Source organism: Micromonospora sp. NBC_00898 (assembly GCF_045207895.1).
GTDB lineage: Bacteria > Actinomycetota > Actinomycetes > Mycobacteriales > Micromonosporaceae > Micromonospora.
This window is the reverse complement of sequence record NZ_CP108775.1, coordinates 2,049,510-2,105,009: the sequence shown is the minus strand read 5'-3', so window position 1 is coordinate 2,105,009 and position 55,500 is coordinate 2,049,510. Positions and strand designations below refer to the sequence as shown.

Genomic DNA, 55,500 nt, shown 5'->3' with positions numbered 1-55,500 from the left:
CATCCCACCGCTGGCCGCCCGCGTGCACGCGGAGTTCGCCCGGCCGGGGGAGCCGGTGCACGCCGCCCTGATCGGCCGCGCGGCGGCCTCGGTGGTGACGGAGCCCGGGCGCTGGGCGGACCGCGGTCCGACGGAGGTCACCCTCCAGCACCTCAAGCAGCTCTGGCACGTCCTGGTCTGGTTCGGTACGCCCGCCAGCCGCTGACGTCCCGCTCAGCGGAAGGCCCGGCCGACCCGCTGCGGCGGGTCCGGTAAGGCGGGGGTCCGGACCGGCGTGTCCGGTAAGTGCTTCTCGTGCCGCCGGAAACCCTTCCTGGCCGACTGTCCGATACCCCTGGTGACCTGGGTCGCAGCCGCTGCCGCGCGGCGCATATCCGGAATGACCGACACGCGAAGCTGGTTGTGTCCCCCGTAGCGCCGGACCGCAAACACCTACCGGCCGGTAGTTCCCCCGAGGGGCGCTCACCCCGGAGCGCGTCGTGACGATCGAAAGGGCAACCATCGTGAAGCAGCACTTCACTCGATGGCACCCCACCATCGCCAAGACCACACAGGACCTCTCGCGACGGCTTCCCGCCATCGCGGAGGCAACGCAGCGCAGGATCGCGAAGATCCCGCAGAGCAAGGCCGCACTGAGCGTCGCGGGCGTGGCCGCCATCGGTGCCCTGGCGTTCGGCCCGACGGCCGTCGCCGCGCCGGTGACCAGCGGACCCCACGAGGGCGCAGTGGCCGCCATCGACCTGGCAACGGGCAAGAAGACCGAAACCGTCGAGTCCGGGCTCACCACCGGCGCCGACAAGGTCAACCAGCCGGCCTCCGACAAGCCGAGCCGGGACAAGCTCATCCCGCACGGCGTCGAGGGCGCCCAATCGCGCATCCCGCTCGACGACGCGCAGCTCACCAACGCCAAGGCCATCGTCAAGGCGGCCAAGGAGACCGGCGTGGGCGAGCGGGGCGCCGTCATCGGCGTGGCCACCTCGCTGCAGGAGTCGAAGCTGTACAACCTCGGCCACCTCGGCGATTACAACGACCACGACTCGGAGGGCCTGTTCCAGCAGCGCCCGTCGTCCGGTTGGGGCTCGCCCGAGCAGGTCACCGACCCGGACTACTCCGCCAAGGCGTTCTTCAACGCGCTGAAGAACGTCGGTGGCTGGCAGCAGTTGCCGCTGACCGCCGCAGCGCAGACCGTCCAGGTGTCCGCCTTCCCCTACGCCTACGCGCAGTGGGAGGAGCAGGCGGCGGACATCGTCCAGCAGCTCTGGTGAGCTGAGCTCTTCCGTCGACCGGCCGGTCCCCTCTCCCGGGGGCCGGCCGGTTTTCCTTTGTGGCTGGGCTGCGGCGCCCGCCCGTTTGCAGTCCGGCTCCGGATTGCGGTGGGGGTGTGGCCCGCCGTGCCCGGCTCCGGGCGGTCAGGCTTGATCCCTGCGCCGGTCACGGCGGGCCACACCCCTGACCTGGTCAAGGTCCGCCCGCCCGCGCCGGCTCTTTCCACGGGTACGACGCTGCGCCGGCCCCCCCCGGGCCCCGGTGTTGATGGCCGCCGGGGTGATCGACCCCCCGGGTCCCGGGTGGCCGAGGTGGCGATGTGCGTGCACTGCGCGACGTGATCGACCCCGAGCGCCCGAGGTGGCGATGTCCGCGCTGTGGCTGACCCGATCGCCTCCGGGGCGTCGGTGTGGCGGTGTCAACTCTCCGGGCACCCCTGATCGACTCCATGTGGCGGTGTCCGGCGGGCGCGGATACCGCCAGGTCGCGCATCTCGTGCCGGCTGTCCGTCCGCCCCCGCCCTGGCTCGAGTGGTCTGGGGTCGGATGTCGGGTTTCGGGGTGTGACCGGTGGCATCCCGGGGCCGGAATCGTGGCGGGGGTCGGGTCGTTACATTTCCCGTACGACCGAGTACCTGGTCCGCTCGACGGGCCGGACGGGCCCCGGGAATGATGGTGGGCCGGCGGTCGTTACACATGGTCCCGGCGCCGCGAAGAGGCCCCCGCCCCGCGGCTCTCGCCGGACAAAGACTTTCCCCTTGTACTTCCTGAGCGCCTGACGGTGCTTGCGCATGTCCCGGCCCCCGCCGGTGTGTGTGCCGACCCCCGAATGGAGCTTCATCATGAACACGATCATGCGGAAGAGCGTTCTCGGTATTGCTGGTCTGGCCTTCACCGGTGGCGTGTTCGCCGGTCCGGTCGCCGCTCACGCGGCCGCCCCGGTTGATGGCAAGCCGGTCGCGGTGGCGGTGCAGGCCGACAAGCCGGACATGGGCACGCTGATCCCGCACGGTGTGCAGGGCGCGCAGTCGAAGATCACCCTGAACGACGAGCAGACCGGCAACGCGAAGGCGATCATCGCCGCCACGAAGAAGGCGGGTCTGCCGGAGCGGGCCGCGGTGATCTCGATCGCCACGTCGCTGCAGGAGTCGAAGTTGGAGAACCTGGGTCATCTGGGTGACGCCAACGACCACGACTCGCTGGGCCTGTTCCAGCAGCGCCCGTCCAGTGGTTGGGGTACGCCGGAGCAGATCACCAACCCGGAGTACGCGACCCTGGCGTTCGAGAAGGGCCTCAAGCAGGTCGACGGGTGGCAGGACATGCCGCTGACCGAGGCCGCGCAGACGGTGCAGGTGTCGGCCTACCCGGACGCCTACGCCCAGTGGGAGCAGCAGGCCGCCGACCTCGTCGCCGCCAACTGGAACAGCTGACACCCGCATAGCAAGAGCTAACGCCGCTAGCCGGCACCCCCAACACGAGGGGTGCCGGCCAGCGGCGTTTCCACGTACCCAAGCAAAACCGCGACGGTCGGACGGACCGCAAGCAGGTCGGGGCTGGGGGCGACCGTCCCCGGCGTAGGGATCAAGCCTGACCGCCCGGAGCCGGGGCCGGTCGCCCCCAGCCCCCAACCGCAACCACAAACGAAGCCGCAACCAGAGAAACCTCAAGAGCGTCGACCCCCGGCGATGTCGACCAGCGCCGCCACCAGAGCGACCGTGATGATCCCCGTGGCCAGCAGCAGCGAGTGCCGGAAGGCCGTCGCCCAGTCGCCCCGGCTGCCGGCCAGCGAGGAGAAGAACAGCGACCCGACGGCCGCGATGCCGGCTGCGGAGCCGATCCGCTGGCCGGTCTGCAGCATGCCCGCTCCGCTGCCCGCCTGCGGCACCGGCACCTCGGACAGGGTCAGCGTCTGGTTCGGGGCGATGACCAGGCCGCTGCCCAGCCCGGCGAGGAGCAGCGGCACCGCGGTCAGCAGCGGCACCGAGCCCGATGGTGAGCCGCGCAGCACCCAGACGGTGGCGGCGAGCCCGATCACCACGACGAGCAGGCCGACGGCGACCAGCGGCCGGCCGTACCGGGTGACGACCCGGCCGCCGAGGGCGGACGCCGCCGCGGAGCCGAGGGCGAACGGGGTGATGGCCAGGCCGGCGATGAGGGCGCTGTAGCCGAGCCCGTTCTGCAGGTAGAGGGTGAAGATGAAGAAGATGGCGGTGAACCCGCCGAAGTAGACCAGCGCGATCAGCGCCCCGAGGGTGTACGAGCGCAGTGCGAACAGCCGCAGGTCGAACAGCGGCGGCCGGTGTCGGGCGTACCAGCGTTCCCAGAGGCCGAAGCCGACGAGGAAGGCCAGCCCGGCCGGGATGAGCGCCCACTTCCACGGCGTGTGCCACTGGCTGTGTTGCACGAGTGGGAGCAGTACGAGGGTGACTCCGACGCCGAGCAGCAGCACGCCGACCGGGTCGAGGCGGTGCCGGTCCTGCTGGCCGGTTGGCCGGGTGGGCAGCAGCCGCCAGGCCAGCAGCACCGCCACGATGCCGACCGGCACGTTGACGAAGAAGACCCACCGCCAGCCGTGCTCCTCGCCGCCGAGCTGGATGAGCAGCCCGCCGAGCAGCGGCCCGACCGCGGTGGAGATGCCGATGGTGGCGCCCAGCAGGCCGAAGGCCCGGCCGCGTTCGGCGCCCCGGAACAGCTGTTGGATCAGGCCGCTGACCTGCGGGTTGACGATGCCGGCGGCGGCGCCCTGCAACAGCCGGGCGGCGACCAGCCATTCCGGTGAGCGGGCCGTCCCGGCGAGCGCGCTGGTCAGGGTGAACAGCGTCACCCCGAGCACGAACGCGTTGCGCCGGCCACGGGCGTCGCCGAAGCGTCCGGCGGGCACCAGCACCAGACCGAAGGTGAGCGCGTACCCGGAGAGCACCCACTGCAGGTCGCTCGGCGTGGCATGCAGGGCGCGGTCCATCGACGGCACGGCGACGTTGACGATGCTGACGTCGAGCAGCGTCATGAAGGCGGCGACCAGGCCGACGCCGAGCGCCTGCCAGCGCTTGCGCTCGTCGTACCCGCCGGTGTCGGCGGGTGCCGACGACCGGTCCGCGCTCATGCTGCCCCCCGAAGGTCGTCGATCACGCATTCCTGATCGCTACCCGGGCCCTCGAGGGGCAAACGGGACGTCACGCCATCTGGCGAGCGCACCACCGCGGCCCGAAGTCCAGCCCCGCCATCGGCGAGTCCTCGCGGTGCAGCAGCCCCTTCTGGGTGAGCAGGTGCAGCGGCGCGTTCAGCTCCTCCTCACTCATTCCGGTCTCCTGGGCGATCAGGTCGGGGTAGGGGACGTGTCCCCGGGTCTCCAGCGCGGTTACCGCCTGGTAAACCCGTTCCTCGACCTCCGACAGCTGTACCTGCTGCATAGGTTCCTCCTCGGCGTGACCCGCCCGGTTCGCGGGCGGCCTGCGCCCGGCGATTACCCCTCGGGTGTCCGTTGATGCCCACCCGATCGGGGAGTCGCGCCGGGCGCCGGCGGGGTGCCGTGGCCTAGGCTGCACCGGTGATCGTCTGGGATCTCGCTGTCGTCGGAGGTGGCCCCGCGGGGCTCTCCGCCGCGCACGCCGCGGCCCGCGCCGGCGTACGCACGCTGGTCGTCGAGCGCGCCACCCATCCCCGGTACAAGACCTGCGGGGGAGGGCTGATCGGCACGTCGCTGGCGGAGGTCGCCGATCGGGTCGAGGTGCCGGTGCACGACCGGGTCGACCGGGTGACGTTCACCCGGGACGGGCGACGCGGCTTCACCCGCCGGCACGCCGCCGGGCCGCTGGTGGCCATGGTGCGGCGGGAGGAGTTCGACGAGCGGTTGCGGGCCGCCGCGGTCGCCGCCGGGGCCGAGGTCCGCGAGGGCGTCGCCGTCCGCGCCGTCGAACAGGACCCCGACGAGGTACGCCTGCGGCTGGCCGACGGCCAGACGGTGCGCGCCCGGGCCGTCATCGGCGCGGACGGCTCCTCCGGGGTCACCGCCCGGCACGTCGGTGTCCGGCACCGGCAGGTGGACCTCGGGCTGGAGCTGGAGCTGCCGGTGCCGCCGGAGGAGCAGGACCGCTGGCGGGGTCGGCTGCTGCTGGACTGGGGGCCGGTCCCCGGGTCGTACGCCTGGGTCTTCCCGAAGGGCGACCGGCTCACCGTCGGGGTGATCGCCGCCCGGGGTGAGGGCGAGCGGACCCGCGCCTACCTGCGGGACTTCGTCGACCGGCTGGGCCTGTCCGGGGTGACCCCGGAGCACGACTCGGGCCACCTGACCCGCTGCCGTACGGAGGACTCGCCGCTGCGCCGCGGTCGGGTGCTGGTTGCCGGGGACGCGGCGGGGCTGCTGGAGCCGTGGAGCCGGGAGGGGATCAGCTACGCGCTGCGCTCGGGCCGGCTGGCCGGTGCGGCGGTCGCCGACGGTGACCTGGACGGCTACGGGCGGGCGGTCGAGCGGCTGCTGACGCCGTCCATGCGGGCCGGGCACCGGCTGCTGGACGTCTTCGAGCGGCGGCCGGACGTCTTCCACGGGCTGCTGGCCACCCCGGCCGGCTGGCGGATGTTCGTCCGGTTCTGCCAGGGCCGGGCCAGCTTCGACGAGACGCTCGCCCGGCGGCCGGTCCGGGCGGCGCTGGCCCTGCTGGACCGTCTCCCGCCGACGCGGCAGCAGCCCCGCGCCGAGGTGCGAGCCGCCGCCCGCTGACGACGGCCGGCGGGCTGACGCTCAGGGCACGATCACCGCCCGCCCGTGGATCTCACCCCGCCGTAGCAGGTCGTACGCCTCCGGCGCCCGGTCCAGCGGGAAGGTCTGCACGTCGGCGCGGAGCAGCCCGACGCGCCCCAGCGCGATCACCTCCTGCAGCTCGGCCCGGGTGCCCCAGAACGGGACCTCCACGCTGGTCTCCAGCGGCAGGGTGGGCGGCTCGTCGGCGACGGGCCGCACGGGCAGTGTCCCGCCGGCGAGACCGACCAGCATCAGCCGCCCCCCGGTGGCGACGACCTGGCGGGCGGTGGTGAGGGTGGGGTCCGCCCCGACGAAGTCGAGGACCACGTCCGCGCCGTCCGGCGGTGGGCCGACGAGCGACCGGATCTTTTCGACCGTGTCCGGTCCGGCCCGCACCACGTGGTGGGCGCCGAGCCGGGTGGCCAGGTCCAGCGCGGCCACGCTGGTGTCCACCGCGATGACCCGGACCGCTGTGGTGGCGACGAGGATCTGCACGGCCATGTGCCCGAGCCCGCCGATCCCGATGACCACGCAGGACGTGCCGGGGCGCAGGTTCGGCCGGGCCAGCTCCACCGCGTGGTACGGGGTCAGCCCGGCGTCGGTGAGCGGGGCCACCTGCTCCAGGTCCATGTCGCCGACGTGCAGCAGGCGGGACGCGGGCACCACCACGTACTCGGCCAGCCCGCCGTCGCGGCTGATCCCGATTCCACCCACCGGCACGACCCGGCACTGGTTCTCCAGCCCCCGCAGGCAGGCGCGGCAGCGGCCGCAGCCGATGATCCCGTACACGGCGGCGCGGTCCCCGGGCGACCAGCCGGTCACGCCGGCGCCGACGGTGTCGATCGTGCCGGCGATCTCGTGGCCGAGGGTGATCGGGGTCGGGAACATCCCGGCCGGCGCGTCGAGGATGTGCAGGTCGGAGTGGCAGGCTCCGACCGCGCCGACGCGCAGCAGCACCTCGCCCGGCCCCGCGTCCGGCGCTGGCACCGCCACCTGTTCCAGCACCCCGGGAGCGGTCATCCGTACCGCGCGCATGGTCGTCCTCCACCTCGTGGCTGCCGGCCGTCGCGGCGGCTTACCCCTGACGGGAAGGTTGATGCGACGGCTGGCCGGGCGGACGCACAATGCGGGTATGGACGAGCCGGTCGAGTCGTTCACCGACGAGGAGTACGCGTTCCTGCGGCACGTGCGCTTCGGTGAGCTGCCGCCGCGGGTCGGCCCCGACGAGCGGGTCGAGTTCACCGAGACCGAACCGCGCCGGGACCGGCCCGAGCCGGCCGGCAGCCCCGACGAGTGGAACCTGCGCCTCGGCCCGGGTGGCTGAGACGCGGACGGGCCGCGGGTGGGAACCCACGGCCCGTCGCACGGTACGGATCAGAAGACCGGCACGCCCTCGCGGACCAGCTTCCAGTTCGGCACGAAGAAGTCGGCCGGGTCGATCACGCCCTTGGCCTGCGCCCAGTCGATCAGCAGCTGGCGGATCTCCTGCTGCTGGTTGTAGACCTGGGTCTTGACGATGCCGGGGAAGTTGCCGCCACCGCTGCGCCGGTAGTTGTTCACCGCGATGACGAACTGGGCGTCGGCGGCGACCGGGGTGTCGGTGCCCGGCAGGACCAGGCGGGTGATCCGCTGGCCGACCGGCTTCGAGATGTCGATGTCGTAGTCGACGCCGGAGATCACGTCGTAGTTGTAGTCCGGCACGGCCGGGTCGCTGATCGTGGCCGGGTCGACCGGCGCGCCCACCGGCAGCGTGACGAAGTACTTCGCGGAGTACTCCAGGTACGCCTTCACCTCGGCGCCGCTGATCATCACTGCCTCGAGGGTGTTGTCGTAGACGTAGAGGCCCGCGACGTCGCGGATCCGCACGTCACCCTGCGGGAAGACGGCGGTGCGGCTGAACGGCGCGGCGATCGACAGCACCGGCAGGCCCGCGTACGCGGTGCCGGCGAGCGCCGTGGTGACCACCTCGGTCTGGACGTGGTTGATGAAGTCCAGGATCGGGGTGTCCTTGTACCGCGACTCGGCGGCCGACAGCTCCACGCTGGACTGCGCGACGACCTGGTTGACGTAGCCGACGGTCTTGGCGTGCTGGCCGCGCACGGCCGCCAGGACCGCCGGGTCCTCGACCACGGTGTTGGTGTTCAGCATGGTGGCGGACTTGCTGACCACCTGCCACCGGCCCTTGACCTTCTGCACGGTGAAGTCCATCCGGGTGAGGCGCTGGCCCCACTTGGACGGCTCGGAGGTCAGCACCTGCACGCCGGTCGCGGCGTTGGTGAAGAACTTCTGCGGGACCTCGTTGTGCGCGTGGCCGAAGAGGATCGCGTCGATGCCCGGGACCTGCTCGGCGATCAGCGCGACCGGGTTCTCGTTCGGCAGCTCCGGACCGTAGCTGGAGGTGCCGCTGTCGCCGCCGTGGGCGGAGATGATGACGATGTCGGCGCCGCGCTCCCGCATGATCGGCACCCACTTGGCGGCGGTGGCGATCATGTCGGCGAAGATCAGCTTGCCCTCGACGTTGGCCTTGTCCCAGATGGCCACACCCGGGTTGGTCAGGCCGAGGATGCCGACCTTGATGGTCGGGGAGTCGTAGCCGCCGAGGGCGACCTTCTTGATCACGTACGGCAGGAAGGCCGGCTTGCCGGTCGCCTCGTTGATCGCGTTCGCCGCGAGGGCCGGGAAGCCGAGCTGGCCGATCCACTGCGCCAGCAGCGGCAGGCCGTAGTTGAACTCGTGGTTGCCCAGCGTGACGGCGTCGTACTTCAGCACGTTCATCGCGTTGGCCATCGGGTGCGTCTCACCGGTGGTGGTGATCGGCTCCTGCTTGGCGTAGTAGGTGGCCAGCGGGGTGCCCTGAATGGTGTCGCCGGCGTCGAGGACGAGCGTCGGCTTGCCCTTGCGCTCGGCGCGGATCTGGTTGACCAGGGTGGCCAGCTTGGCGACGCCGACGTCGTTGTGCTTGCTGTCGTCGTACTCGGCGTCCTTGTAGTAGTCCCAGTTGTAGACGTTGCCGTGGGTGTCCGAGGTGCCCAGGACGGTCAGGTCCCAGGTCTTCGGGCCCGTCGACCCGGCCGCCCGGGCCGGAGCGCCGGCGATCAGGGGGGCGGTCGCGGCGGCGGCCGCGACGGCGAGCACCTGGCGGCGCGAGGCGCCGGAGGAGGAGGTCATGCCGTGCCTTTCCATGGGGGTGGAGGCGCCTCGTGGGCGTTGTTGCGCACCATAACGAGCCGCCGTCACTCCTGCCACAGCAGCCCGAGGTGTTTCACCACAACAGCGTCACCGGCCAACCGCGCGCAACACGTCGGCCACCCCGCGCGCGAACCGGGCCGAGCAGGGCATCCGGGTCGGCCCGGTCGGCGGCAGGCTCACCAGGTGACGTCGCCGGGCGGCCGCCGGCGGTTACCGGGGCCAGGCGGCCATCCGGCGGCGTACCTGGGCCACCTGGGCCGCGTCGAGGCCGTAACGCGCGAAGCGACGGTCCGGTACCTGGTCCAGGTAGCGGCCGGCGGCGCGGACGTCGTCGAGGTCCAGCGCCGGGTCGACCTGGCGGGCCAGCTCCAGCAGTTCCGCCACGGCGTACTGGTCCAGCGCCGAGGACACGTCGATGTAGTCGCGCACCTCGCGCCGGTTGACCAGCGCGGCGGTCTTGTTCGCGATCAGGTCGCGGACGTCCATCACCGGGCCGAGGTCCATCACCACCGGACTGCGGTACCGGTCGAGGCGGGCCAGGCTCAACCGGATCTGCCGGCCGTCCCGGCTCACCACGAAGTCCCGCAGGTCCCGGTCGAACCCGTCGAACAGCTCACCGAGCTCGCTGTCCGGGTCGGCGTCCACCACCTCGTAGCCGGCCCGCTCCAGCGCCGCCCGCACCCCCGCTGCCGCCGCGGCAGCCGCCCCCTCCACGTCGGCGAAGAGGTCCACGTCCTCCGTCGGGCGGGTGACCAGGCCGTGCGCCGCCCACGCCACCCCGCCGCCCAGCACGAACCGGTGCGGCCCGGCGGCCGTCAGGGCCACCCGGGCCACCTCCCGGTAGAACTCGTGCAGGTGGGTCACGCGGTGCCCGCCCCCGGGCGCCCGATCATGCGGTACGCAGGCCGCGGTGCCGGCTCTCCCACGCCACGCGTACGCCCCGCGGTAGGTTCAGCCGCCGCCACACCCGACGTAGCGTCCGGCCGTTGATCAGCGCCCGGAGGTCGTCGGTGCGGGTCGTCTCGCGCAGCACGTTCTCGTACATCCAGAGCAGTTCGTCCGGGTCGCCCAGGTCGAAGGCGCGCTCGCTGCTCCACATCAGCCGTACCGGCAGCTCGATGACGCCCCGGGTGGGGCCGGTCAGCTCGGCGAGGGTGCGGGCCACCACGGCGGGGCGACCCGGTCGGGCCAGCGGGGCCACCGGGGTCGTCGCGGGGGAGAGCGCCTGCATGGTGTCAGGGTAACGCCAACTCGGCTTCGCGCTGTTCTCCGGTTGTCGGGGTTTCCTGGTGGTGCCTCTTTCCTGTTGCGGCTGGCGCCGTCCGTGCGGGTCCGTCGTGGGTTGCGGTGGGAGGTGTGGCCCGCCGTGCCCGGCTCCGGGCGGTCAGGCTTGATCCCTGCGCCGGTCACGGCGGGCCACACCCCCGACCTGGTCCGGGTCCGCCGGTGAGTGCCGGTTACGACCGTTTCCCGGTACGATTTCCGCCCCGTCGCCCCTGGCCGCCACCCCTGACCCGGGTGTGCCCGCTGCGCGGCCTTGATCGCTTCGTATCGCGGGTGGTCGGTGTCCGGGTCGGCGTGGATACCGCCAGGTGCGGGATCTGGTGCCGGTTGTCGGGTTCCACCCACCCGGCGAGCCCCCGTGTGGGCGGGATGTCGGGTTCGGGGTGTGACCGGTGGCATCCTGGCGGCGGAATGGTCGGGGGTCGGGGGTCGTTACATCTCCCGTACGACCGAGTACCTGGCCCGCTCGACCGGGCCGGTGGACAGGCCCCGGGTCGGAATGATGGTGGCCGGCCGGTCGTTACACATGGTCCCGGCACCGCGAGCAGGCGAACCCCCGCCCCGCGGTTCCCGCGTAGCGGCCCCCGCCCCGCGGTCCAGCCGGACACAGACTTTCCCCTTTGTTTGTTGAGCGCCTGACGGTGCTTGCGCATGTCCCGGCCCCCGCCGGTGCCGACCCCCGAATGGAGCTTCATCATGAACTCGATCATTCGTAAGAGCGTGCTGGGTGTTGCTGGTCTGGCGTTTGCCGGTGGTGTGTTCGCCGGTCCGATCGCCGCGCACGCCGACACCGGCCCCGTGGCTGGCAAGGCCGCCGTGGTGCAGGCCGACAAGCCGGGTGTGGACATGTCGAAGCTGATCCCGCATGGTGTGCAGGGCGCCCAGTCGAAGATCACCCTGAACGACGAGCAGACCGGCAACGCGAAGGCGATCATCGCCGCGACGAAGAAGGCGGGTCTGCCGGAGCGGGCCGCGGTCATCTCGATCGCCACGTCCCTGCAGGAGTCGAAGTTGGAGAACCTGGGTCACCTGGGTGACGCCAACGACCACGACTCGCTGGGCCTGTTCCAGCAGCGCCCGTCCAGTGGTTGGGGCACGCCGGAGCAGATCACCAACCCGGAGTACGCGACGATGGCGTTCGAGAAGGGCCTGAAGCAGGTCGACGGCTGGCAGGACATGCCGCTGACCGAGGCCGCCCAGACGGTGCAGGTGTCGGCGTACCCGGACGCCTACGCCCAGTGGGAGCAGCAGGCCGCCGACCTCGTCGCCGCCAACTGGAACAGCTGACCCAACCGAAGACACGCGATACGCCGCTGGCCGGCACCCCCAACACGAGGGGTGCCGGCCAGCGGCGTTTCCACGTACCGCAGAAGGAGCCGCGACCGGCGGGCGGACGGTGACCCAGCCCCCAACCGCAACCACAAACGAAGCCGGAGACGATCGCCCCCAGCCCGAAGCGCGACCACCGGAAAACCTGGTGACGGCGGTCACCGGAGCTGACGGAACACCGGCCCAGGTGGGATCGTTGTGCAGAGCGTCGGTGTGTCCAGTGTCCCCGGGCCTCACCTAAATTGCCTTCGCGGAATACCGTTCGGCTGGAGCCGCGTCGTGCCACTCGCCGAGAGGCGACCTGCACACCGACGCCCAGCGGCGCCCCGGCCTTCCGGTCGGGGCGCCGCTGTCTGTGCACGAGACAAACCGGAAAATGATCTGCGACTCCACTCGCGGGCGTCCGACCGCTGGCCTATGTTCAGATGGTCAGCTTCCGCCGGCGGGTAGGGGGTGTTCCGGTTGGGTCTGCGGACCTTCATCGAGGGTTGGCCGGTGTACCGGCAACTCACCGGCACCGACCCGTTGGGCCGGGGCGCCGCGGCGCAGTCCGCCCGGTCGGCGGGTCTGACCGCCCGCACCGAGACCGCCGACAGCATGGCCCGCTCGGTCTGCCCGTACTGCGCGGTGGGCTGCGGGCAGCGGGTGTTCGTGAAGGACGGGCAGGTCACCCAGATCGAGGGCGACCCGGACAGCCCGATCTCCCGCGGTCGGCTCTGCCCGAAGGGCTCGGCCAGCAAGAGCCTGGTCACCAGTCCGCTGCGGCAGACCAAGGTCCGCTACCGCCGGCCGTACGGCACGGAGTGGGAGGACCTGGAGCTCGATGTCGCGCTCGACATGATCGCCGACCGGATCCTCGCCGCCCGCGACGAGACCTGGGAGGACGTCGACGACCAGGGCCGGCCGTTGAACCGGACGCTGGGCATCTCCAGTCTGGGCGGGGCGACGCTGGACAACGAGGAGAACTACCTCATCAAGAAGCTGTTCACGGCGATGGGGGCGCTCCAGATCGAGAACCAGGCCCGCATTTGACACTCCGCCACCGTCCCCGGTCTGGGGACCAGCTTCGGTCGCGGCGGCGCGACGGACTTCCAGCAGGACCTGGTCAACGCTGACGTCATCGTCATCCAGGGCTCCAACATGGCCGAGGCCCACCCGGTGGGCTTCCAGTGGGTGATGGAGGCGAAGCAGCGCGGCGCCAAGGTCTTCCACGTCGACCCGCGGTTCACCCGGACCAGCGCGCTCGCCGACACGTACCTGCCGATCCGGGCGGGCACCGACATCGCGCTGCTCGGCGGCGTGGTGCGGTACATCCTGGAAAACGAGCTGGACTTCCGGGAGTACGTGCTGGCGTACACCAACGCGGCCACCATCGTCGACGAGCGGTTCGCCGACACCGAGGACCTGGACGGGCTCTTCTCCGGCTACAACCCGGAGACCGGCTCGTACGACCACACCAGCTGGCAGTACGAGGGGCACGAGGATCGCACCCGGGCCAGGGGAACGGGCAAGGAGCGGGAGACCGCGGCCGGGATGGAGCACGAGTCGCACGGCGCGCCGGTGGCGGCGGAGACGCACCGGGACGAGACCCTGCGGCACCCCCGCTGCGTCTACCAGATCCTCAAGCGGCACTTCGCCCGCTACACCCCCGAGATGGTCGAGCGGGTCTGCGGCATCCCCCAGGAGAAGTTCCTGGAACTCGCTCGGGCCTGGACGGAGAACTCCGGCCGGGAGCGGACCGGGGCGCTCGTCTACTCGGTGGGCTGGACCCAGCACAGCGTCGGCGTGCAGTACATCCGCACCGGCGCGATCATCCAGACCCTGCTGGGCAACATCGGGCGGCCGGGCGGTGGCATCCTGGCGCTGCGGGGGCACGCCAGCATCCAGGGCTCCACCGACATCCCGACGCTGTTCAACCTGCTGCCCGGCTACCTGCCGATGCCGCACCACGCCGACCACCCGACCTTCGCCAGGTGGGTGGACAGCATCCGCCACCCCGGCCAGAAGGGCTTCTGGGGCAACTCGCGGGCCTTCGCGGCCAGCCTGCTCAAGGCGTACTGGGGTGACGCGGCCACGCCGGAGAACGACTTCTGCTACGGCTACCTGCCCCGGATGACCGGCGACCACGGGACGTATCAGCAGGTGCTGAACATGATCGACGGCCACGTGAAGGGCTACTTCCTGCTCGGCCAGAACCCGGCGGTCGGCTCGGCGCACGGCAAGGCCCAGCGCCTGGGCATGGCAAACCTCGACTGGCTGGTCGTCCGCGACCTGTTCCTGATCGAGAGCGCCACGTTCTGGAAGAACAGCCCGGAGATCGCCACCGGCGAGATCGTGCCGGAGGAGTGCCGCACCGAGGTGTTCTTCCTGCCCGCCGCCTCGCACGTGGAGAAGGAGGGCACCTTCACCCAGACCCAGCGGCTGCTGCAGTGGCGGGAGAAAGCCCTCGACCCGCCGGGTGACTGCCGCTCCGAGCTGTGGTTCTTCTACCACCTCGGCCGGGTGCTGCGGGAGAAGCTGGCCGCCTCCACCAAGCCCCGCGACCGGGCGCTGCGCGACCTCACCTGGGACTACCCGACCCACGGCGAGTACGCCGAGCCGAGCGCCGAGGCGGTGCTCAAGGAGATCAACGGGTACGAGGTGGCGACCGGCCGTCCGCTGTCGGCGTTCGCCGAGGCGAAGGACGACGGTTCCACCGCGGTCGGCTGCTGGATCTACTCCGGCGTGTACGCCGACGGGGTGAACCAGGCCGCCCGCCGCAAGTCCCGGCACGAGCAGGACTGGGTGGCCGCCGAGTGGGGCTGGGCGTGGCCGGCGAACCGGCGCACCCTCTACAACCGCGCCTCCGCCGACCCGCAGGGCCGGCCGTGGAGCGAGCGGAAGAAGTACGTCTGGTGGGACGCGGACAAGGGCGAGTGGACCGGCCACGACGTGCCGGACTTCGAGAAGACCAAGCCGCCGACGTACCGGCCGGCGGACGACGCCTCGGGGCCGGAGGCGCTCGCCGGGGACGACCCGTTCGTGATGCAGGGCGACGGCAAGGCCTGGCTTTACGCGCCGCGCGGGGTGCTCGACGGGCCGTTGCCGACGCACTACGAGCCGGCCGAGTCGCCGATGCGCAACCCGCTGTACGGGCAGCAGGCCAACCCGACCCGCAAGATCTACGAGCACCCGCTGAACCGGATCAACCCGAGCCCGCCGGAGCCGCACAGCCAGGTCTTCCCGTACGTGTTCACGGTCAGCCGGCTCACCGAGCACCACACCGCGGGCGGGATGAGCCGCACGGTACGGCCGCTCGCCGAGCTGCAGCCGGAGATGTTCGTGGAGGTGTCCCCGGAGCTGGCCGCCGAGGTGCGGCTGGAGCACCTCGGTTGGGCGCACCTGATCAGCGGCCGCGCGGTGATCGAGGCCAAGGTGCTGGTGACCGACCGGCTCACCCCGCTGCGGGTGGACGGCCGGGTGATCCACCAGCTCTGGCTGCCGTACCACTTCGGCAGCGAGGGCCTGGTCACCGGCGACTCGGCCAACGACCTGATCGGCATCACCCTGGACCCGAACGTGCTGATCCAGGAGAGCAAGGTCGGCACCTGTGACGTCCGGCCCGGCCGGCGACCCACCGGCCCGGCCCTGCTCGACCTGGTCGGTGACTACCAGCGGCGGGCCGGCATGACGCCGGACCGGAAGGTGCCGATCGTCACCACCGACGTGCTCGGCGGGGAGGACGCGGCCGGCAGCACCGACGAGCAGTCCCCCGAGGCGGCGGCGCAGGACGGAGCCGGGGATGCCTGACGCGAACAGCCTCTACGGCCCGCTGGACCCGGCGCCCGACGCCGGCTGGGCCGACGCCGAGCCGCGGGTCGGCTTCTTCACCGACACCAGCGTCTGCATCGGCTGCAAGGCCTGCGAGGTGGCCTGCAAGGAGTGGAACGCCGTCCCGGCGTCCGGCTTCGACCTGCTCGGCATGTCGTACGACAACACCGGCGCGCTGACCGCCAACTCGTGGCGGCACGTGGCCTTCATCGAGCAGCCCCGCCCGACCGGGCACCGCACCCCGCCGTTCGCCGGCAACCCGACCGGGGCGGCGGCCAGCCCCGCCAGCGCGGCGGTGGCCGCCGGGGTGGGCAACGACAGCGGTACCGATCCGGGGGTGCCGCCGGGGCAGCCGCAGGCCGCCGCCCGGATGGCCGCCAGGCCGGATTTCCTCGGCATGCCGGGCGCTCAGCCGCCCGGCCGGGGGACCGGCGCGGAGTCCCGCACCGACTTCCGCTGGCTGATGATGTCGGACGTCTGCAAGCACTGCACCCACGCCGCCTGCCTGGACGTCTGCCCGACCGGGTCGCTGTTCCGCACCGAGTTCGGCACCGTGGTGGTGCAGGAGGACATCTGCAACGGCTGCGGCTACTGCATCTCCGCCTGCCCGTACGGGGTCATCGACCAGCGCAAGGACGACGGCCGGGCGTGGAAGTGCACGCTCTGCTACGACCGGCTCGGCGCCGGCATGACCCCGGCCTGCGCCCAGGCCTGCCCGACCGAGTCGATCCAGTTCGGCCCCTTGGACGAGCTACGCGAGCGGGCCGCCCAGCGAGTCGCCACGCTGCACGAGCGGGGCGTCCCGGAGGCCCGCCTCTACGGCAGCGACCCGACCGACGGGGTCGGCGGGGACGGCGCGTTCTTCCTGCTGCTCGACGAGCCGGAGGTCTACGGCCTGCCGCCGGACCCGGTGGTCACCACCCGGGACCTGCCGAAGATGTACAAGCGGGCCGGCCTGGCCGCGCTGGCCATGGTAGCGGCAGCCGTCGCCGCGTTCGTCGGAGGTTCATCGTGAGTCCGGACCGCGCCCCGGTGGGCGCCCTGTTCCGCCGTTTCCGGGAACGGCTCGCCACCGAGGGCCCCGACCGCCTCGGCGGGCCGGGCGGGCACGCCGGCCACGGGCCGAAGGTGAGCGGCGGAGGCGCGAACGCCGGCCAGGTGGCCGGGCCCCTGGCGGGCGAGGGCGTCAACGGCAGCCGGGCCACCGGGACCGGGGCGGGCGTGGCGCGGACCGGCGCCGGCGCCGCCGAGGCCGGTCTGCCGCCCCTGCCGCCCCGCGACGTCGAGCCCGTGGTGGGGCCGCGGCGCCGCGGCCGCAAAGGGGGCGGCGGAGAGCAGCTGAACGTGCCGCCGGCCGAGTTCACCTCCTACTACGGCCGGCCGATCCTCAAGGCGCCGGTGTGGAAGTGGGACATTGCCGCATACCTGTTCACCGGGGGCCTGGCCGCCGGTTCGTCGCTGCTGGCCGCCGGCGGGCAGCTCACCGGGCGGGCGGCGCTGCGGCGGGCCGGCCGGATCACCTCCCTGGCCGCGGTCAGCGCCAGCGCGTACTTCCTCATCAACGACCTCGGCAAGCCGAGCCGGTTCCACCACATGCTGCGGGTGGCGAAGCTGACCTCGCCCATGTCGGTGGGCACCTGGGTCCTCAGCGCCTTCGGGCCGGCCGCCGGGGTCGCCGCGGTCGCCGAGGCCGCGCCGTGGCTGCCGGAGCGCGGCGTGCTCGGGCTCGCCCGGCGGGTGCTGCCACCGGTCGGGCACGCCGCCGGGCTGGTCGCCGCGGTCACCGCGCCGGCGCTCGCCACGTACACCGGGGTGCTGCTCGCGGACACGGCCGTGCCGTCGTGGCACGGGGCGTACCCGGAGCTGCCGACCATCTTCGCGGGCAGCGCGCTGGCCAGCGGCGCCGGCGTGGGACTGATCGCCGCGCCGCCGGCGCAGGCCGGCCCGGCGCGCCGGCTCGCGGTGGCCGGCGCGGCCCTGGAACTGTGGGGTTCGCACCGGGTGGAGACCCGGCTCGGGCTGCTCAGCGAGCCCTACACGGTCGGCAGCGCGGGCCGGCTGCTGCGGGCCGGGCGGGCGCTGACCGCCGCCGGGGTGGCCGGCGCGCTGGTCGGCCGGCGCAGCCGAGCGCTCTCGGCGCTCTCCGGTGGCGCCCTGCTCGCCGCCGCCGTCTGCACCCGGTTCGGCATCTTCCACGGCGGGATCGCCTCAGCGAAGGACCCGAAGTACACCGTGGTGCCGCAGCGGGAGCGCGCACGGCAGCAGGAGGGCCAGACACCAGACGACAGCGGGCCGGGCGCCGGCCCGAAACTGGAGTAACCAGGCAGCAGGCGCCAGGCCCATGAGCCGATACGGGGGTACCGCTCATGGCCACAACAGCCGCGGGGTCGCGGGGAAATCGACAACCGACGCGGGGCCGGTGGGGCCTCGTGGTCGCAGCCGTGCTCGTGCAGCTCGCACTCGGCGCCGTCTACGCCTGGAGCGTGTTCAACAAGCCGTTGCAGGCCGAGTTCGGCTGGAGCAAGGCCGAGGTGGTGCTGCCGTTCGAGGTCGCGATCGGCACCATCTTCATCGGCAGCCTGATCGGCGGGCGCATCCAGGACCGCCGCGGGCCACGGCCGGTCGCGCTCGGCGGTGGCGTGCTCTACGCCGTCGGGATCATGCTGGCGTCGCTGGTGTCGTCGAGCGATCAGCTCTGGCTGTTGCTGCTCACCTACGGGGTGATGGGCGGCATCGGGCTCGGGGCCGCGTACATCACACCCATCGCCATGCTCAGCAAGTGGTTCCCGGATCGCCGCGGGTTGATCACCGGCATCGCCGTGGCCGGGTTCGGCTTCGGCGCGGTCATCACCGCCCCGGTGGCGAAGGCGCTGCTCGCCGGCACCAGCCACAAGACCAGCGTGTTCCTGCCGTTGGGTATCGCGTACCTGGTCGCGGTGCTGCTGGGGGCGTCGTTCTTCCGCGATCCACCCGCCGGGTACCAGGTGCCCGGCTTCACCCCGGCTTCCGGGGGTCGGGCCGTCGCGAGCACCCGCGTCTACACCTTCGGTGAGGCGCTCCGCACCCGGCAGTGGTACCTGCTCACCCTGATCCTCACCCTCAACGTGACGTGCGGGATCGCGCTGATCTCGCAGGCCGCGGACGCCGCGCAGTCGATCGCCGACGTGAGCGCCGCGGCCGCCGCCGGCCTGGTCGGCGTCCTCGGCCTGTTCAACGGCGGCGGGCGGGTGGTCTGGGCGTGGCTCTCCGACCGGATCGGGCGGATGACGGCCTTCCTCGGGATGCTCGCCCTGCAGGGAATCTGCTTCCTGATCCTGCCGCACGCCGCCGCCTTCTGGCTGTTCGCGGTGCTCGCCGCGCTCATCTACCTCGCCTACGGCGGCGGCTTCGGCACCATGCCGGCCACGGCCGCGGACTACTTCGGCACCCCGAACGCCGGGGCCATCTACGGCGCCATGATCGTGGCCTGGAGCATCGGGGGAGTGGTCGGTCCCCTGCTCACCGCGCTGCTGTACGAAGCGAGCGGCAAGAGCTACACGCTGCCGTTCACCGTCATCGGGGTCCTCGCGTTCATCGCGCTGGTGCTGCCGCCGCTCACCCGGCTGCCGACGAAGCCCGGCAAGCCGCGACCGCACTTCGAGACCTCCGGACCGTGAAGCGGCGCCGCTTCACCCAGCGACTGGAGATCGTTTGTGGTTGACTGCTGCGTGGAGGCGTTCAGGCGGCTGGTGCCCCTCCCGGTCTTCAAAACCGGTGTGGTCCGGGACCCGGGCCAGGCGGGTTCGATTCCCGTCCGTCTCCGCCAAGCAGGCGCAGGGGGATTCCGCCCCGCAGGCGCAGGGAGATGACCCATGCCCGACGGCACGGCCGATCCGCGTCGGCGGGTGCCGCGCACCGACGCGCTGCTCGCCGACCCGGCGTTCGCCGCCGCCGCCGGCACGCTCGGCCGCGACCGGGTCAAGGCCGCGATCGTCCACGCGCAGCAGCGCGCCCGCCGCGGCGACATCACCCCCGAGGCGGTACGCGACGCCGCGCTGGCCGACCTGCCGGGCCCCGCGCCCCGGGCGGTGCTGAACGCCACCGGCGTCGTGCTGCACACCAACCTGGGCCGGGCGCCGCTTGCGGCCGCCGCCGTCGACGCCATGGTGGCCGCCGCCGGGCACACCGACGTGGAGCTGGACCTGCGCACCGGCCGGCGGGCCCGACGCGGCCGGGACACCCTGGACGCGTTGGCCGCGGCCGTGCCCGACGCGGCGGCCGTGCACGTGGTCAACAACGGCGCCGCCGCCCTGGTGCTCACCGCCACCGCGCTCGCCGCCGACGCGGAGATCGTGGTCAGCCGCGGTGAACTGGTCGAGATCGGCGACGGGTTCCGCCTACCCGACCTGCTGGAGTCCACCGGCGCGCGGCTGCGCGAGGTGGGCACCACCAACCGCACCACCCGCGCCGACTACGCCGCCGCGATCGGCCCCCGCACCGGCTTCGTGCTCAAGGTCCACCCGTCGAACTTCCGGGTCACTGGCTTCACCTCGGCCGTCCCAGTGCGGGACCTGGCCACCCTCGGCGTGCCGGTGGTCGCCGACATCGGCTCCGGGCTGCTCGCCACCGACCCGCTGCTGCCCGACGAGCCGGACGCCGCCAGCACCCTGCGCGCCGGTGCCGCGCTGGTCACCGCCAGCGGGGACAAGCTGCTCGGCGGCCCACAGGCCGGGCTGCTGCTCGGCGACGCCGACCTGGTCGAACGGCTGCGCCGGCACCCCCTCGCCCGGGCCCTGCGGGTGGACAAGCTCACCCTGGCCGCCCTTGCCGCCACCCTGCACGCCCCGACCACCCCGACCCGGGACGCCCTGCACGCCGACCCGGCCCTGCTGCGTGAGCGCGTCGAGCGGCTGCGCGACGCCCTCGGAGCCGACGGCCGCAAGGCCGAGGTGGTGCCCTGCGCGTCGGTGGTCGGCGGCGGCGGCGCCCCCGGCGTCGACCTCGAGTCGTGGGCGCTGAGCCTGCCCGAGCGGTACGCCGAGCCGCTGCGCACGGGCGAGCCACCGGTGCTCGGCCGGGTGCTGCACGGCCGGCTCCTGCTCGACCTGCGCTGCGTGCCGGCCGAGGCCGACCCGACGATCCGGGCGGCGATCCTGCGGGCGGGCGAGTAGCTGTGTGGGTCGTCGCCACCGCCGGGCACGTCGACCACGGCAAGTCCACCCTGGTCCGGGCGCTCACCGGGATGGAACCCGACCGCTGGGCCGAGGAACGCCGCCGGGGCATGACCATCGACCTCGGCTTCGCCTGGACGACGCTGCCCTCCGGCGGCACCATCGCCTTCGTCGACGTACCCGGGCACGAGCGGTTCGTGCCGAACATGCTCGCCGGGGTCGGTCCCGCCCCGGCCGCGCTGGTCGTGGTCGCCGCCGACGAGGGGTGGATGCCGCAGTCCGCCGAGCACCTGGCCGCGCTGCACGCGCTCGGGGTGTCGTACGGCCTGCTGGCGGTGACCCGCGCGGACCTGGCCGACCCGGGGCCGGCGCTGGCCCAGGCCCGGGCGGAGCTCGCGGCCACCTCCCTGGGCGAGGTGGAGGCGGTCGCGGTCAGCGGCGCGACCGGCGCCGGCCTGCCCGAGCTGCGGGCCGCCCTGGACCGCCTCGTCGCCCGGCTGCCCGGCCCGGCGCTCGACGCCCCGGTCCGGCTCTGGGTGGACCGCGCGTTCACGATCAAGGGCAGCGGCACGGTCGTCACCGGAACCCTGGGCGGCGGCCGGTTACGCGTCGGTGACCAGCTCGAACTCGCCGCCACCGGCGAGCCGGTCCGGGTCCGCGGCCTGCACTCGTTGAACGCCTCGCACCAGCGGGTGGACGCGGTGGCCCGGGTGGCGGTGAACCTGCGCGGGGTGTCCCGGGACCGGATCGCCCGCGGCGACGCGCTGCTCAGCCCCGACCGGTTCCGGCTGACCGACCTGCTGGACGTGCGGCTCGCCGGCGATCCGGCCACCGACCTGCCGGCCACCCTCACCCTGCACGTCGGCTCGGCCGCGGTGCCCGCCCGGGTACGGCCGTTGGGTCCCGACACGGTACGGCTGCGGCTGGCCCGCCCGCTGCCGCTGCTGATCGGCGACCGGGCGCTGCTGCGCGACCCGGGGCGGCACCACGTCGCCGGCGGGGTGACCGTGCTGGACGTGGCCCCGCCGTCGCTGCGCCGACGTGGCGCGGCGACCGCCCGGGCGGCGGTCCTGGCCGGGCTGGACGGCCGGCCCGACCTCGCCGGGGAGCTGCGCCGCCGGGTCCTGGCCCGGGCCGGTGAGCTGACCCGGATGGGCGTGCCGGTCACCGTCGCGCCGCTGGCCGGGGACTGGCTGGCCGACCCGGAGCACTGGCGCCGCCTCGGCGTCCGGCTCACCGAGGAGGCCGCCCGGTACGCCCGGGAGCATCCGCTCGAACCCGGCGTGCCGGTGGACGTGCTGCGCCAGCGCCTCGCCCTGCCCGATCGGGCCCTGGTGGAGGCGCTGCTCCGCCCGCCGCTGCGGTTGCGCGCCGGCCGGGTCACCGCGGTCGCGGTCGACGCGCTGCCGGAGCCGGTGGCCCGGGCCGTCGACCGGGTCCGCGCCGAGTACGGCGACCGTCCCTTCCAGGCTCCGGAGACGCACCGCCTGGCCGACCTGGGGCTCGGCCCCCGGGAGATCGGCGCGGCCGTGCGGGCCGGCGCCCTGCTCAAGCTCGCCGACAATGTGGTGCTGCTCCCCGGCGCCCTCGACGACGCGGTGCGGGTCCTCGCGGGCCTGCCGCAGCCGTTCACCCTCAGCGCCGCCCGGCAGGCCCTGGACACCACCCGTCGGGTCGCCGTGCCGCTGCTGGAGCTGCTCGACCGCCGGGGGGCCACCCGCCGGCTGCCCGACGACGCCCGTGAGGTGGTCGCCCCGCCGACCTGACCGGGGCGGACGAAGACGACCCGACCGCCCCGCGCGGTCGCCTACCGTGACGCCATGGACCCTTCGGCGGTCTGGCGGGACAAGCAGCACCGGTGGCGGATCGAGGCGTACCGGGCGCCGGACCTGCGCTTCGCCATCTTCGCCACCAACGGCACCACCGAGTCGGCGCCGCTGTGGTTGTTCGGGATGGCCGCGCTGGCCCGGTGGTTGATGACCCACGCCATCTCCCTGGACGACCTGGAGAACGACTGACCGGGTACCCCGGCGGGCGTGCGGTGGAGCGGGAGGGGGTGTGATGGCCGGTCAGCTCGCCCTGGTGGCCGTCCTGGTGCTGGTCAACGCGGCGCTGTCCGGCAGCGAGATGGCGCTGGTGACGCTGCGCGAGGGGCAGCTGCGGCGGCTGGGTCGCGCGGGCCGCACCGGCGCCCGGCTGGCCCGGCTGGCCCGGGAGCCGAACCGCTACCTGGCCACCATCCAGCTCGGCATCACCCTGGCCGGCTTCCTCGCGTCCGCGGCGGCCGCGGTGTCGCTGGCCCAGCCGCTGGTCGGGCCGCTGGGCTTCCTCGGCGGGGCGGCGCACGCGGTGGCGGTGCTGCTGGTGACGGTGGTGCTCACCTTCGTCACCATGGTCGTGGGCGAGCTGGCGCCGAAGCGGCTGGCGATGCAGTGGGCGGAGCGCTGGGCGCTGCTCAGCGCCGCCCCACTGGACCTGCTGGCCCGGTTGTCCCGGCCGGCGGTCTGGCTGCTCAGCCGCAGCACCGACCTGCTGGTCCGGCTGGCCGGCGGGGACCCGCGGGCCAGCCGTGGGGAGGTGACCGAGGAGGAGCTGCGCGAGCTGCTGGTCAGCCAGCGTGGCCTCTCCGCCCAGCAGCGGGAGATCCTCGCCGGGGCGTTCGACATCGCCGGCCGTACGCTGCGGGAGATCCTGGTCGCGCGCCGTGACGTGACGGTCGTGCCGGCGTCCGCGCCGGCGGCGGAGGCGATGCGCAGGCTGGCCGCCGCCGGACGTTCGCGGGCCCCGGTGGTCGGCCCGGGTGGCCTGGACGACGTGTGCGGTGTGGTGCACATCCGTGACCTGGTCGACGCCGGCGACACGACCGCCGGCCAGCGGGCCCGGTCGCCGTTGCTGCTGCCCGGCACACTCGCCGTCGCCGACGCGATGCGTCAGTTCCGGCAGCGCCACGAGCAGCTCGCCCTGGTGGTCGACGAGCATGGCGGCGTCGACGGCCTGGTGACCATGGAGGACCTGCTGGAGGAGGTGGTCGGCGAGCTGTACGACGAGACGGACCGGGACGTGCGCGCGGTGGTCCGGGAGCCGGACGGCGCGTTGCTGCTGCCCGGCGACTTCCCGCTGCACGACCTGCCGGACGTCGGGGTACGGCTGACGTTCCCACTGCCGCGGGACTACACCACCGTCGCCGGCCTGGTGCTGGCCCGGCTGGGTCGGGTGCCCGACGGCCCGGGCGAGACGGTGCGGCTGCCCGGGCTCACCGTCACGGTGCTGGAGGTGGCCGACCGGGCGGTCCGCCGGGTGCGGCTGCGCGGTCCGGCCGCGGGCTGCCGGCCGGAGTGACCGGGCCGTGGGCTGCCCCGCCGGGTGAGGCGGACGGGCCGGCCGGGGTGACCCGGATGGGGTAATCCCCTGCAAAAGCCGGATAACCGGTGCGAGCGGGCCATACCGTCCGGGACGTGAAGGACCGAGGCATGCGGACGTTCGTCGCCGTACTGGCCGGGCTCGCGGTGATCTACTTCGGCGCCACCGGGCACCGCAGCAGCGGCGAGGAGGGCGGCGGGATCTCCGGCGGGGTGGTGCTGCTCGCCCTGGGCGCGGCGCTGCTGGCGTGGCACCTCACCAAGCCGCCGGCGGGGCCGGTCAAGTGAGCCTCAGCGGGCCGCCGCGTTCCGGCTGACCTCGCCCGCCGACTCCTCGCCCAGCGCGACGCGCACCAGCGCCGAGGCGAGCCGCCCGAAGTCGGCGTCGCCGACCAGCCCGGCCAGCCCGCCCGGGTTCGCCGGCAGCCCCAGCCGCTTCGCGCCGGCGAGGGCCCGCCGGTCGGCGTACGGGCGCACGTCCGGCCAGACGGTCTGCGCCTCGCGCAGGAAGATGTCCGCCCCGGTCGGGCCGATGCCGGGGAACTCGGTGAGCAGCCGGCGCAGCGCGGTCCGGTCGCCGTCGGCCTCCCTGTGCATCCGGCGCAGGTCCCCGTGCCAGCGGTCCAGGCAGAGCCGGGCACCGGTGCCCAGCATGGTGGAGGTCCGCTCGTCGTAGCGGCGGTAGTGGCCGCGGCCCAGCGCGTCGACCCGGTGCTGCCAGCTCGCCGCCTCCATCGCCTGCGGGGTCCGGTAGCCGGCCGCGAACAGCTCCCGCGCGGCGGCCAGCGCCACCCCCGCCCGGATCCGGGTGCTCAGCAGGGTGGTGAGCACCAGCAGCTGGTACAGCGGTCCGGGGCGGTCGGCCAACCGGATCCCCGCCTCCTCGGCGTACGTCCGGCCCTGCCGGTCCAGCAGCACCCGCGCCACGTTCCGATCGTCCCGCATCCCGGTGGTGTACCCGTACCGCGTCGGCGCAGACCTGCGGCGACGCCCCCGACCCGGTATGCGGGCGACGGCGGCGGGTAACCGGTGCAGGTGCGCGGCCCCACGTCGCGTGCTCCACCGGAAGGAGAGACCCGTGGTCAATCCGCAGCAGGAGGAGATTCGTCGCAGCAACAAGGGCGCCACGAGCCAGGACAGCAAGGGCCCCCGCCCGACGGGTCCGCGCAGTCGCGGCTCGTCGAACGGGGACGTTGGCCGTCCGGTCCCGAAGGGGCAGGTCTCGCCGTACGGCCCGCCCAGTGAACAGGTGGCCGACGACGAGAGCGACTAACGACCCCGCGTCGACGGCGGCCGCAGCCGGTTCCAGGTGGCTGCGGCCGCCATTCCGTACGCCAGGTGCGGGATGATGTCGGCCACCCAGTCCTTCGGCCGCCAGGTGCGCGGGTCGGAGATGCCCAGCACCGTGATCGAGCTGTCGGTGGTTGCCATGACGCCGCCGCCGAGCAGGCCGGCGGCCAACGGCAGCGGGATGCGGCGGCGGGCGGCGAGGAGCCCGAAGGCGGCCCCGGCGGCGATGCCGGTGGCATACCCGAGCACGGGGCCGAGGCCCGAGCGGCGGGTTGCCGCCCGGTCCTCGGGCCCGAGGTCGACGTGCGCCGCGTCGGCGAGCCGGCCCACCGTCTCCTCCGGAACGTCGCTCGCCGGGCGGGCCCGCACCGCGATGTCGAGGTAGCTCACCACGTTCAGGACTGCGCTGCCCACCGCACCGGCGATGGCGCCGTCGACCAGGGGCGCCGCTCTCACTTCGGGTCGCCGGGTTCGCGCTCGCCCTTGGGCCCGAACGTCCGTTCTCCCCGGACGACGCCGCGTTGGCCGCGTTCGTCCTGCAGGATCCGGTTGGCGACCTGGTTCGCCTCCTGATCAGCCGCCCGTCCGGACTGTTCGATCAGATCGCGCAGCCGTGCCCGTTCCTTGTCGTACGCGCTGCTGCCCGGCCGTGGTCCTGGCATCGCTGCCTCCTCGTGTCGGCGTGCTCGGGTCGTCTACCCGGCGCCGTCGGGCTCATTCGTGCCGGCGGCGCTCAAACGGGGGAGCGGACCACGGCGACCGGACACGCCGCGCGGTGCAGCACGCCGTGGCTGACCGACCCGAGCAGCAGCTCCCGCAGCTCGCCCCGGCCCTGGCTACCGACCACCAGCAGTTGGGCGTCGCGGCTGGACTCGGTGAGCGCGACGACCGGTCGGGCGTGCACCGCGGCGCGGGTCACGGCAACCTCCGGGTACCGCTCGGTGAGCCCGGTGAGGGACTCGGCGAGCACCCGCTCCTCCTCGCCGCGCAGCTGGTCTTCGTCGTAGACCAGGGGTTGCATGTCGCCGGGGCCGCCGGAGACGGGGTGGGTGTAGGCGTGCACCGCGTGCAGCCGGGCGCCGCGCACCGCCGCCTCCTCGGCGGCGAACTCGACGGCGGCGCGGGACAGCGCCGAGCCGTCCACCCCGACCACCACCGGCCCGGCCGCGTGTTCCTCGCCCCGGGCCACCAGCACCGGGCATTCCGCGTAGGCGGCCACCTGGATCGCCACCGAGCCGATCACCAGGGCGGCGAAGCCGCCCAGGCCTCGGTCACCGAGCACGATCATCGTCGCGGTGGGGGACTCGCCGACGAGCACGGCGGCCGCCTCGCCGTCGATGATCTCCCCGGTGACCCGCAACCCCGGCACCGCGGCCTCCGCCGCGTCCACCGCCGCGGCCACCAGCTCCTGCGCCTGGCCGCGCAGGCCGGCGCCGGGTGGTCCTTCGGCGAGCGGATTCACCGGTACGCGCAGCAGTGGCCAGATGAAGCCGTGCACCACGCGTAGCGGGCGGTGCCGGCGGGCCGCCTCGGCCGCGGCCAGGCGGACGGCCCGCAGCGCCGGCTCGGAGCCGTCCACGCCGACCACCACCGCCGCGCCGTTCGCCGAGTTCACCGCTGCACCTCCTGGCCGCCGGACGCCCGCGGCCAGTATTGCGGCCGGCGGTGCTCCGCCGGAGCGATACCGCCGGAGCCGACCCGTGGGTACGCTGTCGACCATCGCCCGAGCAAGGGAGACTCGTCGATGGCCGAGCCCGACCAGCCGAGCACCGCTCGCATGATCGACTTCTGGCTCGGGGGCGAGCACCACTTCCCGGTCGACGTGGCCGCGGCCCGCGCCTTCGAGGGGGCGTACGGACCCTGCGCGGTGATCTTCCGCTCGCTGCGCGCGTTCCTCGGCCGGGCGGTCCGGTCGATCGCCGACGCGGGGGTGGACAGCTTCCTGGTCTTCGGGGCCGGTGTGCCGACCCGGGGCAACGTGCACGAGGTCGCCCCGGAGGCGACCGTGCTCTACACCGACGTCGACCCGGTGACCATCCGGCTCGGCCAGCGCATCCTCGCCGGCAGTGACCGCGCCGGCTACGGGTTCGGCGACGCCACCGACATCGGCACGATCGACCCGGCCCAGCTGCACCGGTTCGTCCCGGGCTGGGGCAGGAGGCCGGTCGGGGTGATCTTCCTCGGGCTGGCCGCGTTCCTCGATGACGACACGCTCTCCCGTACCCTGGACGAGCTCTACGAGGTGGTCGCGCCGGGCAGCTTCCTGGCCGTCGACTTCGACGGAGAGGAACTGGCCGGACACCCGCGGGCGCTGGCGATGATGGGGCCGGCGTTCCGGATGCGCCCGCCCACCGCGTTCGGTCCGCTGCTGGGCCGCTGGGAGCCCACCGCCGACGGCGTCGTGCCGGTCGCCCGGTGGCGTCCGGAGGGTGCGCCGGCCGCGGCGCCGGACGCCTGCTACGGCGGGGTGGCGACGAAGCCGGCCGCCTGACGGCAGCCCCGCACGCGTACCCCGACCGGGCCCGGCCGGGCGGTCCGGCCGCCGGGTGGGGTGCCACCGCGCGCCGGTCGGAACCGGGCGTCCGGGCTGCCAGCCGACCTCCGTATGATGCTTGCCCCAGAGCAATAATCGTCCCGGAGGATGCACATGCCGGATGTGGCCGGACAGGTGTCACGCGCCCTGCGCCTGGCCCCGCCCGACCAGTTGGCGGAGGCCGCCGACCGGGCGATCAGCGCGGCGCTGGGAGCGTCGCGCACCGAGGTGTTCATCGCGGACTACCGGTTCAGCGGGCTCTGGCCCGTGCTGGACCCGGAGCTGCCGGACGCCGGATTCCTCTCCTGCCACGGTGTGGCCCAGCGCAGCTTCAGCAGCCAGCAGCCGGTGCTGGACGGCGGCGAGAACGGCCGGTGCCGGGCCTACCTGCCGCTGTCGGTCTGGGGCGAGCGGCTCGGCGTGCTGCTGGTCGAGCTGCCCGCCCACCCCGACGCGGCGACGGTGACGTTGGCCCAGGACATCGCGGGCGAGCTGGCGGTGGCGTTGCGCGCGGCCGACCGGGAGACCGACCGCTACCGCCGGGCCCGGCGCCGGGAGCGGCTGAGCATGGCCGCCGAGATGCAGTGGGACCTGCTGCCCGGGCGCAGCGTGGCGCACGGCGCGTTCCTGCTGGCCGGCCAGCTCGAACCGGCGTACACGGTCGGCGGCGACCACTTCGACTGGTCGGTCGACGGCGACCGGCTCACCGTCACCGTGCTCAACGGCGCCGGCAACGGCCTGGCGGCCTCGCTGCTGACCGCGGTCACCGTGAACGCGATGCGCAACGCCCGCCGGTCCGGCGGGAGCCTGGTCGAGCAGGCCGAGCTGGCCTCGGACACGCTCTTCTACCAGCACCGCGGCAGCCGGTACGTGGCGACGCTGCTGCTGGAGCTGGACACCCGGCGCGGCGTGGTCAAGGCGGTGGACGCCGGCTCGCCGCACGTGCTGCGGCTGCGCGGGGGCGCGGTCACCCCGATCACCCTGGAGCAGCAGCTGCCGCTGGGCATGTTCGCCGAGACCCGGTACGACGTGCAGGAGTTCGGAATGGAGCCGGGGGACCGGCTGTTCGTGGTCAGCGACGGCGTGTACGCCGCCGATCCGGCTGGCCAGGAGCCTTACGGCGAAAGGGCCATGGCTCGATCGATGCGGTCCACTCGGCTGCAGCCGGCGACGGAGGCGGTTGGTACGGTGATGCGCGAACTGCACGCGTACCACGTCGACGCGGACCTCCGTGACGACGCGGTCGTCGTCTGCCTGGACTGGCGCGGTTCCGGCCGTGCGGACGACGGGTGCGAGCGGTAACCGGACCGGCGGGGCTAACACGAGCGGGACGATCGCAGGAGACAGCGGGTGGAGCGACCTCCGAATCTTGCCGCGGCCATCGATGCGGCTGCTGAGGCGCTCGTCGGCGTGCTCGACACGGCGGCCTCGCGGCACAGCGTCGGTGTCTCGCCGACCCAGCTGCGGGTGCTCTCGCTGATCATGGCGCATCCGGACACCAACGTGAACCGGCTGGCCGAGCTGCTGGACGTCGTGCCGTCGTCGGCGAGCCGGCTCTGCGACCGGCTGGAGGCGGTCGGCCTGGTCCGTCGGGTGGCCGACCCCCGCGACCGGCGGGAGGTCCGGTTGATGCCGACCGCGGCGGCGGAGACGCTGTTGCGGGAGCTGCAGGACCGCCGCCACCAGGCCGTGCAGGCGGTCCTCGACCGGATGCCCAACCGGGTGCAGCACGAGCTGCTGCTGGCCCTGGTCGCGTTCAGCCAGGCCGCGGCGATGCCCGCGCCGCAGACCGGCAGCCATTCCGCCGCCCGCACCGCCTGACCCGCCCCGGACGGTGGGCACCGGGACTCTCCGCTGCCCACCGTCACTCAGCTAGTGTCCTAGGACGCCTTAGGGATGGTGCCGAGCCGCACACAGGACACAGCTGAGCAACGAGGCGCGCTGCGCCACCAGGCAGCGGAAAAGAGCCCGATATAGTGGCAGCGCAACTCACCGGCCCACGATCGTCTCGATCGTGGGCCGCATCGGGGGAGGTCCCAGCCCGGGATCGCAGAGGGCGCCGGCGCTGACCGGCCGGCAACGCGCACGTTCCTCCGCAGCGGCCGACCACGGTCGGCCGCTGGATCGTGCTGCGAAGGGAGGGTTCGGTGTCGGATAGCCCGGATCGCGCGGAGCGTTCGGCTTCCGGCGGTACGACCGCGGCCGTGGGGGACCGCGTCCTCACCCTGCCGAACTTGATCAGTTTCGTCCGCCTGGTCGGCGTACCGCTCTTCCTCTACCTCTTCCTGGTCGTCCGCGCGGATGTGGCGGCGATCGTGGTGCTGGCCATCGGTGGCACCAGCGACTGGGTGGACGGCTGGATCGCGCGGCGCCTGCACCAGGTCAGCCGGCTGGGGGAGCTGCTCGACCCGCTCGCCGACCGGCTCTACATCCTGGCCACGCTCCTGGCGTTCACCGCCCGGGAGGTGGTGCCGTGGCAGTTCACCGGGGCGCTGCTGGCCCGCGAGCTGCTGCTGCTCGGTTCGCTGGCCGTGCTGCGTCGGTACGGCTACGGCCCGCCGCCGGTGCACTACGTGGGCAAGACCGCGACGTTCCTGCTCCTGGCCGCGTTCCCGATCCTGCTGCTCGCCGCGGCGGCGCCCGGCGCGGCGACCGTCGCCGGCGCGATCGGCTGGGGGCTTGCCTGGTGGGGGCTGGTGCTCTACTGGGTGGCCGGCGCGATGTACGTGGTGCAGGCCACCCGCCTGGTCCGCGCGATGCGCGCCCGCTCCGGGGGTGCGCCGGCATGAGTGCGACCCCCCGCGACGGCCGGGACCCCTCGGCCCGGGTGTACGCGCCGGATTTCCTCACCGACCTGTTTCGCAACCCCCTCGACCCCGGGTACGCGGACGCGGCGGCCCGCCGCCGGGAGGTCCCGCCGTCCGGCCTGCGCCGCTGGGCGGCCCGGCCGGTGACCGTGGTGGTCGTGGTGGTGATCGGGTTCCTGTTCTCCGTGGCCTACCGGGAGACGATGGCGGAGGAGCCGGGCCGGGCGAAGGCCCGCGCCGGCCTGATCGCCGAGATCAAGCAGCGGGAGGACGAGACCGACCGGTTGACCGCACGGGCGGACCAGTTGCGCGAGGAGGTGAGCCGGCAGCGGGACGCGGCGCTGAGTGGCTCGCAGGCGTCCCGGCTGCGGAACCTGGAGGCGGGCACCGGCCTGGCCCGGGTGCGCGGTGACGGTGTGGTGGTGCGGTTGGCCGATGCCGCCGAGGACAAGGACGCGGTGACCGGCGCGGACGCCGGGCCGTCCCGGGTGTTGTACTCCGACCTGCAGAAGGTGGCCAACGCATTGTGGGCGGCGGGCGCGGAGGCGGTCGCGGTCAACGGGCAGCGGCTGACCGCGACGTCGACGATCCGGTCGGCGGGGGAGGCGATCCTGGTCGACTATCGCCCGGTGACCAGCCCGTACGCGGTGTCGGCGATCGGTCCGGGTTCGATGCGGGACCGGTTCGACGACAGCCGGGCGGCGAGCCTGATGCGGGAGGTTTCGCGGAGCACGGGCCTGTCGTTCGGGGTGCGGGAGGCCGAGGGGCTCACCCTGCCGGCCGCTCCGCAGCCACGGCTACGCTACGCCGAGCCCTCGGTCAGTCCGAGCCCGTCGCCGTCGGGTTCGGGCGTCGCGGGTTCGACCAGTCCCGGGCCGGCCGGCTCGGGGACCTCTCCCAGCCCCTCCGGAGGTGGCCGATGATCGCGGTGCTGGCGTTGCTCGCCGGTGTGGTCCTCGGGGTGTACCTCGACCCCACCGTGCCCGCTGCGTTGCAGCCCTACCTGCCGATCGCCGTGGTGGCCGCGCTCGACGCGGTGTTCGGCGGGGTTCGGGCGAAGCTCGACCGGATCTTCGACGACAAGCAGTTCGTGGTTTCGTTCATCTCGAACGTGCTGGTGGCGGGTCTGATCGTGTACCTGGGTGACCAGTTGGGGGTGGGCGGTCAGCTCTCCACCGGCGTGGTGGTGGTGCTCGGGGTGCGCATCTTCGGAAACGTGGCGGCGATCCGCCGCCACCTGTTCCGGGCGTAGGTTTGTGGCGATGAGCGACGAGCACAGGGAGACCGGGACCGGTTGGCCGGCGGCGGAGCCGACCCGGCCGGAGGGGCCGGCGGGTGAACCGGATCCGCGGCCGGACGCGCCGGATCCCGACGAGTTGAGCCCGCTGGCGCCGGACGAGCCGGCGGAGCGGGAGTCCGACGCGCCGGCGGGTCCGGAGGCCGAGCCGGAGGCGGACGGGTCGGAGGCTGCCGCGCCGGTGGCGGACGGGTCGGCGAAGCGACGGTTGACGTCGGCGGGGGCGATGATCGCCGTGCTGCTGGCGTTGCTGGGGTTCACCCTGGTGGTGCAGCTGAAGACGACGTCGGCGGATCCGACCCTCGCGGCGACGCGGGAGGAGGACCTGGTCCGGATCTCGTCGGATCTGGACTCGCGGGAGCGGCGGCTGCGGCAGGACATCGCAACGTTGGAGGAGAGCCAGCGGCAGCTGCGCTCGGGTGAGCAGGGTCGGCAGGCGGCGCTGGAGGAGGCGACGCGGCGGGCCGACGAGCTGGGCATCCTGGCGGGCACGTTGCCGGCGGTGGGGCCGGGGCTGTCGGTGCGCTTCGAGGGGAGCGGTAAGGCGATCTCGTCGACGCGGATCCTGGACGCGGTGGAGGAGTTGCGGGGCGCGGGCGCGGAGGCGATGCAGATCGTCGGCGCGGACGGGACGGCGGTGCGGATCATCGCGTCGACGTATTTCGTGGATGCCGACGGCGGTGTCCTGGTGGTGGACGGGCGGCGGTTGAGTGGCCCGTTCACGATCCTGGTGATCGGTGACCCGGCGACGATGCGTACGGCGTTGAACATTCCCGGCGGGGTGGTCGCATCGGTCTCCGATGCCGGCGGTACCGTGAGCGTCGAGGATCGTGAGGCTGTCGAGGTTTCGCAGCTGCACGCGCCGATCAAGCTGGAACACGCCCGTCCGGTTTCCTGACCGGGCGCGGCCGGCGCCGGTTCCCCCCGGTGCACCGATGGATGAAGGACGCAGCTGGTGATTCCTGAGGATCTGCGGTACACCGCCGAGCACGAGTGGGTGGCCGGTGGTGACGGTGGCGCCGTCCGGGTCGGCATCACGCACTTCGCGCAGGACGCCCTGGGTGACATCGTGTTCGTCCAGTTGCCGGACGAGGGCGCGGTGGTGGCGGCCGGTGAGCCGTTGGGTGAGATCGAGTCGACCAAGAGCGTGTCGGAGATCTACGCGCCGATCAGCGGTACGGTGGCGGCGCGCAACGAGGCGCTCGGTGACACCCCTGAGGCGATCAACACGGACCCGTACGGTGCGGGGTGGTTGTTGGAGATCACCCCGGAGGATCCGGCGGCGCTCGAGGGTCTGTTGACCGCTGGCGCGTACCGCGAGCTCACCGAGAGCTGAGTATCGTGCCGGGCCGCGGGGGTCGATCTCCGCGCGTCCGGTTGCCCTGCATTTCGGCGCTGGCTAGGCTCGCCCAGTCGACCGAGAAGCCAATAGTTGAGCGTTCGTGGAATGCGCCTTCCCGGGCACGGGGAGCCAGCCGCCGGGTGTGACCGCCCGGCGGCCAGACCCGCCATTACCCGACGCCGACCGAACAGATCCGTGAGGTGGTCCCCATGACGCGCCCAGACGACGAGTTCCCCCCACTCGACGTCACTTCGACGCTCAATCTCGGTTCGCTCGACGAAGTGCTGGAGGGTCCGGACACCGATGTGGTGCCGAGCCGGATGTCCGGTTCGTTGCCGCCGGGGATGGCGCTGCTGGTGGTTCGCCGGGGTCCGAACGCGGGCGCCCGGTTCCTGTTGGACCACGATGTGACGACGAGTGGCCGGCACCCGGACAGTGACATCTTCCTGGACGACGTGACGGTGTCGCGGCGGCACGCGGAGTTCCACCGGGACGGTGGCACGTTCACGGTGCGGGACGTGGGCAGCCTGAACGGCACGTACGTGAACCGGGAGCGGGTCGAGGCGGCCACGTTGAGTAACGGTGACGAGGTGCAGATCGGCAAGTTCCGGGTGGTGTTCATCGCCGGTCCGCGCCCGGAGGAGGAGGCCGGCCGGGGGTGAACGAGCCTGCGGCTTCGACGCCGCCCGGGGCGGCCCGGTCCCACCCGCTGATGAGTATCGGTGAGGTGCTGGGGCAGTTGCGGGTGGAGTTCCCGGACGTCACGATCTCGAAGTTGCGGTTCCTGGAGACCGAGGGTCTGGTGGAGCCGCAGCGGACGTCGGCGGGGTATCGGAAGTACAGCTGGGACGATGTGGCGCGGTTGCGGTTCGTGCTGACCGCGCAGCGGGACCAGTACCTGCCGTTGCGGGTGATCCGTGACCAGTTGGCGGAGTGGGACTCGTCGGCTGGGCCGCCGGGTCGGCAGCGGCCGACGTTGGTGGCGGTCGGTCCCGGTGGTGAGGTGCCGGGTCGGGGTGAGCAGGAGCCCGCCGAGTCGTCGGAGGTGCGGCTGGGCCGGGTGGAGCTGATCTCCCGGAGCGGGATCGACGAGTCGACGTTGGGTGAGTTGGAGCGGCTCGGTGTGCTGGTGTCCGATGCGGCGGGTTGGTTCGACGCGGACGGCCTGATCATCGCGAAGGCGGTGGCGGGGTTGGCGGCGTACGGGTTGGAGCCGCGGCACCTGCGGGGTTACCGGACGGCGGCGGATCGGGAGGTCGGTCTGTTCGCGCAGTTGGTGGCGCCGTTGGTGCGGCAGAGTGATCCGGCGGCGCGGTCCCGGGCGGCGGAGACGGCGCGGGAGTTGGTGGCGTTGTCGCAGCAGTTGCACGCGGCCTTGGTGCGGGTGGGGTTGCGGTCGACGTTGGGTCGGTGACGGTGGGCCGGGTGTCGTCGGGCGCCCGGCCCTCCGCCGGCCCATGAGAGCGGAAAGATCTGCTCCGGGAAGCGTGTCGTAGGCTTGCCGGGGTAACCCCTTCCTGGCGAGACGCGTGGTGCACGTAGCGCATGGGACTCTCGTGTCGCGGTCCGTGTACCGTGCAGGGAAGGGCGCGGTGCGGGCGTAGGTGACAACGACACGGAGGCGGCGGTGCGCGAGCTGAGCGTGGTCGGAGTTCGGGTGGAGCTGCCCAGCAACCAGCCGATCGTCCTGCTGCGGGAGGTCGAGGGGGACCGCTATCTGCCGATCTGGATCGGCGCGGTCGAGGCGACGGCGATCGCCTATGAGCAGCAGGGGGTCAAGCCGGCCCGGCCGTTGACGCATGATCTGCTGCGGGACGTGCTGGCGGCGTTGCAGGCGCCGTTGCGGGCGGTGGAGATCACCGAGTTGAAGGAGAACGTCTTCTACGCCGATCTGCTGATCGGGGATGGTGTGCGGGTGTCCGCGCGGCCGAGCGATTCCATCGCGTTGGCGTTGCGGGTCGGGGCTCCGATTCGTTGTGCCGAGCAGGTCCTCAGCGAGGCGGGGATCGTCATCCCGGACGAGCAGGAGGACGAGGTGGAGAAGTTCCGCGAGTTCCTGGAGCAGGTACGTCCGGAGGACTTCGCGGGCTGAGCCCCTTCCCCCTGATCGGGTGCGGGCGGCCGGCGATGCGCCGTCACGGTGAGTGACGGCGCGCTGTCGTTGGTGATCTTCCGGCTGCCTGCGCGGCGTGTCGCGTCGGTTCCTCCGTGGTAACTCCTGAGGGCCGCTATAGGGTTGCGGCATCGAGGGGTGCGCGTCCCGCAAGCGACGTGTCACCGCACGGGCGGGGAGGTTGTCCGGATGCACGAGCCGCGAGATCCTGATCCGGGTACGCCGCAACAGTCGGGTGGGGCGTCGCCTGGCCCGGGCACCGAGGGTGATGGTGCGGTGGGCTACCGGGGCGTGACCGCGTGCCAGGCGGTGGGTATCAGCTACCGGCAGTTGGACTACTGGGCCCGGACGGGCCTGGTGGTGCCGAGCGTGCGGGACGCGTCGGGTTCGGGGACGTCCCGGTTGTACTCCTTCCGCGACCTCGTGGTGTTGAAGGTCGTGAAGCGGCTGTTGGACGCCGGGGTGTCCCTGCAGAACATCCGGAAGGCGATCGAGGCGTTGCGGTCGCGTGGGGTGGAGGATCTGGCGGGGATCACGCTGATCTCGGACGGGACGTCGGTGTACGAGTGCCGGTCGCCGGAGGAGGTGGTCGACCTGTTGCAGGGCGGCCAGGGCGTGTTCGGCATCGCGATCGGCGGGGCGTTCAAGGAGATCCAGGGTTCGTTGTCGCACCTGCCGGCGGAGCCGGCGGGCGGCAACGATTCGGTGGCGTCGGCGCCGGAGCCGCCGGAGCCGCCGGAGGCGCCCGAGTCGGCGGGGGACGAGTTGGCGGCGCGTCGGGCGCGGCGTCGGGCGGGCTGATTCGTCGCCGGGCGACACGCCCGGGGGATTTCGAAGATCGACGTCGTGGCTGAGGCCCGGCGCGATCTCTCGTTGGTGACGCCGAGTGTTCGAATGTGGACGTTACTGCCGGTTTCGGCGGGTCCGACGAGCAGGACCGCCGCATCGGTGGCGTCATGCGTGGTCAGGGGTCGACTCGGGGCCGGTCACGGACACCGTCGGTTGTGGACCGTCTCATCCGCGGGCGGCCGGGTGGTGGACGCATCGTGGCCTGACCGGTAGCGGCGGGTGGACGGATGGCCCAATCGGCTGTCACTTTGCGTGATCGAGTCCTGTCGGGAATCCGATAGGGGGGCCGTGACCCGATCGGCGTGGCGCGCTATGGTCCCTGACGGTCGCTGTCGCGTCGACGTCACAGCACAGCGTGTGACCTGGCGCCGGCTGCCGGTTGCCCCTCCGCGGGCATTGCCCGCGTGACCCACACCCGGAAGGAACGACCGTGACGGTTACGGAAGAAGTCACTCCCGTCTCCCACTACGAGCGCATCGGTGGCGCCAGCTCGGTGAAGGCGGCCGTGGAGGTGTTCTACGACAAGGTGCTCGCCGACCCGGAGCTGGCCGGCTACTTCACGGACGTGAACATGGCGGAGCAGCGGCGGCACCTGGCGCTGATGCTGGCCGTGGTCCTCGGTGGACCGAACGAGTACGCCGGCCGCGGGCTGGCCGAGGCGCACCAGCCGTTGCACATCCCGGTGGCGCACTACGTCAAGGTCGGTGAGCACCTGACCGCGACGCTGACCGAGCTGGGTGTGCCGGCGGACATCATCGCCGACGTGCAGACCGTGCTGGGGCAGGTGCAGGACCAGGTGGTGTCGTCCGGCAACGGGACGGGCGCCTGAGCGTGGACGCGGCACGGCTCAAACAGAGTTGGTCCCTGGTCGCCGCGCACGGCGACCAGGTGCCGCTCTACTTCTATTCCACGCTGTTCCTGGCGTATCCGGAGACCCGGCAGATGTTCCCGACGAACATGGCCGGGCAGCGGGACCGGTTGGTCACCGCGTTGGGGCACATCGTGTCCCATGTGGACCAGGTGGACCGGCTGGTCGGGTTCCTCCAGGACCTCGGCGCCGACCACCGCAAGTTCGCGGTGCGCGCCGAGCACTATCCGGCGGTCGGTGAGGCGCTGCTGGCGACGTTGCGGCATTTCCTGGGCGAGGAGTGGACCGACGAGCTGGCCCAGGACTGGGCGGCTGCGTACGGGCTGGTCGCGCAGGTGATGACGGAGGCGGCGCAGGCGGCGGAGGCGGTGAACCCGCCGTGGTGGGTCGCGGAGATCCTCGCCCACGAGCGGCGCGCGTTCGACGTGGCGGTGCTGACGGTGCGTCCGCAGTACCTGCTGCCGTTCACGCCGGGCCAGTCGATCGGGGTGTCCCACCCGGCGGTGCGGTCGTGGCGGTACTACTCGCCGGCGAACGCGCCGCGCGCCGACGGCACGCTGGAGCTGCACGTGCGGGCCGCCCCGGGTGGGGCGGTGTCGTCGCGGCTGGTGTACGGGTGCGCGGTGGGCGACCAGATCCACCTGGCGGCGCCGGTGGGGGACCGGTTGATGTTGTGGTCGGCCGGGTCGAGTGACCTGCTGCTGCTGGCCTCGGGCACCGGCTGGGCGCCGGTGAAGGCGTTGGTGGAGCAGGTCGCCGCGGAGGGCGCCCGCCGCAAGGTGGACCTGTATGTGGGTGCCCGCTCGCACAGCGAGTTCTACGACAACGACGCGATCGACAAGTTGGCGGCGTCGTATCCGTGGTTGACCGTCAGCTACGTGGTGGGGATGGATCTGCGCCGGCCGGGTGAGTTCGTGCAGCCGGTGGACCGGGCGTTGGCCGACGGGGACTGGCGTTCCCGGCACGTCTACATCTGCGGTTCCGACGAGATGGTCTCCCATTCGGTGACGGCGTTGACCCAGGGCGGGTATCACGCCGGTCAGTTGCACCACGAGGGTTTCGGCAAGCACTGGTACGGGCCGGCGTGGCGGACGGTGACCGGCCCTGACAATTCCGGAGGTGTCCGGTGAGCGCGACCCCGATCAGCAGGTACGACGGCGTGCAGGTGTCCGGCAGCGTGCAGGTGCGGATGACCGCCGACCGGGTGCGGCGGTGGGAGTTCGGCACGGCGTCGTTCGCCCGCCGTGGCTATGACCACACAGACGTGGACCGGTTCCGGATGCAGGTGGCCGACGAGTTGGATCTGCTGTCGGCGCAGATCGCGAACCTGCGGGCGGAGAACGAGCGGCTCAACGACCATGTGGAGCTGCACCGGCACGGGGTGATCCCGAGCACCGACGCGTCGGCGAAGCTGCCCGCGGCGAAGGAGGTCAACCTGCTGTCGGCGGCGCAGCGGGAGGCCGAGCAGATCATCGCGCAGGCCCACGATTACGCCCGGCGGGTCGCCGAGTACGCCCGGATGCAGTACGAGAGCTACCTGCAGGCGGCGGCCGAGGAGGCGAAGCAGGAGGCCGAGCGGGCGGTGGCGGAGTACCGCAGCAGCGCGGGCACCAGCTTCGACGACTCGGTGGCGGCGCGGGAGGCGTTGCGGATCTTCGGTGAGATGATGATCTCGCACATGCAGTCGGCGGCCCGGCACCTCGACGACGGCAGTGAGCAGCTGGCCCGCACGATGGACCGGATCGCCCGGGAAACCGCGGGCGCGGCGCCGGTGGGCGGTGGGCAGCCGCAGGTCGCCCTGCCCCGGCACCAGCGTTGAGGGGCGGCCGGACCGGCGTCCGCAGCCGGCGGGCCGGCTTTCCTCACCGGGGCGGCGGTCCGCCGGCGGTGGCGGCCCGGACGGCCTCGGCGAGCGGGGTGTCCCCGCCGACGAGTTCCAGGGTCCGCCCGGCGGTGGCCGGGGCGTAGAGGAGCGCGAGCAGCACCCGGGCGACGTCGGTGCGGCTGACCGCGCCGCGCTCGACGCGCCGGTCCAGCCGGATCCGGCCGGCGGGTTCGGCGTCGGTGAGCCGGCCCGGGCGCAGCACGGTCACGTCGAGGTCCCGGGCGGTGACCTCGTCCTCGGCGGCCCTCTTCGCCCGCAGGTATGCCGCCCACACCTCGTCGGTGCCCGGCGCGGGCGGGTTCTCCACGCCCATTGAGGAGACCAGCAGGTAGCGGCGGACTCCGGTGCGGGTGGCGGCGTCGGCGAGCAGCACCGCCGCGGCCCGGTCGACGGTGTCCTTGCGGGCCGCGCCGCTGCCCGGGCCGGCCCCGGCGGCGAAGACCACCGCGTCCGCGCCGGTCAGGTGCCTGGCGACGGTGTCGACGTCGCTGTGTTCCAGGCTGCAGACGACCGGCTCGGCGCCGGCGGCGCGCAGCGCCGCCGCGTGGTCGGGGTTACGGATCAGACCGACGGCGGTGTCGCCGCGCCCGGCCAGCTCGCGCCCCAACAGCTTGGCGATCTTGCCGTGGCCTCCGGCGACGACGACGCGCATGCCCCCAACCTAGCCGCGCGTCGGGCGGAGCAGTCTCCGCCGGTGGGCCCGGACGAGATCCTTGACCGGGTGGCACCCGGTCAGCTCGTCACCGTGCTGGGCTCGAGCGCCACGGACCGCCTGGCGCGGCCGGATCCCCCCACGGCGGCGTGATCCGACTCACCGTCACGCCGGGAGTTCCGTGGACGGTCGTCGCTGACCGCCGGGTGAGGCAGCATGGACGGGTGACCGAGACGTTCGACGCGTTGACCCGGCTGGTGGGCGCCGGCGACGTCGTGGTGCTCAGCGGGGCCGGGTTGTCCACCGAGTCGGGGATTCCGGACTACCGCGGGCCCAGCGGCGTGGCCCGCCGGCACACCCCGATGACCTACCAGGCGTTCACCCGCGACCCGGACGCCCGGCGGCGCTACTGGGCGCGCAGCCACCTGGGGTGGCGCACCATCGCCCGGGCGGCGCCGAACGCCGGGCACCGGGCGGTCGCCCGGCTGCAACACGCCGGCCTGGTCACCGACGTGATCACCCAGAACGTCGACGGGTTGCACACCGCCGCCGGCAGCAGCGCCGTGGTGGAGCTGCACGGCCGCCTCGACGAGGTGGTCTGCCTCGACTGCGGCAACCTGACCTCCCGCGCGGAGCTGGACCGGCGGCTACGGGAGGCCAACCCGGGCTTCGACGCGCAGGTCGCCGCCGTCAACCCCGACGGCGACGTGGAGTTGCCCGACGAGGCGGTGGCCCGATTCCGCACCGCCGACTGCGGCATCTGCGGCACCGGCATGCTCAAGCCGGATGTGGTGTTCTTCGGCGAGACCGTGCCCGCCGCCCGGGTCGCCGACTGCTTCACCCGGGTCGAGCGGGCCCGCGCGCTGCTGGTGCTCGGCTCGTCGTTGACGGTGATGTCGGGCCGCCGGTTCGTGATCCGGGCGGCGAAGCTCGGCATCCCGGTGGCCATCGTCAACCAGGGTCCCACCCGCGGCGACGGGCACGCCACCGTCACCGTGGACCGGCCGCTGGGGGAGCTGCTGCCGGCCCTGGCCGACCGGGTCACCGGCCCCGACCTGACCGGTGCGGCGGCCGGCTCGGCCCGGGCCGAGCCGGCCGCGGTGTAGCGGGCGGGGGTACGACACCTGCCCGTGACACCGGCGCTGGTAGCGTTGACCATGCCGGTACCACCCACGCGGGAGAGACCGCCCCAGCAGCACCGGGGCGGCGCCGAAGGGGCAGATTCCTCCCCGGAACCTCTCAGGCAAAAGGACCTCGTGGGCAGGCGCTGTGGAGCGCTTCGCGCGTGACTCAGGGGGAGGCCGACCTGTCGACCTCGCCCCCGCAAGGAGCGCAGCGAACATGACCGCTGAGCAGTTCGCCGACCGTCACATCGGCCCCGACCCGGACGACGAACGCCGCATGCTGGAGACCGTCGGCTACGGCTCGGTCGACGAGCTGATGGACGCGGCGATCCCCGAGGTGATCCGCTGGCACGGCACCCTCGACCTGCCCGCCCCGGCCAGCGAGCGGGAGGCCATCGCCGAGCTGCGCGCCCTGGCCGCCCGCAACACCGTCGCCGTGTCGATGATCGGGCTGGGCTACCACGGCACCCACACCCCGGCGGTGATCCGCCGCAACGTGCTGGAGAGCCCGGCCTGGTACACCGCGTACACGCCGTACCAGCCGGAGATCAGCCAGGGCCGGCTGGAGGCGCTGCTGAACTTCCAGACCATGGTCACCGACCTGACCGGGCTGGCCACCGCAAACGCCTCCATGCTCGACGAGGGCACCGCCGCGGCCGAGGCGATGACCCTCGCCCGCCGCGCCTCCAAGAGCAAGAGCCCGGTGTACGTCGTCGACGCCGACACCCTGCCGCAGACCATCGCGGTGATCGCCAGCCGGGCCGAGCCGCTCGGCATCGACGTGCGGGTGCTCGACGTCGAGCGCGACGAGCTGCCGGCCGAATTCTTCGGCCTGCACCTGCAGTACCCGGGCGCCTCCGGCGCGGTGCGTGACCACGCCGGCCTGGTGACGGCCGCGCACGGCGTGGGCGCGCTGGTCACCGTCGCGGCGGACCTGCTGGCGTTGACGCTGCTGCGCCCGCCGGGCGAGATCGGCGTCGACATCGCCGCCGGCACCACCCAGCGCTTCGGCGTACCGATGGGCTTCGGGGGGCCGCACGCCGGCTACCTGGCGGTCCGCGCGGGCCTGGAGCGGATGCTGCCCGGCCGCCTCGTCGGGGTGTCCCGCGACGCCGACGGCAACCCGGCGTACCGGCTGGCGTTGCAGACCCGCGAGCAGCACATCCGCCGGGAGAAGGCGACCAGCAACATCTGCACCGCGCAGGTGCTCCTCGCCGTGATGGCCGGCATGTACGCCGTCTACCACGGCCCGGACGGGCTGCGCGCCATCGCCCGGCGTACCCACGACATGGCGGCGCGGCTCGCGGCCGGGCTGCGCGCCGGCGGCGTCGAGGTCGCGGACGCCGCGTTCTTCGACACCGTCACCGCGACCGTGCCGGGCCGGGCGGCCGAGGTGGTCGCGGCCGCGGCCGAGCGCGACGTCAACCTGCGGCTGGTCGACGCCGACCGGGTGGGCGTCTCCTGCGACGAGATCACCACCGAGGCGCACCTGCGGTCGGTGTGGGCGGCGTTCGGGGTGGACGGGGTCGACGGCGACGTCGACGCCGCGCTGCCGGCGGCGCTGGCCCGCACGTCGGACTTCCTGACCCACCCGGTGTTCCGCAGCCACCACTCGGAGACGGCGATGCTGCGCTACCTGCGGCGGCTGTCGGACTTCGACTACGCCCTGGACCGGGGCATGATCCCGCTCGGGTCGTGCACGATGAAGCTCAACGCCACCACCGAGATGGAGGCGATCACCTGGCCGGAGTTCGCCCACCTGCACCCGTTCGCCCCGGACACCCAGACCGCCGGGTACCGGGAGCTGATCGGGCAGCTGGAGGGGTGGCTGGCGGAGGTGACCGGCTACGACGCGGTCAGCGTGCAGCCCAACGCCGGGTCGCAGGGCGAGCTGGCCGGGCTGCTGGCCATCCGGTCCTACCACGTTTCCCGGGGTGCGGGGCACCGGGACGTGTGCCTGATCCCGTCCTCGGCGCACGGCACCAACGCGGCGTCCGCGGTGATGGCCGGCATGCGGGTGGTCGTGGTCGGCTGCGACGCCGACGGCAACGTCGACCTGGTCGACCTCGACGCGAAGATCGACAAGCACCGCGACGCCCTCGCCGCGATCATGGTGACGTACCCGTCGACGCACGGGGTGTACGAGACGGGCATCGCGCAGCTCTGCGCGAAGGTCCACGACGCCGGCGGCCAGGTGTACGTCGACGGGGCGAACCTCAACGCCCTGGTCGGTTTCGCCAAGCCGGGCAGGTTCGGCGCCGACGTGTCGCACCTGAACCTGCACAAGACGTTCTGCATCCCGCACGGCGGCGGCGGACCCGGCGTGGGCCCGGTGGCGGTGCGCGCGCACCTCGCGCCGTTCCTGCCGGGTGACCCGCTGGGCGTGCACGTCGACGGCAAGCCGGCCATCTCGGCGGCGAAGTACGGCTCGGCGGGGATCCTGCCGATCCCGTGGGCGTACCTGCGGATGATGGGCGCTCAGGGGCTGACCCGGGCGACCGGGGTGGCGGTGCTGGCGGCCAACTACGTGGCGGCGCGGCTGCGCAACCACTTCCCGGTGCTGTACGCCGGCAACAAGGGCCTGGTGGCGCACGAGTGCATCCTGGACCTGCGGCCGCTGACCAAGGCGACCGGGGTCAGCGTCGACGACGTGGCCAAGCGGCTCATCGACTACGGCTTCCACGCCCCGACGATGTCGTTCCCGGTGGCCGGGACGCTGATGGTGGAGCCGACCGAGAGCGAGGACCTGGCCGAGCTGGACCGGTTCTGCGACGCGATGATCGCCATCCGGGCGGAGATCGACAAGGTGGGTGCGGGGGAGTGGCCGGCCGGGGACAACCCCCTGGCGAACGCGCCGCACACCGCGGCGATGGTCTCCGGCGACGAGTGGCCGCACCCGTACCCGCGGTCGGTGGGCGCGTACCCGGGGACGGTGGACCGGATGGCGAAGTACTGGCCGCCGGTGCGGCGGATCGACGGCGCGTACGGCGACCGGAACCTGGTCTGCTCGTGCCCGTCGCCGGAGGCGTTCGAGAGCTGAGGCGGGCTGCGCCGGGGCGGTCGTCGTGCCGCCCCGGCCGGCGCGCCGACCTGGGGAGGGCGGCCCCGGTGGGGGACCAGCCTGGGTCGGCGGAAACGCTCGGTTACGTTGAGTGATGAACTAGGCGACGAGGGCGTGCCGGGCGGGACCGCGGTGCGGGGCGATGGTGCTGCCGTCGGGGAGCAGTTCACCGGTGTCCTCGAAGACGATGACACCGTTGCAGAGCAGGCTCCAGCCCTGCTCACGGAAGCAGGCGATGACCCGTGCGGCTTCGCGGTCGGTCGCCTCAGCGGAGGGGCAGGTGGGTTGGTGCAGGCACATCAGGTTCTCCGGACTGTGGGGGCACTGTGTCATGGTTCACATGACCAGTGACGCACAGTACCAAGCGAAAGTGCGCGGAATCGAGCAGCCATCCGCCTTGTTCACCCAGAATCCACTGAACGGATGAGGAAGAATGAGCCAACCGGCGTGGAAACGCTCCCACCAGGTGTGATCGACGTACCCGCGACGCCCGACGCCTGTCGCGGCCGGCTCGTCGAGCGGGCGCGGCTGGAATGGCGCTGCGGCGACGGCGGCGACCCGGCCGCCCTCGCGCAGGACTTCCTCACCGGCCACGGCGTCGCCGTCGCCGACCTGGGCCGCCCGGCCCGCCACGACCCGGACGGCGTCTGCGGCGCCGCCCTGTACCTCTCCGCCGCCGCGGGTGCGCTGCTGGCCGGCGCGGCGCCCGCCGCGGCCACCCCCGTGCCGGCGTTGCCCGACCTGGTGGTCGTCGTCTACGGCCACACCGACCGGCCCGGCCCCCGGGCCGCCGATCCGCGCCGGCCGGCCGCAGGCCCCCGCGCAGTGGCGGGGCGACCCGACGCGGCGGCGCCGCGGTGGTGGCTGGGATCGTGGCGGGAGAGCTGGACCCCCGCGCAGCACGCCGACGCCGTCGAGGCGGTCCGCGCCGCGATCGGCCGGGGCGACGTCTACCAGGTCAACCTGGTCGGCCACGCCGCCGCGCCGTACGCCGGCGACCCGCTGGCCGCCCTGGCCCGCCTGGGGGCGCTGCCCGGTGCCCGTTACGGCGGCACCCTGTCCGGCCTGGACTGGGCGATCGGCTGCGCCTCCCCGGAGACCCTGATCGAGGTCGACGGCGGCCGGCTGGTGACCCGGCCGATCAAGGGCACCCGGCCGGCCACCGCCGCCGGCCGGCGGGAGCTGCTCGCCTCGGCCAAGGAACGCGCCGAGCACGTGATGATCGTCGACCTGGAGCGCAACGACCTGGCCCGGGTGGCCCGGACCGGGTCGGTGCGGGTCGACGAGCTGTTCGCCGTACGGCGGTGGTGCGACCTGTGGCAGGCGGAGTCGACGGTGTCGGCGGCCGCCGCCGACGGCCTGGGCCTGGCCGACCTGCTGCGGGCGGTGTGCCCGGGCGGGTCGGTGACGGGGGCGCCGAAGCTCGCCGCGCTGGACCGGATCGCGGCCCTGGAACCGGTCGGCCGGGGGGCCAGCATGGGCGCGTTCGGCTGGGTCGGCGCCGGCCGGATCGACCTGGGCCTGACCATCCGCACCGCCGCCGCGGACGCCGGCCGGCTGCACGTGTGGGCCGGCGGCGGCATCACCTGGGGCAGCGACCCGGAGGCGGAGGTCGCCGAGGCGGCGGCGAAGGCCGCCCCGGTGCGTGCCCTGCTCGCCGCCGGCTGACCGGGTCCGCCGCGCCGGGGCCCGCGCGGCGCCGCGCCGGGCGCGGTCAGCGGAGCCGGAACTCGTCCAGCGCCGCCACGACCGTCTCGGTCATGCCGTGGCCGGTGCCGTGCCCGCCGGTCTCCACGATCTCCAGCCGGGCGTCGGGCCAGGCCCGGGTGAGCTGCCAGGCGATGTCCGGCGGGCCGCTGACGTCGAGCCGGCCCTGCACCAGCACGCCGGGGATGCCGGCGAGCTTGCCGGCGTCGCGCAGCAGCGACCCGTCGGGCATGAACCCGCGGTTGGCGAAGTAGTGGGTCACCAGCCGGGCAAAGCCCATCCGGAACACCGGGTCGGCGAAGCGCGGGCTGGGCCGGTAGCCGCCGGCCAGGGAGACGTGCACGTCCTCCCAGTCGCACCAGTCCCGCGCCGCCCGGTCGCGCACGTCGGCGTCCGGGTCGGCGAGCAGTCGGGCGTACGCGGCCGACAGGTCGCCGTCGCGGTCGGCCTCGGGCACCCCGTCGCGGAAGCGGGCCCACTCGGCGGGGAAGATCCGGCCCATGTCGCGGGTGACCCACTCGATCTCCCGGCGGGTGTTGGCCACGACGCTGAACAGCGCCAGGGCGGTGACCCGCTCGGGGTGGCGCTGGGCGTAGGCGAGGGCGAGCGAGGAGCCCCAGGAGGCGCCGTGCAGCAGCCAGCGGTCGATGCCGAGGTGCGCGCGGAGCAGTTCCATGTCGGCCAGCAGGCGGGGCGTGGTGTTGACCGTCAGGTCGACGGTGGGGTCGCTGGCGTGCGGGGTGCTGCGTCCGCAGCCACGCTGGTCGAACAGGACGATCCGGTAGGCGGCCGGGTCGAACATCCGGCGCCAGCCGGGGGTGGCGCCGGAGCCGGGCCCGCCGTGCACGACCAGCGCGGGCCGGCCGTCCGGGTTGCCGCAGGCCTCCCAGTAGATCCGCTGGCCGTCGCCGACGTCGAGCATGCCGTGGGCGTACGGCTCGATCGGTGGATACATCCCGGTTCCCTCCCGCGGATCAGATACAACAGCACTGTTACATTAGCGGACGTGACCGGAACCCCCGACCGCGAGGCGCTGGGCACCCTGCTGCGCCACGTCCTCGAACTGCTCGACGGCGACGTCGCCGCCGTCTACGCCGACCTGGGCCTGGCCGACTACCGGCCCCGCTTCTCCCCGCTGGTGCGGGTCCTCGTCGTCGACGGCCCCCTCGCCATCCGCGACCTCGCCGCCCGGGTCGGGGTCACCCACTCCGCGGCCAGCCAGACCGTCGCCCAGATGGCCCGCGCCGGGCTGGTCACCCTCACCCCCGGCGCGGACGCCCGGCAGCGCATCGTCACCCTCACCGACCGGGCGTACGCGCTGCTGCCGGCCATCGAGGCGGAGTGGGCGGCCACCACCACCGCGATGCGGCGCCTCGACGCCGAACTGCCGGTGCCCCTGGCCGACGAGATGTACGCCGTCCTCGCCGCGCTGCGCCGCCGGCCACTGCGCGACCGCATCGCCGACACCGGCCTGGCTCCGGTGAGCGCACCGCCGAGCTGAGGGCCGGCCCGTCCGTCACCGGTCGCCGAGGCGGTCGCGGATCATCCCGCCGCGGTCACCGGCAGAGCCGCTGCCAGCGGCGTACCGACAGGGGAAGGAAGACGGCGATGAGCAGCAGCGGCCACGCCACGGCGAGCGCGACGGCGTAAGGCGTCGACCCGTCGCCCCAGGTCGGGTTGCCGAACAGGTCACGGCAGGCGCCGACGGTCGCGGACAGCGGGTTCCACCGGGACACGCCGGCGAGCCAGCCGGGCATGGTGTCCGGGGCGACGAAGGCGTTCGAGGTGAACCCGAGTGGCCAGACCAGAATCTGCAGCACGGTCACCGCCTCGGGTCGGCGCAGCAGCGGGGCCAAATACACCCCGGCCCAGATCATCGCCAGCCGCAGGAGCAGCAGCAGACCGACGGCAGCGGCGGCCATCGCGACGCCGCGGTGCCACTGCCAGCCGACCGGCCGGCCACAGCCGCATCGAGGGCGGCGTGCTGGCCGACCAGGCCGAGGTGCGCGCGGACCCGGTCGGCCTGTCGGCGTACGTCGAAGCCGGCGATCCGGGCGGTGCCGCGGTCGGGGCGCAGCAGGGTGGTGAGGATCCGCACCAGAGTGGTCTTGCCGGCGCCGTTGGGGCCGAGCAGAGCGCAGACCGTGCCCGCCGGCACCGTGAGGTCCACCCCGGCCAACGCCACCTGGTCGCCGTAGTGCTTGTGGAGCCCCTCGGCCTCGATGGCCGGGCCGCCCCGTCGCATGACACCCCCACGTCTCGTCGTGGTACGGCGTACCGTACATCATACGGTAGGCGTCACGATACAGTCGGCGGGTGACCACCGAGTTCAGCGGCACCGGCGACCCCGCCCGCAGCCTCGCCCTGCTCTGGCGCACCGGGGAGAAGGCCAGCCGCAAGGGCGGCGACCTGAGCGTGGACCGGATCGTCCGGGCCGCCATCGAGGTCGCCGACGCCGAAGGGCTGGCCGCGCTGTCGATGCGCCGGGTCGCCGAGCGCCTCGGCGTCGGCACGATGTCGCTCTACACCCACGTGCCGGGCAAGGGCGAGCTGCTCGACGTCATGCTCGACACCGTCTACGGCGAGACCGCCCGGCCCGAGGACGTCCCCGGGGGCTGGCGGGGCAGCCTCGAGCAGATCGCGCGGGAGAACCGGGCGCTGTACCTGCGCCACCCGTGGCTGCTCCAGGTCGCCACCACCCGCCCCCCGCTCGGCCCGAACCTCATCGCCAAGTACGAGTACGAGCTGCGCGCGGTCGACGGCATCGGCCTGACCGACCTGGAGATGGACGCGGTGGTCACCCTCGTGGACGGCTACGTCCACGGCGCGGTACGCGGCGCGGTGGAGGCCGCCCAGGCCGCCCAGCGCACCGGCATGACCGAGCAGCAGTGGTGGCACGCCCACGCCCCGTACCTGGAAAAGGCGATGGACCCGCGCCGGTTCCCCCTCGCGGCCCGGGTCGGCACCGCCGCCGGGCAGGAGTACCAGGCCGCCGCCGACCCGGCCCGCGCCTTCGAGTTCGGCCTGGCGCGGGTCCTCGACGGCATCGAGGCCCTCGTGCGCGACCGGCCCGCCGACGCCTGACCGGCGGGTGCCCGCACCGGCGGCCGTAACGGACGGATAGCCTTCCGGACATGACTATGCGCCCGATCCGGATCATCGGCGACCCCGTGCTGCGCACCCCCTGCGAGCCGGTGACGAGCTTCGACGCCGACCTGCGCGCCCTGGTCGCCGACCTGATGGACACCCTGCTCGGCGCGCCCGGCCGGGCCGGCGTGGCCGCGCCGCAGATCGGGGTGAGCGCACAGGTGTTCGTCTACGACGCGGACGGCCACCGCGGGCACATGATCAACCCGACGTTGGAGCTGTCCGAGGAGTCGCAGGACGACGACGAGGGCTGCCTGTCCATCCCCGGGCTGTACTTCCCGACCCGACGGGCGATGCACGCCACCGCGCACGGCTTCGACCAGCACGGACAGCCGCTGACCATCTCCGGCAGCGGTTTCCTGGCCCGCGCGCTGCAGCACGAGACCGACCACCTGGCCGGCCGCCTCTACGTCGACACGCTGCGCGGCGACACCCGCCGCAAGGCGCTGCGGGAGATCCGCGCCGGCCGCTTCGACTCACCCAGCCGGCGACGCTGACGCGAGGGCGGGGGTGACCAATGAACCGGCCACCCCGCGCTCGGCGCTGGGCTGTGCCATACGGACGTTGGTGATCACCTGCTGCAGGTTGGTCCGGACGTTGGCGATCGCCGTGCCCATGCTGCCGGTCGTGTCGACCAGCAGCACCACGTCGGGCTTCGGCGACATCGGCGGGGTGGACACGACCTTGTCGATGCCGATGGTGGCGCCGGGGTTCACGGCCCGGTCCACGGTGGCCGGGTCGACCCCCGGCGCGGCCCACGCCGGCGCCGCGACCGCGGCCACCATCGCGGTCACCGCGGCGGCGACGGTCACCGCCCTACCTCTTCGCCCCCGGGATACTGCCGTGGAAACCGTACGTGACTCCTTCAGCTCCGCCGCGCCTGCTCGGCGCGGCCTCTGCCAGGAGACGCTAGGGGCTCTACGGGCCGGGACCGGTCCGACATCTGCCCAGCTCGCGGTCGGATTGGTGACCCGGCGTGGCGGCTGGACGGCGCAGCGTGCACACCCTCGCCGTCACCCGCGGTGGTGCAGGCCGCACTCCACGAAGTCGGCGACGCGGGTGAAGCCCAGCCGCTCGTACAGCCGCAGCGCCGCCGGGTTGTCGGCCCGCACGTTGAGGGTGACGTGGTCGACGCTGCCGGCCAACCGGGCGCAGAGCGCGGCCACCGCGGCGCCGGCCAGGCCGCGTCCCCGCACCCGCGGGTGGGTGGTGACGTTGCCCAGCGCGGCCACCCGGAACGTCGGCGACCAGACGTGCACCCCGGCCACGGCGACCAGCTCCCCGGCCACGCGGACGCCGACGTACTGGCCGGTGTCGAGCATCCGCGGGTCGAACCAGTTACCCGGGTAGGCGGTGGCGTAGAGGGTGAGCAGCTCGGGCAGGTCGGCCGGGCCGAGCACATCACCGGCCGGGGTGGCCCGGGCCAGCCGCGCCGGGTCGGTCAACGCCATCCGGTGGTGCAGCGCGGCGTCGTCGATCCGGAACCACCGCGCCAGGGTCGTGTCCAGGCCGGGGGACAGGTGCGCCCACAGCCGGGCCGGCAGCACCGGCGCGAGGTCGGTGAGCAGCTCCGCCAGCTCCGCACCGCGCTCCGGGGGCGCGAACGCCAGCAGCGTCGGCAGCGCCACCCCGTGGTAGAGCAGCGCCACCTGGTCGCCGCGGCGGAACCACGAGGTGTACGGCCAGAAGAAGTCGTCCAGGTCGCCCAACTGGTACGCGTGCAGCACCGGGTCGCGGCCCAGCAGCTCGGCCAGGACGGTCCGGTCGTGTTCGGCGCGTACGGGCATCCGACGATGATCACACAGCGCCGGTTCAGCAGTCGGGGCGGCCTCCCGGCTCGACGGGCAGGTTCTCGTGCGCCCAGCGCGCCAGGGCCTCCAGGGCAGGCAGCAGCGCCGCGCCCCGCTCGGTGAGCTGGTAGCTCACCCCCAACGGCGGCCCATCCCGCACGGTGCGGGAGACCAGCCCCACCCGGGCCAGTTCGCCGAGGCGGTCGGAGAGCACCGACTCGCTGATCCCGGGCAGTGCGCGGGTCAGTTCGGCGAAGCCGGCCGGCCCGTTGGCCAGGGTGCCCAGCAGCACGCCGTTCCACCGCTTGCCGAGGAACACGAAGGCGCGGGCGAGCCCCCCGTCGCACGTGCGTGGGGTGCCGCCGACTTCCGGCCTGACCGTCATGGGCTCAGGATACCGGCCACCCCGACAGGGAAGGAGGCTACTAAAAAGCTAGCTGCTACTGTTGCGGGAGCTACCCCTCCCATCATAGCGAGGACCCTGATGACCGACCTGATCACCCTGCACCCCGAGGCGCAGGCGCAGTTGTTCACCGACGGCCGCACCGCCAACACCTTCACCGACGAGCCCGTCACCGACGAGCAGCTGCGGGCCATCTTCGAACTCGCCAAGTACCCGCCCACCGCCGCGAACACCCAGCCCCTGCGGGTGCTCTACGTCCGCGACGGCGAGCCCCGCGAACGACTCCTCACCCACATGAACGAGGGCAACCGGGCCAAGACCGCCACCGCCCCCGTCGTCGCCGTGCTGGCCGCCGACACCGACTTCCACGAGTTCATCCCGCGGGTCTTCCCGATCCGCCCGCAGATGCGCGACGCCCTCGCCGGCGACGTACAGGGCCGCGAGCAGATGGCCCGGTTCAACGCCACCCTGCAGATCGGCTACTGGCTGCTCGCCGTCCGGGCTGCCGGACTGGCCGCCGGACCGATGGCCGGCTTCGACGCCGACGGCCTCGACAAGGAGTTCTTCGCCGACAACGGCTGGAAGTCCCTGCTCGTGGTCAACATCGGCAAGCCCGGCCCCGACGCCTGGTTCCCCCGGCTGCCCCGCCTCGACTACGACGACGTCGTCACGCACGCCTGACCCGCCGCCGGGCCGGTCAACCGCCCGCCCCAGCCAGCCGGATCAGTCGGCCAGCCACTGGTCGTAACCCAACTTGCCGACCAGGGCCAGCACCACCACCAGCAACACCACCCGCACGAAGCCGGAGCCGCGCCGCAGCGCCATCCGCGCGCCCAGCGCGGCTCCCGCGACGTTGCACACCGCCATCGCCGCGCCCAGCAGCCACCACACGTGCCCCGTGCACGCGAACACCACCAGCGCGCCCAGGTTCGTCCCGGCGTTGACCACCTTTGCCATCGCCGAACCATGCACGAAGTCCGCACCCACCAACGCGGTGAACGCCAACACCAGGAACGTGCCCGTACCCGGACCGATCAACCCGTCGTACAGGGCGATGCCCAGCCCGGCCACCGCCACCGCCGCGGCCACCCGGGCCCGGGTCCGCCGCGCCGGCAGCGCCACCACCCCCAACCGGGGCCGCGCCAGCACGAACAGCGCCACCGACACCAGCACCACCAGCACCACCGGCCGGTACGCCCCCGCCGGCACCGCCCCCGCCAGCGCCGCACCCAGCCCGGCGGTCAGCACCGCCAGGCCGGCCGACGGCCCCGCCACCGCCCAGTCCAACTTCGTCCGCCGCGCGTACGTCACCGCCGCCGTCGACGTGCCGAAGATCGCCGCCAGCTTGTTCGTGCCCAACGCCGTCGCCACCGGCACCCCCGGCGCGGCGACCAGCAGCGCCGGCAACAGCAACAGGCCACCCCCACCGACCACCGCGTCCACCCAGCCCGCCATGGCGGCCGCGGTCAGCAGGGTGGTCAGCGACAAGGGGTCCACGGGCGGCCATTCTGCCCACCCCCGGCCGACCGGCGAGACCACCTGTGGCCAGCCTCACCGCCCGGCAGGAAGCCTCACCGGCCCCGCCGCCGCCGCAACCACAGACCGGCCGACGCCACCGCCACGAATACCAGCACCGAACACACCAACGCCTTGAGCACCCGGCAACCCTGGCATGGAGACGTAGGGTGTGCACGTGCGCCTGGCCACCTTCAACCTGCTGCACGGGCGATCCCTCACCGACGGACTCGTCGACCCCGACCGGCTCACCGCCGCCGTCACCGCCCTCGACGCCGACATCCTCGCCCTGCAGGAAGTCGACCGCGACCAGTCCCGCAGCGGCAACCTCGACCTCACCGCCATCGCCGCCCGTGCCCTCGGCGCCCCCGAACACCGCTTCGCCGCCGCCGTCGTCGGCACCCCCGGCGAACAGTTCCGCCCCCTGACCCACGACGACGACGGCCACGGCGAACCCTGCTACGGCATCGGCCTGATCAGCCGCCACCCCGTCCGCTCCTGGCAGGTCACCCGGCTACGACCCGCCCCCGTACGATCCCCGATCTACGTCCCCGGCCCCGGCGGCGGGCTCATCCTGCTGCGCGACGAACCCCGCGTCGTCCTCGCCGCCGTCCTGGACACCCCACACGGCCCGCTCACCGTCGCCGCCACCCACCTGTCCTTCGTCCCCGGCTGGAACATCCTCCAACTGCGCCGCGTCGTACGCGCCCTGCGCGCGCTGCCCGCCCCGCGGATCCTCCTCGGCGACCTCAACCTGCCCGCCGGACCCGCCGCGCTGCTGACCCGGTGGCGGCCGCTGGGCCGCCGCCCCACCTACCCGGCCGGGCAACCCCGCGTCCAACTCGACCACATCCTCGCCGACCGGCAGGGCCTCGACCGGCTCCCACCCGTCACCGCCGTCGACACCCCGCTGTCGGCCATCTCCGACCACCGGCCCCTCATCGTCGACCTCGGCTGACCGGCACCCACGCCGCACCACGGCCGGCGGCGACCCCCGCCACGGACAGCGCCGCGGCTCAGCCCATCCCGGCGGCCCGCTGAGCCGCCCGCACCGCGTTGCGGAACAACATGGCCACCGTCGTCGGCCCCACCCCGCCGACCCGCGGCGTGATCGCCCCTGCCACCTCGGCGCACGACTCGTCGACGTCCGGCAGCAACCGCCGCCCCTCGTACCGCACCCCGCCGCCGACCACCACCGCGCCGGGGCGCACATGCTCCGGCTGGATGATCCCCGGCACCCCGGCCGCCGCCACCAGGATCTCCGCCCGCCGGGTGTACCGCGGCCAGTCCGCCACCCCGGTGTGCACCACCGTCACCGCCGCGTTCGCCGTGGGCCGCTTCTGCGCCAGCAACATCGCCAACGGCCGACCCAACGTGGCCCCCCGACCCAGGATCACCACCTCCCGGCCCGACACCGGCACCCCGTGGAACGCCAGCAACGCCTCGATTCCCGCCGGCGTACACGGCAACGGCCCCGGCAGACCCAACGCCAGCCGGCCCATGTTCACCGGGTGCATCCCGTCGACGTCGGAGTCCGGATCCAGCACCTGCAACGCCCGGTCGTAGTCCAGATGCCCCGGGATCGGATACTGCACCAACACCCCGTGCACATCGGAGTCCGCGTTGAAATCCTCCAACACCCGGTGTAGATCCGCCTGCGACGCCGACGCCGGCAGGTGCACGTGCGGGGACGCGAACCCCAGCTCCGCCGCCTGCCGCTGCTTGATCCGGATGTACCCGGCACTGGCGTCGTCGTCGCCCACCAGCACCGTCGCCAACGTCGGCGTCACCCCCGCCGCGCGCAGCGCCAGCACGCCCTCGGCGACCTCCGCCAACACCTGCTCCGCCACCGGGCCACCGGACAGAATCCGGGCCGTCGTACCCGTAGAAGACATGGCTCACCCCGACCGCGGAGGCCCAGGCGGTCGACCTCCGCGACGAGCTCCCCGATGGTTACTGCCATCCCCGGTGCCGCCAGTCGCGTCAGCGCTCAGCCTGCCACATCCCAACCGCCGACCGCAGCCGCCACCGCCCACCACTCCGGCAACGACGCCACCACCTCGTCCGCCCGCCGCCGCCGCTGCGCCGCCGACGCCACCCCCAGATCCGCCACCGCCGCCTCGAACGCCGGCCGCAACGCCACCTCCCGCCCCGGCGCGTCCGCCGCCAGGACCGCGTGACACCGCGCGTACGTCGCCACGATCCAGAACATCGCCTCCCGGTGCCGGCCCGCCGCGATCAACTCGGCGCTGCCGTCCACCACCACGGCCCGGGCCGCCGGGCTGATGTCCGCGCCGAAGAAGAATTCCGTACGCCGCACCCGCGCCGCCTCGTCGAACGTGGCCGCCAACCCGGCCAGGTGCGCCCGCACCCGATCCGGACCCACCCCGCCACCGTCCAGCGACGCCAGCAGCTCCGGAAACCGGTCGCCCAACCCGTACGCCGCCAGCACCTCCCCGGCCAACACATACCGCCGGCGCACCGTCGGATCCCGCAGCGCCGCCACCACCGGCAGCAACGCCAGGACCGACGTGGGAAACAACCACGCCGTAACCTGCTCGTGCAGCGGCGCCGACGCGTCCAGCACCCGCAACCCGCCCGCCACCCGACGGCGCACTCCCGCGCACCGCCGCCGCACCCACTCCGGATCCGCGAACCCCGCCGCAACCCGCTCCCGCACCACCGCCAACCGCCCCGTCGGATCCAGGATCACCGTGTCCGTGCGGAAACACGGCGCGAACACCCACGACCCCAGCACATCCTCCGGCGACCCCAGGTCCTCCCAGGTCAGCGCCGTGACCTCCAGCAGCACACCACGGTGGCGGAACTTGCCCACCTTCGCCGCAGGCTCGTCACGCACCACCACCACGTCCACGTCCGACGACCCCGGCAGTACCGCATCATCCGGCACCCCCGCCGTCGACCCGCTGAAGAACGCGCCCCGCACACCCGGCTCCCGCCGCGCGTGCTCCCGCACCCACTCCATCGCCACC

At 73.5% G+C, this 55,500-nt stretch carries 59 protein-coding genes, 1 tRNA gene, 1 pseudogene and 2 riboswitches (2 of these 63 running past the window's edge); of the genes and pseudogenes, 40 read left to right on the top strand and 21 right to left on the bottom strand.

Translation table 11 applies throughout. The features are described from left to right. From OG799_RS10280 to OG799_RS10270, 3 genes are all read left to right on the top strand, one after another. On the top strand, positions 1–205 hold the end of the coding sequence (locus tag OG799_RS10280) for a DUF3626 domain-containing protein (RefSeq protein WP_406044796.1). The gene continues 920 nt to the left of window position 1, outside the view; the window shows 205 of its 1,125 coding nt (coding positions 921–1,125); its start codon lies off the left edge, out of view; it ends in the stop codon at positions 203–205. A gap of 298 nt (positions 206–503) precedes the next feature. Further along, positions 504–1,265: a hypothetical protein gene (locus OG799_RS10275; protein ID WP_406046256.1), complete on the top strand. Its 762-nt coding sequence runs from the start codon at positions 504–506 to the stop codon at positions 1,263–1,265. A gap of 842 nt (positions 1,266–2,107) precedes the next feature. Beyond that, positions 2,108–2,695: a hypothetical protein gene (locus OG799_RS10270; protein WP_406044795.1), complete on the top strand. Its 588-nt coding sequence runs from the start codon at positions 2,108–2,110 to the stop codon at positions 2,693–2,695. A gap of 233 nt (positions 2,696–2,928) precedes the next feature. On the opposite strand, the gene OG799_RS10265 is transcribed toward OG799_RS10270, so the two are convergent. Next, entirely contained in the window at positions 2,929–4,368 is a 1,440-nt protein-coding gene (locus OG799_RS10265; protein ID WP_406044794.1) for an MFS transporter, read from the bottom strand. Positions 4,369–4,438: 70 nt separating this feature from the next. Further along, positions 4,439–4,675 (bottom strand): hypothetical protein, encoded by a 237-nt coding sequence (locus tag OG799_RS10260; protein WP_406044793.1) that lies wholly within the window; start codon positions 4,673–4,675, stop codon positions 4,439–4,441. Between the two features lie 137 nt (positions 4,676–4,812). On the opposite strand from OG799_RS10260, the gene OG799_RS10255 reads away from it, so the two are divergent. After that, on the top strand, positions 4,813–5,982 hold the full coding sequence (locus OG799_RS10255) for a geranylgeranyl reductase family protein (RefSeq protein ID WP_406044792.1): 1,170 nt from the start codon (positions 4,813–4,815) through the stop codon (positions 5,980–5,982). 21 nt (positions 5,983–6,003) lie between these two features. Here the strand turns inward: OG799_RS10255 and OG799_RS10250 are convergent, their stop codons facing one another. Continuing rightward, positions 6,004–7,038 (bottom strand): NAD(P)-dependent alcohol dehydrogenase, encoded by a 1,035-nt coding sequence (locus tag OG799_RS10250; RefSeq protein ID WP_406044791.1) that lies wholly within the window; start codon positions 7,036–7,038, stop codon positions 6,004–6,006. A gap of 97 nt (positions 7,039–7,135) precedes the next feature. Here OG799_RS10250 and OG799_RS10245 point away from each other — a divergent pair, with 97 nt between their 5' ends. Next, positions 7,136–7,327 carry a hypothetical protein gene (locus tag OG799_RS10245; RefSeq protein WP_406044790.1) on the top strand — a complete coding sequence of 64 codons (192 nt, stop codon included), beginning with the start codon at positions 7,136–7,138 and terminating at the stop codon, positions 7,325–7,327. A 50-nt stretch (positions 7,328–7,377) separates the two neighbouring features. On the opposite strand, the gene OG799_RS10240 is transcribed toward OG799_RS10245, so the two are convergent. The 3 genes from OG799_RS10240 to OG799_RS10230 form a co-directional block, all read right to left on the bottom strand. Beyond that, positions 7,378–9,171, bottom strand: coding sequence for a bifunctional metallophosphatase/5'-nucleotidase (locus OG799_RS10240; RefSeq protein WP_406044789.1), 1,794 nt, complete (start codon positions 9,169–9,171; stop codon positions 7,378–7,380). 231 nt (positions 9,172–9,402) lie between these two features. After that, on the bottom strand, positions 9,403–10,056 hold the full coding sequence (locus tag OG799_RS10235; RefSeq protein ID WP_406044788.1) for a nucleotidyl transferase AbiEii/AbiGii toxin family protein: 654 nt from the start codon (positions 10,054–10,056) through the stop codon (positions 9,403–9,405). 25 nt (positions 10,057–10,081) lie between these two features. Beyond that, a complete protein-coding gene (locus OG799_RS10230; RefSeq protein ID WP_406044787.1) occupies positions 10,082–10,423 on the bottom strand; it encodes a hypothetical protein in 342 nt (113 codons plus the stop codon). A gap of 749 nt (positions 10,424–11,172) precedes the next feature. On the opposite strand from OG799_RS10230, the gene OG799_RS10225 reads away from it, so the two are divergent. The 11 genes from OG799_RS10225 (at position 11,173) to OG799_RS10175 (ending at position 24,412) form a co-directional block, all read left to right on the top strand. Beyond that, positions 11,173–11,763: a hypothetical protein gene (locus tag OG799_RS10225; protein ID WP_406044786.1), complete on the top strand. Its 591-nt coding sequence runs from the start codon at positions 11,173–11,175 to the stop codon at positions 11,761–11,763. 504 nt (positions 11,764–12,267) lie between these two features. After that, the gene (gene fdh, locus OG799_RS10220; RefSeq protein ID WP_406044785.1) at positions 12,268–15,594 is read left to right on the top strand and encodes a formate dehydrogenase; all 3,327 of its coding nucleotides are present in this window, start codon (positions 12,268–12,270) and stop codon (positions 15,592–15,594) included. Continuing rightward, the gene (locus tag OG799_RS10215) at positions 15,587–16,630 is read left to right on the top strand and encodes a 4Fe-4S dicluster domain-containing protein (RefSeq protein ID WP_406044784.1); all 1,044 of its coding nucleotides are present in this window, start codon (positions 15,587–15,589) and stop codon (positions 16,628–16,630) included. Before fdh ends, OG799_RS10215 begins: the two co-directional genes overlap by 8 nt. Next, on the top strand, positions 16,627–17,934 hold the full coding sequence (gene nrfD, locus OG799_RS10210; RefSeq protein WP_406044783.1) for an NrfD/PsrC family molybdoenzyme membrane anchor subunit: 1,308 nt from the start codon (positions 16,627–16,629) through the stop codon (positions 17,932–17,934). The genes OG799_RS10215 and nrfD overlap by 4 nt, the downstream gene beginning before the upstream one ends. Positions 17,935–18,056: 122 nt before the next feature. Further along, positions 18,057–19,271, top strand: coding sequence for an OFA family MFS transporter (locus tag OG799_RS10205; protein WP_406044782.1), 1,215 nt, complete (start codon positions 18,057–18,059; stop codon positions 19,269–19,271). Between the two features lie 53 nt (positions 19,272–19,324). Further along, positions 19,325–19,420, top strand: a tRNA-Sec gene (locus OG799_RS10200). A gap of 46 nt (positions 19,421–19,466) precedes the next feature. After that, on the top strand, positions 19,467–20,765 hold the full coding sequence (selA, locus tag OG799_RS10195; protein ID WP_406044781.1) for an L-seryl-tRNA(Sec) selenium transferase: 1,299 nt from the start codon (positions 19,467–19,469) through the stop codon (positions 20,763–20,765). Between the two features lie 2 nt (positions 20,766–20,767). After that, positions 20,768–22,531, top strand: coding sequence for a selenocysteine-specific translation elongation factor (gene selB / locus OG799_RS10190; RefSeq protein WP_406044780.1), 1,764 nt, complete (start codon positions 20,768–20,770; stop codon positions 22,529–22,531). A gap of 54 nt (positions 22,532–22,585) precedes the next feature. Continuing rightward, on the top strand, positions 22,586–22,783 hold the full coding sequence (locus tag OG799_RS10185; RefSeq protein ID WP_089014379.1) for a hypothetical protein: 198 nt from the start codon (positions 22,586–22,588) through the stop codon (positions 22,781–22,783). Between the two features lie 43 nt (positions 22,784–22,826). Next, positions 22,827–24,104, top strand: coding sequence for a hemolysin family protein (locus OG799_RS10180; protein ID WP_406044779.1), 1,278 nt, complete (start codon positions 22,827–22,829; stop codon positions 24,102–24,104). 116 nt (positions 24,105–24,220) lie between these two features. After that, on the top strand, positions 24,221–24,412 hold the full coding sequence (locus tag OG799_RS10175) for a hypothetical protein (protein ID WP_406044778.1): 192 nt from the start codon (positions 24,221–24,223) through the stop codon (positions 24,410–24,412). 3 nt (positions 24,413–24,415) lie between these two features. Here OG799_RS10175 and OG799_RS10170 read toward each other — a convergent pair whose 3' ends face one another. Further along, positions 24,416–25,069, bottom strand: coding sequence for a hypothetical protein (locus OG799_RS10170; protein WP_406044777.1), 654 nt, complete (start codon positions 25,067–25,069; stop codon positions 24,416–24,418). A 133-nt stretch (positions 25,070–25,202) separates the two neighbouring features. On the opposite strand from OG799_RS10170, the gene OG799_RS10165 reads away from it, so the two are divergent. Beyond that, positions 25,203–25,397, top strand: coding sequence for a hypothetical protein (locus OG799_RS10165; RefSeq protein ID WP_406044776.1), 195 nt, complete (start codon positions 25,203–25,205; stop codon positions 25,395–25,397). On the opposite strand, the gene OG799_RS10160 is transcribed toward OG799_RS10165, so the two are convergent. The 3 genes from OG799_RS10160 to OG799_RS10150 all read right to left on the bottom strand — a co-directional run bounded on the left by OG799_RS10160 (position 25,394) and on the right by OG799_RS10150 (position 27,029). Then, positions 25,394–25,870 (bottom strand): hypothetical protein, encoded by a 477-nt coding sequence (locus tag OG799_RS10160; protein WP_406044775.1) that lies wholly within the window; start codon positions 25,868–25,870, stop codon positions 25,394–25,396. The genes OG799_RS10165 and OG799_RS10160 overlap by 4 nt on opposite strands. Then, positions 25,867–26,076 carry a phosphatidylethanolamine-binding protein gene (locus OG799_RS10155; RefSeq protein WP_406044774.1) on the bottom strand — a complete coding sequence of 70 codons (210 nt, stop codon included), beginning with the start codon at positions 26,074–26,076 and terminating at the stop codon, positions 25,867–25,869. The genes OG799_RS10160 and OG799_RS10155 overlap by 4 nt, the downstream gene beginning before the upstream one ends. Positions 26,077–26,147: 71 nt before the next feature. Further along, positions 26,148–27,029, bottom strand: coding sequence for a universal stress protein (locus OG799_RS10150; RefSeq protein WP_406044773.1), 882 nt, complete (start codon positions 27,027–27,029; stop codon positions 26,148–26,150). 129 nt (positions 27,030–27,158) lie between these two features. Between OG799_RS10150 and OG799_RS10145 the strand changes: the two genes are divergently transcribed. The 15 genes from OG799_RS10145 to OG799_RS10075 all read left to right on the top strand — a co-directional run bounded on the left by OG799_RS10145 (position 27,159) and on the right by OG799_RS10075 (position 39,042). Continuing rightward, entirely contained in the window at positions 27,159–27,905 is a 747-nt protein-coding gene (locus OG799_RS10145; RefSeq protein WP_406044772.1) for an SAM-dependent methyltransferase, read from the top strand. 156 nt (positions 27,906–28,061) lie between these two features. Further along, positions 28,062–29,249, top strand: a complete 1,188-nt coding sequence (locus tag OG799_RS10140; RefSeq protein WP_406044771.1) for a PP2C family protein-serine/threonine phosphatase — start codon at positions 28,062–28,064, stop codon at positions 29,247–29,249. Between the two features lie 48 nt (positions 29,250–29,297). Then, on the top strand, positions 29,298–29,768 hold the full coding sequence (locus tag OG799_RS10135) for a MarR family winged helix-turn-helix transcriptional regulator (protein WP_406044770.1): 471 nt from the start codon (positions 29,298–29,300) through the stop codon (positions 29,766–29,768). Between the two features lie 326 nt (positions 29,769–30,094). Further along, the gene (locus OG799_RS10130) at positions 30,095–30,736 is read left to right on the top strand and encodes a CDP-alcohol phosphatidyltransferase family protein (RefSeq protein WP_406044769.1); all 642 of its coding nucleotides are present in this window, start codon (positions 30,095–30,097) and stop codon (positions 30,734–30,736) included. After that, a complete protein-coding gene (locus OG799_RS10125) occupies positions 30,733–31,677 on the top strand; it encodes a DUF881 domain-containing protein (protein WP_406044768.1) in 945 nt (314 codons plus the stop codon). Before OG799_RS10130 ends, OG799_RS10125 begins: the two co-directional genes overlap by 4 nt. After that, positions 31,674–32,006, top strand: a complete 333-nt coding sequence (locus OG799_RS10120) for a small basic family protein (protein WP_007071104.1) — start codon at positions 31,674–31,676, stop codon at positions 32,004–32,006. Before OG799_RS10125 ends, OG799_RS10120 begins: the two co-directional genes overlap by 4 nt. A gap of 10 nt (positions 32,007–32,016) precedes the next feature. Beyond that, positions 32,017–32,949, top strand: coding sequence for a DUF881 domain-containing protein (locus tag OG799_RS10115; protein ID WP_406044767.1), 933 nt, complete (start codon positions 32,017–32,019; stop codon positions 32,947–32,949). Between the two features lie 57 nt (positions 32,950–33,006). Continuing rightward, positions 33,007–33,387, top strand: coding sequence for a glycine cleavage system protein GcvH (gene gcvH / locus OG799_RS10110; protein ID WP_406044766.1), 381 nt, complete (start codon positions 33,007–33,009; stop codon positions 33,385–33,387). Between the two features lie 215 nt (positions 33,388–33,602). Continuing rightward, complete coding sequence (locus OG799_RS10105) at positions 33,603–34,055, top strand: FHA domain-containing protein (RefSeq protein WP_007071101.1); 453 nt, start codon at positions 33,603–33,605, stop codon at positions 34,053–34,055. A 50-nt stretch (positions 34,056–34,105) separates the two neighbouring features. Then, a complete protein-coding gene (locus tag OG799_RS10100; RefSeq protein ID WP_406044765.1) occupies positions 34,106–34,807 on the top strand; it encodes a MerR family transcriptional regulator in 702 nt (233 codons plus the stop codon). A gap of 213 nt (positions 34,808–35,020) precedes the next feature. Beyond that, entirely contained in the window at positions 35,021–35,485 is a 465-nt protein-coding gene (locus OG799_RS10095) for a bifunctional nuclease family protein (protein ID WP_073833177.1), read from the top strand. Positions 35,486–35,695: 210 nt separating this feature from the next. Further along, the gene (locus OG799_RS10090; RefSeq protein ID WP_406044764.1) at positions 35,696–36,307 is read left to right on the top strand and encodes a MerR family transcriptional regulator; all 612 of its coding nucleotides are present in this window, start codon (positions 35,696–35,698) and stop codon (positions 36,305–36,307) included. Between the two features lie 478 nt (positions 36,308–36,785). Next, positions 36,786–37,184 carry a group 1 truncated hemoglobin gene (locus OG799_RS10085; protein ID WP_406044763.1) on the top strand — a complete coding sequence of 133 codons (399 nt, stop codon included), beginning with the start codon at positions 36,786–36,788 and terminating at the stop codon, positions 37,182–37,184. A gap of 2 nt (positions 37,185–37,186) precedes the next feature. Beyond that, positions 37,187–38,353 carry a globin domain-containing protein gene (locus tag OG799_RS10080; RefSeq protein WP_406044762.1) on the top strand — a complete coding sequence of 389 codons (1,167 nt, stop codon included), beginning with the start codon at positions 37,187–37,189 and terminating at the stop codon, positions 38,351–38,353. Continuing rightward, positions 38,350–39,042, top strand: a complete 693-nt coding sequence (locus OG799_RS10075) for a DivIVA domain-containing protein (RefSeq protein WP_406044761.1) — start codon at positions 38,350–38,352, stop codon at positions 39,040–39,042. Before OG799_RS10080 ends, OG799_RS10075 begins: the two co-directional genes overlap by 4 nt. Positions 39,043–39,085: 43 nt before the next feature. Here the strand turns inward: OG799_RS10075 and OG799_RS10070 are convergent, their stop codons facing one another. Beyond that, positions 39,086–39,760 carry an NAD(P)H-binding protein gene (locus tag OG799_RS10070; protein ID WP_406044760.1) on the bottom strand — a complete coding sequence of 225 codons (675 nt, stop codon included), beginning with the start codon at positions 39,758–39,760 and terminating at the stop codon, positions 39,086–39,088. 224 nt (positions 39,761–39,984) lie between these two features. Here OG799_RS10070 and OG799_RS10065 point away from each other — a divergent pair, with 224 nt between their 5' ends. After that, a complete protein-coding gene (locus OG799_RS10065; RefSeq protein WP_406044759.1) occupies positions 39,985–40,866 on the top strand; it encodes an NAD-dependent protein deacetylase in 882 nt (293 codons plus the stop codon). Between the two features lie 59 nt (positions 40,867–40,925). Further along, positions 40,926–41,025: riboswitch (glycine riboswitch) on the top strand. Positions 41,026–41,101: 76 nt separating this feature from the next. After that, complete coding sequence (gene gcvP, locus OG799_RS10060) at positions 41,102–43,924, top strand: aminomethyl-transferring glycine dehydrogenase (protein WP_406044758.1); 2,823 nt, start codon at positions 41,102–41,104, stop codon at positions 43,922–43,924. Between the two features lie 120 nt (positions 43,925–44,044). Here the strand turns inward: gcvP and OG799_RS10055 are convergent, their stop codons facing one another. Then, entirely contained in the window at positions 44,045–44,245 is a 201-nt protein-coding gene (locus tag OG799_RS10055; RefSeq protein WP_200214490.1) for a DUF5999 family protein, read from the bottom strand. Between the two features lie 123 nt (positions 44,246–44,368). Between OG799_RS10055 and OG799_RS10050 the strand changes: the two genes are divergently transcribed. Further along, entirely contained in the window at positions 44,369–45,613 is a 1,245-nt protein-coding gene (locus tag OG799_RS10050; protein WP_406044757.1) for a chorismate-binding protein, read from the top strand. 46 nt (positions 45,614–45,659) lie between these two features. On the opposite strand, the gene pip is transcribed toward OG799_RS10050, so the two are convergent. Next, positions 45,660–46,607 (bottom strand): prolyl aminopeptidase, encoded by a 948-nt coding sequence (pip, locus tag OG799_RS10045; protein ID WP_406044756.1) that lies wholly within the window; start codon positions 46,605–46,607, stop codon positions 45,660–45,662. A 51-nt stretch (positions 46,608–46,658) separates the two neighbouring features. Between pip and OG799_RS10040 the strand changes: the two genes are divergently transcribed. Continuing rightward, entirely contained in the window at positions 46,659–47,153 is a 495-nt protein-coding gene (locus OG799_RS10040; protein WP_406044755.1) for a MarR family winged helix-turn-helix transcriptional regulator, read from the top strand. A gap of 55 nt (positions 47,154–47,208) precedes the next feature. Here the strand turns inward: OG799_RS10040 and OG799_RS10035 are convergent, their stop codons facing one another. Continuing rightward, positions 47,209–47,574: a hypothetical protein gene (locus OG799_RS10035; RefSeq protein WP_406044754.1), complete on the bottom strand. Its 366-nt coding sequence runs from the start codon at positions 47,572–47,574 to the stop codon at positions 47,209–47,211. Positions 47,575–47,606: 32 nt separating this feature from the next. Beyond that, a pseudogene (locus OG799_RS10030) lies at positions 47,607–47,897 on the bottom strand (ATP-binding cassette domain-containing protein); the annotation flags it as partial. 71 nt (positions 47,898–47,968) lie between these two features. On the opposite strand from OG799_RS10030, the gene OG799_RS10025 reads away from it, so the two are divergent. Together OG799_RS10025 and def are read left to right on the top strand one after the other, a co-directional pair. Further along, the gene (locus OG799_RS10025; protein ID WP_406044753.1) at positions 47,969–48,736 is read left to right on the top strand and encodes a TetR/AcrR family transcriptional regulator; all 768 of its coding nucleotides are present in this window, start codon (positions 47,969–47,971) and stop codon (positions 48,734–48,736) included. Positions 48,737–48,786: 50 nt separating this feature from the next. After that, positions 48,787–49,296, top strand: a complete 510-nt coding sequence (gene def, locus OG799_RS10020; RefSeq protein ID WP_406044752.1) for a peptide deformylase — start codon at positions 48,787–48,789, stop codon at positions 49,294–49,296. On the opposite strand, the gene OG799_RS10015 is transcribed toward def, so the two are convergent. From OG799_RS10015 to OG799_RS10005, 3 genes are all read right to left on the bottom strand, one after another. Beyond that, the gene (locus tag OG799_RS10015) at positions 49,276–49,611 is read right to left on the bottom strand and encodes a hypothetical protein (RefSeq protein ID WP_406044751.1); all 336 of its coding nucleotides are present in this window, start codon (positions 49,609–49,611) and stop codon (positions 49,276–49,278) included. The genes def and OG799_RS10015 overlap by 21 nt on opposite strands. Before the next feature lie 201 nt (positions 49,612–49,812). Continuing rightward, positions 49,813–50,586, bottom strand: coding sequence for a GNAT family N-acetyltransferase (locus tag OG799_RS10010; RefSeq protein ID WP_406044750.1), 774 nt, complete (start codon positions 50,584–50,586; stop codon positions 49,813–49,815). 25 nt (positions 50,587–50,611) lie between these two features. Beyond that, positions 50,612–50,974, bottom strand: a complete 363-nt coding sequence (locus OG799_RS10005) for a winged helix-turn-helix transcriptional regulator (protein ID WP_406044749.1) — start codon at positions 50,972–50,974, stop codon at positions 50,612–50,614. A 99-nt stretch (positions 50,975–51,073) separates the two neighbouring features. Here OG799_RS10005 and OG799_RS10000 point away from each other — a divergent pair, with 99 nt between their 5' ends. After that, complete coding sequence (locus OG799_RS10000; protein WP_406044748.1) at positions 51,074–51,673, top strand: malonic semialdehyde reductase; 600 nt, start codon at positions 51,074–51,076, stop codon at positions 51,671–51,673. Between the two features lie 42 nt (positions 51,674–51,715). Here the strand turns inward: OG799_RS10000 and OG799_RS09995 are convergent, their stop codons facing one another. Continuing rightward, positions 51,716–52,489, bottom strand: a complete 774-nt coding sequence (locus OG799_RS09995; RefSeq protein WP_406044747.1) for a sulfite exporter TauE/SafE family protein — start codon at positions 52,487–52,489, stop codon at positions 51,716–51,718. Positions 52,490–52,685: 196 nt separating this feature from the next. On the opposite strand from OG799_RS09995, the gene OG799_RS09990 reads away from it, so the two are divergent. After that, positions 52,686–53,465, top strand: coding sequence for an endonuclease/exonuclease/phosphatase family protein (locus OG799_RS09990; RefSeq protein WP_406044746.1), 780 nt, complete (start codon positions 52,686–52,688; stop codon positions 53,463–53,465). Between the two features lie 58 nt (positions 53,466–53,523). Here OG799_RS09990 and OG799_RS09985 read toward each other — a convergent pair whose 3' ends face one another. Next, entirely contained in the window at positions 53,524–54,402 is an 879-nt protein-coding gene (locus OG799_RS09985; RefSeq protein WP_406044745.1) for a bifunctional 5,10-methylenetetrahydrofolate dehydrogenase/5,10-methenyltetrahydrofolate cyclohydrolase, read from the bottom strand. Between the two features lie 13 nt (positions 54,403–54,415). Continuing rightward, positions 54,416–54,499, bottom strand: a riboswitch (ZMP/ZTP riboswitch). After that, a protein-coding gene (locus OG799_RS09980) for a hypothetical protein (protein ID WP_406044744.1) crosses the window boundary here: on the bottom strand, positions 54,498–55,500 show its 3' portion. The gene runs 23 nt beyond the window's last position; 1,003 of the gene's 1,026 nt are visible here — the last part of the coding sequence; the start codon falls outside the window, past its right edge; the stop codon is at positions 54,498–54,500. (Overlaps the previous riboswitch by 2 nt.)

Bases quoted from the DNA above. Each gene is read 5' to 3' on its own strand.
- OG799_RS10090 (WP_406044764.1), top strand. From the start codon at position 35,696: ATGCACGAGCCGCGAGATCCTGATCCGGGTACGCCGCAACAGTCGGGT.
- OG799_RS10115 (WP_406044767.1), top strand. From the start codon at position 32,017: ATGAGCGACGAGCACAGGGAGACCGGGACCGGTTGGCCGGCGGCGGAG.
- OG799_RS10265 (WP_406044794.1), bottom strand. From the start codon at position 4,368: ATGAGCGCGGACCGGTCGTCGGCACCCGCCGACACCGGCGGGTACGAC.
- pip (WP_406044756.1), bottom strand. From the start codon at position 46,607: ATGTATCCACCGATCGAGCCGTACGCCCACGGCATGCTCGACGTCGGC.
- OG799_RS10005 (WP_406044749.1), bottom strand. From the start codon at position 50,974: ATGACGGTCAGGCCGGAAGTCGGCGGCACCCCACGCACGTGCGACGGG.
- OG799_RS10125 (WP_406044768.1), top strand. From the start codon at position 30,733: ATGAGTGCGACCCCCCGCGACGGCCGGGACCCCTCGGCCCGGGTGTAC.
- OG799_RS10270 (WP_406044795.1), top strand. From the start codon at position 2,108: ATGAACACGATCATGCGGAAGAGCGTTCTCGGTATTGCTGGTCTGGCC.
- OG799_RS10260 (WP_406044793.1), bottom strand. From the start codon at position 4,675: ATGCAGCAGGTACAGCTGTCGGAGGTCGAGGAACGGGTTTACCAGGCG.
- OG799_RS10120 (WP_007071104.1), top strand. From the start codon at position 31,674: ATGATCGCGGTGCTGGCGTTGCTCGCCGGTGTGGTCCTCGGGGTGTAC.
- OG799_RS10155 (WP_406044774.1), bottom strand. From the start codon at position 26,076: ATGCCAGGACCACGGCCGGGCAGCAGCGCGTACGACAAGGAACGGGCA.
- OG799_RS10180 (WP_406044779.1), top strand. From the start codon at position 22,827: ATGGCCGGTCAGCTCGCCCTGGTGGCCGTCCTGGTGCTGGTCAACGCG.
- OG799_RS10245 (WP_406044790.1), top strand. From the start codon at position 7,136: ATGGACGAGCCGGTCGAGTCGTTCACCGACGAGGAGTACGCGTTCCTG.
- OG799_RS10140 (WP_406044771.1), top strand. From the start codon at position 28,062: ATGCCGGATGTGGCCGGACAGGTGTCACGCGCCCTGCGCCTGGCCCCG.
- OG799_RS09985 (WP_406044745.1), bottom strand. From the start codon at position 54,402: ATGTCTTCTACGGGTACGACGGCCCGGATTCTGTCCGGTGGCCCGGTG.
- OG799_RS10100 (WP_406044765.1), top strand. From the start codon at position 34,106: ATGAGTATCGGTGAGGTGCTGGGGCAGTTGCGGGTGGAGTTCCCGGAC.
- OG799_RS10105 (WP_007071101.1), top strand. From the start codon at position 33,603: ATGACGCGCCCAGACGACGAGTTCCCCCCACTCGACGTCACTTCGACG.
- OG799_RS10070 (WP_406044760.1), bottom strand. From the start codon at position 39,760: ATGCGCGTCGTCGTCGCCGGAGGCCACGGCAAGATCGCCAAGCTGTTG.
- def (WP_406044752.1), top strand. From the start codon at position 48,787: ATGACTATGCGCCCGATCCGGATCATCGGCGACCCCGTGCTGCGCACC.
- OG799_RS10170 (WP_406044777.1), bottom strand. From the start codon at position 25,069: ATGCGGGACGATCGGAACGTGGCGCGGGTGCTGCTGGACCGGCAGGGC.
- OG799_RS10050 (WP_406044757.1), top strand. From the start codon at position 44,369: ATGAGGAAGAATGAGCCAACCGGCGTGGAAACGCTCCCACCAGGTGTG.
- OG799_RS10215 (WP_406044784.1), top strand. From the start codon at position 15,587: ATGCCTGACGCGAACAGCCTCTACGGCCCGCTGGACCCGGCGCCCGAC.
- OG799_RS10240 (WP_406044789.1), bottom strand. From the start codon at position 9,171: ATGACCTCCTCCTCCGGCGCCTCGCGCCGCCAGGTGCTCGCCGTCGCG.
- OG799_RS10035 (WP_406044754.1), bottom strand. From the start codon at position 47,574: ATGGCCGCCGCTGCCGTCGGTCTGCTGCTGCTCCTGCGGCTGGCGATG.
- OG799_RS10055 (WP_200214490.1), bottom strand. From the start codon at position 44,245: ATGTGCCTGCACCAACCCACCTGCCCCTCCGCTGAGGCGACCGACCGC.
- OG799_RS10010 (WP_406044750.1), bottom strand. From the start codon at position 50,586: ATGCCCGTACGCGCCGAACACGACCGGACCGTCCTGGCCGAGCTGCTG.
- OG799_RS10225 (WP_406044786.1), top strand. From the start codon at position 11,173: ATGAACTCGATCATTCGTAAGAGCGTGCTGGGTGTTGCTGGTCTGGCG.
- OG799_RS10230 (WP_406044787.1), bottom strand. From the start codon at position 10,423: ATGCAGGCGCTCTCCCCCGCGACGACCCCGGTGGCCCCGCTGGCCCGA.
- OG799_RS10145 (WP_406044772.1), top strand. From the start codon at position 27,159: ATGGCCGAGCCCGACCAGCCGAGCACCGCTCGCATGATCGACTTCTGG.
- OG799_RS10000 (WP_406044748.1), top strand. From the start codon at position 51,074: ATGACCGACCTGATCACCCTGCACCCCGAGGCGCAGGCGCAGTTGTTC.
- selA (WP_406044781.1), top strand. From the start codon at position 19,467: ATGCCCGACGGCACGGCCGATCCGCGTCGGCGGGTGCCGCGCACCGAC.
- gcvP (WP_406044758.1), top strand. From the start codon at position 41,102: ATGACCGCTGAGCAGTTCGCCGACCGTCACATCGGCCCCGACCCGGAC.
- OG799_RS10185 (WP_089014379.1), top strand. From the start codon at position 22,586: ATGGACCCTTCGGCGGTCTGGCGGGACAAGCAGCACCGGTGGCGGATC.
- OG799_RS10250 (WP_406044791.1), bottom strand. From the start codon at position 7,038: ATGCGCGCGGTACGGATGACCGCTCCCGGGGTGCTGGAACAGGTGGCG.